At 39.4% G+C, this 40585-nt stretch carries 29 protein-coding genes; 27 read left to right on the top strand and 2 right to left on the bottom strand.

Annotated elements, in window-relative coordinates; translation table 11 throughout:
* Both EI164_RS04030 and EI164_RS04025 read left to right on the top strand, forming a co-directional pair.
* A partial coding sequence (locus tag EI164_RS04030) for a hypothetical protein (protein ID WP_225739099.1) occupies positions 1–1928 on the top strand: 1928 nt, incomplete at its 5' end.
* Entirely contained in the window at positions 1925–5119 is a 3195-nt protein-coding gene (locus EI164_RS04025; protein WP_192518711.1) for a site-specific integrase, read from the top strand. The genes EI164_RS04030 and EI164_RS04025, both read left to right, overlap by 4 nt.
* 296 nt (positions 5120–5415) lie before the next feature.
* Here the strand turns inward: EI164_RS04025 and EI164_RS04020 are convergent, their stop codons facing one another.
* On the bottom strand, positions 5416–6324 hold the full coding sequence (locus tag EI164_RS04020; RefSeq protein ID WP_192518710.1) for an ankyrin repeat domain-containing protein: 909 nt from the start codon (positions 6322–6324) through the stop codon (positions 5416–5418).
* Between the two features lie 23 nt (positions 6325–6347).
* Positions 6348–9446 (bottom strand): type VI secretion system tip protein TssI/VgrG, encoded by a 3099-nt coding sequence (tssI, locus tag EI164_RS04015; RefSeq protein WP_192518709.1) that lies wholly within the window; start codon positions 9444–9446, stop codon positions 6348–6350.
* A gap of 397 nt (positions 9447–9843) precedes the next feature.
* On the opposite strand from tssI, the gene tssJ reads away from it, so the two are divergent.
* The 25 genes from tssJ to EI164_RS03890 form a co-directional block, all read left to right on the top strand.
* Positions 9844–10470: a type VI secretion system lipoprotein TssJ gene (tssJ, locus tag EI164_RS04010; RefSeq protein ID WP_192518708.1), complete on the top strand. Its 627-nt coding sequence runs from the start codon at positions 9844–9846 to the stop codon at positions 10468–10470.
* 37 nt (positions 10471–10507) lie between these two features.
* A complete protein-coding gene (tssK, locus tag EI164_RS04005; RefSeq protein WP_192518707.1) occupies positions 10508–11848 on the top strand; it encodes a type VI secretion system baseplate subunit TssK in 1341 nt (446 codons plus the stop codon).
* Positions 11849–11874: 26 nt separating this feature from the next.
* A complete protein-coding gene (gene tssL, locus EI164_RS04000) occupies positions 11875–13086 on the top strand; it encodes a type VI secretion system protein TssL, long form (RefSeq protein WP_192518706.1) in 1212 nt (403 codons plus the stop codon).
* A gap of 77 nt (positions 13087–13163) precedes the next feature.
* A complete protein-coding gene (gene tssM, locus EI164_RS03995) occupies positions 13164–16907 on the top strand; it encodes a type VI secretion system membrane subunit TssM (RefSeq protein WP_192518705.1) in 3744 nt (1247 codons plus the stop codon).
* Between the two features lie 97 nt (positions 16908–17004).
* Positions 17005–17601 carry a TagF domain-containing protein gene (locus EI164_RS03990; RefSeq protein WP_192518704.1) on the top strand — a complete coding sequence of 199 codons (597 nt, stop codon included), beginning with the start codon at positions 17005–17007 and terminating at the stop codon, positions 17599–17601.
* A gap of 3 nt (positions 17602–17604) precedes the next feature.
* Positions 17605–18663, top strand: coding sequence for a type VI secretion system protein TssA (gene tssA / locus EI164_RS03985; protein ID WP_192518703.1), 1059 nt, complete (start codon positions 17605–17607; stop codon positions 18661–18663).
* A gap of 250 nt (positions 18664–18913) precedes the next feature.
* The gene (tssB, locus tag EI164_RS03980; RefSeq protein ID WP_192518702.1) at positions 18914–19453 is read left to right on the top strand and encodes a type VI secretion system contractile sheath small subunit; all 540 of its coding nucleotides are present in this window, start codon (positions 18914–18916) and stop codon (positions 19451–19453) included.
* 35 nt (positions 19454–19488) lie between these two features.
* Positions 19489–20991: a type VI secretion system contractile sheath large subunit gene (gene tssC, locus EI164_RS03975; RefSeq protein WP_192518701.1), complete on the top strand. Its 1503-nt coding sequence runs from the start codon at positions 19489–19491 to the stop codon at positions 20989–20991.
* Positions 20992–21040: 49 nt separating this feature from the next.
* Positions 21041–21523: an Hcp family type VI secretion system effector gene (locus EI164_RS03970; RefSeq protein ID WP_192518700.1), complete on the top strand. Its 483-nt coding sequence runs from the start codon at positions 21041–21043 to the stop codon at positions 21521–21523.
* A gap of 276 nt (positions 21524–21799) precedes the next feature.
* The gene (gene tssE / locus EI164_RS03965) at positions 21800–22306 is read left to right on the top strand and encodes a type VI secretion system baseplate subunit TssE (RefSeq protein WP_192518699.1); all 507 of its coding nucleotides are present in this window, start codon (positions 21800–21802) and stop codon (positions 22304–22306) included.
* Positions 22299–24269 (top strand): type VI secretion system baseplate subunit TssF, encoded by a 1971-nt coding sequence (gene tssF / locus EI164_RS03960; protein WP_192518698.1) that lies wholly within the window; start codon positions 22299–22301, stop codon positions 24267–24269. Before tssE ends, tssF begins: the two co-directional genes overlap by 8 nt.
* Complete coding sequence (tssG, locus tag EI164_RS03955) at positions 24266–25321, top strand: type VI secretion system baseplate subunit TssG (RefSeq protein WP_192518697.1); 1056 nt, start codon at positions 24266–24268, stop codon at positions 25319–25321. The genes tssF and tssG overlap by 4 nt, the downstream gene beginning before the upstream one ends.
* Positions 25322–25481: 160 nt before the next feature.
* Complete coding sequence (gene tssH / locus EI164_RS03950) at positions 25482–28259, top strand: type VI secretion system ATPase TssH (protein WP_192518696.1); 2778 nt, start codon at positions 25482–25484, stop codon at positions 28257–28259.
* Positions 28260–28358: 99 nt separating this feature from the next.
* A complete protein-coding gene (locus EI164_RS03945; RefSeq protein WP_192518695.1) occupies positions 28359–31439 on the top strand; it encodes a type VI secretion system Vgr family protein in 3081 nt (1026 codons plus the stop codon).
* On the top strand, positions 31417–32397 hold the full coding sequence (locus EI164_RS03940; protein ID WP_192518694.1) for a sel1 repeat family protein: 981 nt from the start codon (positions 31417–31419) through the stop codon (positions 32395–32397). The genes EI164_RS03945 and EI164_RS03940 overlap by 23 nt, the downstream gene beginning before the upstream one ends.
* The gene (locus tag EI164_RS03935; RefSeq protein WP_192518693.1) at positions 32375–33316 is read left to right on the top strand and encodes a hypothetical protein; all 942 of its coding nucleotides are present in this window, start codon (positions 32375–32377) and stop codon (positions 33314–33316) included. Before EI164_RS03940 ends, EI164_RS03935 begins: the two co-directional genes overlap by 23 nt.
* A complete protein-coding gene (locus EI164_RS03930) occupies positions 33297–34265 on the top strand; it encodes a sel1 repeat family protein (protein ID WP_192518692.1) in 969 nt (322 codons plus the stop codon). The genes EI164_RS03935 and EI164_RS03930 overlap by 20 nt, the downstream gene beginning before the upstream one ends.
* Positions 34266–34288: 23 nt before the next feature.
* A complete protein-coding gene (locus tag EI164_RS03925; RefSeq protein WP_413038433.1) occupies positions 34289–35836 on the top strand; it encodes a bacteriophage T4 gp5 trimerisation domain-containing protein in 1548 nt (515 codons plus the stop codon).
* A complete protein-coding gene (locus EI164_RS03920) occupies positions 35833–36297 on the top strand; it encodes a hypothetical protein (protein WP_192518690.1) in 465 nt (154 codons plus the stop codon). Before EI164_RS03925 ends, EI164_RS03920 begins: the two co-directional genes overlap by 4 nt.
* Before the next feature lie 38 nt (positions 36298–36335).
* On the top strand, positions 36336–37337 hold the full coding sequence (locus EI164_RS03915; protein WP_192518689.1) for an SEL1-like repeat protein: 1002 nt from the start codon (positions 36336–36338) through the stop codon (positions 37335–37337).
* 46 nt (positions 37338–37383) lie between these two features.
* On the top strand, positions 37384–38712 hold the full coding sequence (locus EI164_RS03910; RefSeq protein WP_413038432.1) for a bacteriophage T4 gp5 trimerisation domain-containing protein: 1329 nt from the start codon (positions 37384–37386) through the stop codon (positions 38710–38712).
* Entirely contained in the window at positions 38684–39223 is a 540-nt protein-coding gene (locus EI164_RS03905; protein ID WP_192518687.1) for a pentapeptide repeat-containing protein, read from the top strand. Before EI164_RS03910 ends, EI164_RS03905 begins: the two co-directional genes overlap by 29 nt.
* An 81-nt stretch (positions 39224–39304) precedes the next feature.
* The gene (locus EI164_RS03900; RefSeq protein ID WP_192518686.1) at positions 39305–39742 is read left to right on the top strand and encodes a hypothetical protein; all 438 of its coding nucleotides are present in this window, start codon (positions 39305–39307) and stop codon (positions 39740–39742) included.
* Between the two features lie 60 nt (positions 39743–39802).
* Complete coding sequence (locus tag EI164_RS03895) at positions 39803–40240, top strand: hypothetical protein (protein WP_192518685.1); 438 nt, start codon at positions 39803–39805, stop codon at positions 40238–40240.
* Between the two features lie 161 nt (positions 40241–40401).
* The coding region (locus tag EI164_RS03890) for a transposase (RefSeq protein WP_192518684.1) at positions 40402–40585 on the top strand (184 nt) is incomplete at its 3' end.

Here is a 40585-nt window from a genome sequence, read left to right as displayed (position 1 = left end):
CATTGTCCCCTTTGGAATTATTATTTAGGGGTGACAACTATCCTGCCATAGGGGGGATAACTACTTTTGCACGTTTGTGGATAGTACAAGGTAGTTCTTATCATCACTTATGGCAAAAGTGTGTAGAGTTGCAATCTAAAGACATAGCCACTACATTCGACAATATTGATGCATATAAGCAATATCTCGACAAGATTAATAGTCCTGACCTCAATCAGTTTGCTAAAGTGCACAGAGCATTAAAATTTGTGCTTCACAACAAAAATCGTATCGAGCGGACTTCCACAAATGGTCGTAAAAGTAGGGTAACACGGCGGGTTGATGACGAAAAAATTGAGTACGTTGTGTTTAATGATGTCGACGATGATAGCGATGAGTTAATTAGTGTCACCGAGTTTTTAAAAACTGATAATGATATTGATGTCGTGCGCGAGAAATTAGATATTGGTTTACCAGATTTTACGATACTCAAGCAAACATCACTACAAGCGCATGAAAAGTATTCTCCGCAACAGATGTACCATCGTACGCGCTCAAAGCTGCAGCATGCCAATAAGAATGAACGTCTTATTGGTAGTAATGTCAGGATTCTACCTTTATTCGCGTTACAAAATATTTTTGCGTATCTATGGCAGCTTTTTGAGGAATTATCATCTAGTCATGATAGAGATAAAAAGAGAGTAGTTAGTTATTTACTACTGTCAATGCTAACTGGGAGGTCAGTTGTCCAGTTAAGTGAGGATGTAACAGGTAACACTAAGCAGTATATTAATTTAAATCGTCGGAACAATAGCTATCATTTGAACATTATCTTAGACATCACACCTCTTAGGCTGCGTACTCAAGGTATTCAGCAAATACTAGCCAATCGTTTGCTGGAATGTGACATAAGTCTTCCTGAGCAACTGGGTGTGTTTTTAGCCTATAAAGGCGATATTAATAAAGAGATTTTGTATGAAGTTATAAACGAAACTCGTGATGCCCTAAAGCTACCATATCTGTCACTGGCCCGTATTGAGAAAAGCTTATACAGTATTCTTATTCATCATGTCTCTAATAGTCAGGTTGCTAGTATCATTACAGGTCGAAATGAACGTAAGCGAGCGGATATATGGTATAGCTCTAACAGTGTCGATGATATTCGAACTGTTTATCAACAGGCTATTAAACTACTTAGTCTAAGAAGTACATATAACAATGATTATCTAAATCTAGTTTCCAATACTTTTGATTATAAAATCGGTAGTCAGAATTGCCCTGATTATGCAATCGTCATTAATTTTATTGACCTATTACACCAAAAAGTAGAGGCAACGACTGATTATATTGAAAAATTTAATTCATATAGCATTTGGCTTTGGCATATCAGCTTACTTTTAACTTCAGTTAGGGCAGTTGAGGGTGCACCAGGTTATTTGGACCAATTCAATTTTGAGGTGGGGCTGATTTGGATATCTGACAAAGAAGAGCGAGCAACGGCGTCGAGTCAAAGATATGTGCCTCTATGCCCATTTTTAATTGAGGCAATCAACCGATATATAGATTTTTTAAAAAGCTTTTCGTCTCGTTTTTGTCGTTTGGACATGCGTATTAAGTATTGGATTGAAGAGATAATGAATTCTGAGCGACCACTGATTAACGTGTTTAATAAAAAAGGTGAGCTAGAATCAATTCGTCCAGTACTGGTGAGAAATGAAATTCATGAGAGCTTTAAGTTTAAAGAGGATTGGACAAGGCATGTTGGGCAGCGTTATCTGCATGAGCAGAACGTAAATGAGTCAATGATACTCTCTGTATTTGGTCATGAAATGATGGGGCAGGAGTCTTGGCGAAAGAATTCATCAATCAGCATCGGTGATATTTTAGACTTGCGTCCAACTTATCAAGCACTTGCAGATAAGCTTGAAATAAGACAGGTGCAAGTATGAGTGTTAAAAAACAGTCAGATGATGAATTGTTCGGCTATAAACGTCGTGAGCAGAGACGTGAAGAGCAAAAAAAAGATGCTTTAGTAGAAGCTGAATTTATATGTCAAAAGCTTTGGGAGAGCTTTCTTAAAAACTTTAAAGTAGAAAGGTCTGAAGTCAGTGAAGAATCTATCTATCAACTTTATGAAGACACTTACAAACAGTTTGAAGAAAGCAAATATATTTCTATAGGCCTAATGCCAGTAGCATTAACCAAGCGTCTTTTCTTTTTTAATAATATTAACCGTGAGCGTAAACGTAGGGGGCTAGAGCCACTGCCAGCTCCAACGGTTGCTTATCAGCCTCAACGCCCAAAAAATACAGCATTAAGAGATGCTTTTTTTTATCTGCCTAAGCTGCAAAATATAATGAATGAGGCTGTTCAAACATGGCAAACAAAGAACAGTTTTTCTCTTGTTGATGGACTAGCTTGGTTGATGTTTTCATTGCTGATGCATGGACGCATACATTCTGTTGATGTATTAAATGCTTTTTATGTGCATATCACCACTAAAAAGCAGTTATATAGATTAGCTGATGACATGGTTTATATTCCATTAGATGTCGTTTCTAAAACTTATGGCAATCAGATAATACATATCAAAGGTTCTGATGAAAAAATTATTTCTTACTCAAAATGGGTGTTCATAGACGATATCAGTCGCTTGTGGTTAATTAAAGTTAATCAGCTATTGGAAGATGAGAAATCGAAGATACCAAGCTTTTATAGCTGTGTTAGGCAGCTTGGTAATTTGATTGGACAAAAATTTAAAGCGGATAACTTAGAGAAAACAGATTTTTTTAGCTATTTGAATATTTACTGGCAGACATTATCGAATGTACACATAGATCAGCAGCTAGTGGAATTACTTGTCCATCATGATACCCATACCGCGATTAGTTTAAAAGACTGGCAAGCTTACTTAGGGGCTCCTCAGGAATCAGATACCACTACTGTCAAAAATGAGTACATCACGGTTAATAGACTCAATAAAACTACTCAAAATTTGCAGGATGAAGTTGTCGGCATAGAGGATAGTGTAAGTAAAGATAAGACTCATAAAAACGTATTAAAAGATATTCGCCGCGCCCTTATGGGCAGTAGGAAAAAAATTAAAGAGCAGCTCGAGGCGTTGACTGAAATTCACGAAGGTTCTAGTGAGCGAGTTTTAATTCTCTGGATGCTTGATTTAAATGCTATTAATAAAGCTATTTCTACCTTATTAAGATATCTGACAGAGGTGGGTGAAGCATTTTTATATGGCACTCGTGATGAAGATATTACGGATTATCGAGTACATCAATATGAGTTTTTATACGATAGTATCATCGCCAAGAAAAACACTCTCAATATAGGTTACACCCAGACGGTATTGAACTCAATACATCAAAGCTTGAAAAAACATCTGGGTGCACCACACGTGCATCTTCAGCGTGAAAATGATCCGAAAATAGTCTCTAGTAGTTTGATATCACCTGATTTATATAAACATATTATACGAAGTGTCAGTAAGCAGATCGCATTATCTTCATACAATAAAAGCATGATGAAAGTGATCTTTACTTTGCTTTATCGCACCGGCTTAAGAATTAATGAGCTATTAGGTATTCGGTTAACAGATATTGAATATGATCGAGATACTTATAGCGACATCAATTTGATTATTCGTTCAAATAGTCATAGAACCTTAAAGTCAGATGATGGCACTCGCAGAATTACTTTATCAGTATTGTTAAAACCAGGTGAGTTTAAAGAGCTTCAGGCTTATTTTATAGAAAGGACTCGTCATAAAAAAGAAGGTAAATACTTATTTGCACTTGAGGGGCTGTCGACCCCATTAGATCGAGGTAGTGTGGATCGAGTGTTTAAAGAGGTTATTGGCCCTCATTACCAACACTTGGTATTGCATAGTTTTCGCCATAATGCTTTATCTAACATGGCAGTAATACTGAGATGTCGTCAAAAAGTTTTGGATATTTTTACTGATTATACTGAGGATGAGGTGCAGCGTATTAAAGCGGATTTATTAGGAAAAATGCGTATCAAATCTGGTCATCATTGGGATGCCTTGATGGAGTTTGCGGGACATGCTGACCTAGATACTACTTTTAGCTCTTATATACATACTGTAGATATTATCTCAGCACATTTATTGGATCAGGCATATATGCAGCTACCTGTTGGTGTGGTTACAAAGCTTACGAATAAAGCACGTCGAAGTTTCAATCAACATAATCCACAAGCCTTAGATTTTGAAACGAATAGTGTAGATTTGACAAAAATACGTGAGTTTATCAACCGTGAGTTAAATATCAAAAAAATTGATAATAGTAAGCAGTATTTTCCTACATCACGTATAGAAGATGAGGGTGTTAGTGTTTCTCCTATTTTTGGTAAGTATGCGCGTTGGCAGATTGAAGAGTTCTTGAGCGAGATTGAAGCAGGTAAGGTGGTTTCTGAAGCCGCCCAACATCATTTTGTCTATGAAGATGCAGTTGAGCTATATAATCGAGCACTACTACTAGCAGCCGATGGAAATGGTAAGCCTGATTACAAATTGATATCTAAGTATAAACAGCCAAAGTCAGGGCATGTATTAATAGCACCAACACTGCCAACCATTGTTAAAGAGCAGCAACTCGTGCAGGAATGTTTTATTAAATTAGAAAGTCTATATCTTGACCAGTCGATGAAAAAGAGCGTGCAAAGCACTCTTTCAACATTCTACAAAAAAGCTAACTCATCTCATAGCGACCTTCGTTTTAAGTTTAATGAAAAACAGATGTTTTATGACTATTTAGATATCGCCATAAAAATACTACCTGCTAGATATTGGCGAATAAATATCAGTGCTTACCAAATGAAGCGCACAACAAAACCTAAAAAGGGAGAGTTGAAGTATCAGAAAATAATGAATGAAGAAAAACAGCTAGAAATAATGAAAGAGTTTAAAGCTGATTATCGTAAACTATCAAAGAACATTACTAATAATGACTTTTATAGCGGTTATTCATTATCGGTGATTAATCCTAAAGAGAATGAGATAATTAACTCTACTAATAATGAAGCTACCCGTGCATCATCATCACTGATGAAGTATGTGATGCATTTACTGCTGATTGTGGATGTGAGTTTTGAGCTAGATAGATGAGAAAATATATACTGACAATTGATAAGCAGTTCTTATTTTTCTATTTATTTGCGTAGCGGAGTTTTTCAAGGTAAAAGATCGATCGTAGGCAATAACTCCCTTAGCCATAATAAATCTTTGTTGCTGCGTTTAGTTTACCAAGTTTATCTCTACGGTTGCTTCAGCATAGCTCATTGCTGCTTTATTCAAGTAAATCAGTTTCCGATATAGTCGAGAATTATGTAGGAAGACATATAATTTTAAGTGCTGCTATACGGCGCATAAGACATTTTGTATAGACAACCAATATATAGCATTTAATCAATGGCTATGCCATTATCAACACCAGTAATCAAACTTTCTCGCATGTCATTTACTCGTTCTACTTCGCTGGCTCCTAAAAACTTCTTTTCTCTAGCTGTGGCATTCTCAAACCTTTTAATCGACTGCTTAATGCCCTTTCTATAAGACACTTCTACAGGATACTGGATACCGTAGTCTTGGATCATAATTTGCTTATACTTTTGAGCGGTTTGTAATCCTATATTATCATTTAAGTTCATCTGTATTAAACTTGCGAAACTATGTCCACTGGTGCTAACTTGCAAAGGATCAGCGCCTTTACTTAATAAATAGTCAATGGCATCGTGATTATTAATAGCATAAGCGGTCATAACTGGAGTAGTACCAGAAAAATAATCAGGATGATTGACATCTGTGCCATGCTCAATCAGTAAATCAAACAGCTGCTCGCTATAGCAATCATTGACCATTAAATCATCTAGAGGTGAAAGCGCGATGGTATGATCCATTTTAATGTTGTGTTCCAACAACATCTCTATCATAGCCTTATCACAATGACCTGCTGCTATGTTTAGATTGCTATGAGCACTGCCAATGAAAAGCAACTTATCAATGTCTGCCCCTAAATCAAGTAAGGTCTTAACTGATTTACGCTTACCCTTGGTCACCGCATAGTTTAAATAAGTCCATTGGTAGGTCCAGACACCGCGCTCTATACTGTCTCTGGTATTGACATCATAGCCTTCTTCTTTAACCAGTCGGGTAATCTCGTCAGTATCTTCGTTAAAGATGGCTTCTGCCATAGCAACGTTGTCTCCTTGGAAGTAGTTTTCTATGTGTGCTTCTCTATAGTTCTTATGCGTATTCATATTGCTACAACCTATGATTAGTATGGTTAGTAATAAAAACAGTATATTTTTCATGTTTAAGCTCTTTTATAATTAACCTATAACCTCTTAGACAACGCTTTTCTCATGCCATCCGTGTTGTGGGCTGTTTTCTTAGTATCATCTGTCGGAACCCTTGTCCTTGTACCAACTGCTTTTGGCAAAGCTCCTGACGTGTAGCCCCAAATACCTGCTGCTGGACTAAATGCCGCAACTCCTGCCATAACCTTACCATTGTTATCCTGTGCCCAATTCAAAGGATCATTCTTAGTATTGTAGGCTTGTACGTGCTTTGTATTGTTGTCAGGAATGCCGTACTTATTTAAAGTCTTTGAATGAACTCCTGCTGCATTAAAGGTGTAAGTCGGGTAACCAGTAATAGACCCTGCTGTTGCCGCTAGTCCACCACCTAATGAATGTCCTGTAAAGGTAGTATTATTTTTATTAATTTTCGGGCTAGTTCTTAGCTCTTGAGCTAATTTGTAAGCCTTATCATATTGATCATTAGAAAGTCCAATACCTTGTGCACCATCTGCTATTAAGTCAGTCATTTTGGTAGGTTCTGTACCTCTCATAGCAACTGCATAGCCACTATTTTTCTCATTTTTATATATCGAGGCGTAAAATCCTGACTCATCGTCTTTAGTATTAAATAGAGCTGGGTTAAGACCAAGTTTTTGAATCTCAGCTTTACTTAAACGTGGATATGCCGGTATGCCTTTACCGTCATTATCATAAACATCCCTACTTAAGTCTATCATATCGATAACTTTTTCAACTTCTGCTTTACTGGGATTTCTACCACCTCCACCAGGACCTGCAAACAAATCCACCCTTTGATCTTCAGGAATCGGATTACCATCTTGATCCGTCACTATTACATTAGACTCATACTCATCACTATCACTACCTTGAACAGGTAATCCATCAGCACCTATTTGAGCAGGTTCATCCTCCTTCCCACCATTACTACTAGCCCCCGGCGGATTGATGAGCACATCCTTGCCAATCACCTTATTCTCTTTCTCCGCTTGGGTAATGATGGTTGAGCCTGTAATGATAATACTGCCATCGGCGTTCATCACCAGTGAGGATTTACCTACCGTGATCTTAAACTCATCGCCTGCGGTAATACTATAGCTCTTACCGACAAAGCTTTTCTTGATACGTCCGATCTGTTCAGTTTGCATGACACCCACTGCCGTATTCATCACTGTACCTACTTGGGTGACATACCCTAAGCCTACCGTCACTGACTTACCCAGTTTGACCAGCTCAGTGTTGTTCTTGTCCACGGTGAGGGAACGGCTCTTGTTGACGGTTTCTTTACGGTCTTTGTTTACCGTTAGGGTGTCATTGCCCTTGACGGTTTTGTCTCGGTTGCCTTTGATGGTGACTTGTTCACTCTTGTGTACGGTCTCTGTTCTATTACCACCGATATCAATGGTTTCATCTTTGTCCACCCGTTCTTGTCGGTTCTGATGGATGGTGATGGTTTCATCTTTATCGACCACTTCAGTGCGGTTCTGATGGATGGTGATGTGTTCGTCTTTGTCGACTACCTCAGTACGTTTACCATGCACCGTCACAGTCTCGTCTTTGTCGATGATGGTGCTGCGGTCACGGTTTACTCTGCGTCTCTCATCGTTCTTCACTAGGGAGTTGAGATCACGCTGGGCTTGTAGATTCACTAGCTCAAAGCCGGCATCATCGTTGAACATCAGCTCGTTGTAGTTATCGAGCGGGGAGTTAAAGCTTTTGGACTTGATGCCGGACTTTTTAGCCGCTTGCGGGTAGCCCCAGGGCGGTGGGTTGGCGCTGTTGTAGAGACGGCCGATGACGATAGGACGGTCTGAGTCGCCGTTGATAAAGTCAATCAGCACTTCTTCGCCAATACGCGGGGTGTTGATGGAGCCAAAGCTGCCCCCTGCTGATCCTTGGGCCACGCGTATCCAGTCCGAGCTTTTCTGGTTACGGGGACCGTATCTGTCCCAGTGGAACTGTACTTTGATATCGCCATACCCATTAGTGTGTACTTCTTCTCCGGCAGGGCCGGTGACGGTAGCACCTTGACTGCCAATGATTTGCGGTTTGGGGGTGACTCTTGGCGTACGGTACTGGTAAGTTATCGGTATGGCGGTAAAAGAGATGCGGTAGTGCGACTGCTGGGTGCCACTGGCGTAACCGGCTTCTTTAAAGTCGTATTCGGCATGGATGATGAGGTGTTCGGTGTTGGCGGCATCATGCGGATGACGGCTCAAGGTAAAAGTGTGACCGGGGGCGATGGTGAGTACGTTACCGGCGGCAGTGATACGTTTGCTTTGAGCGTTATAGTCTTGACTACGTACTTGCGCGTAGCTTGCCGCATCGTCTTTGGTGCTAAAGCCAGTATAGAAGTCATAGTGCTCGGTGGTAATACCGCCAAGCTCATGGGTGCTCATGTTGTAATCAAGTTTACGATTAGCCAGCTTATAGCTGTGGTCGTTAACGTTGACTTTCTTGGTGGCAAGCCTGTCGCTTTGCTGCCAGATGTCGATGTAGTTCTTGTCGGGGGTGCCTGGGGTGACGGCTGAGTGATAGGGTATGGTGGCGCGGCCTTGAATGGGGCTATGTGCGCTGTTGTCATCGACGATGATAAGGGTGTTGTTGCCCTCGGTATGATCAAAGTAGTAGTAGAGGCCTTCTTGTTCAAAGAGGCGGTTTAGATAGTTAAAGCTGGTCTCTTGGTACTGGGTGCTATGACCGTACTTGCGGTAGCTGTTTAAGCACTGTATCTCATAGGGGAAGCCAAACTCATCTAGGATGATGCGGGTAATCTCAAGGATGTCTTTGTCAACGAAGACGCGGCTGTCATGACGCTGGGTGAGATACCACATATTAGGGCGCATGATGCAGGTGTAGAGATGATAGCTTTGTTCGTCCTCATCTTCACTAAGGTAACCGAAATCGGTAACCAGACCGTTTAAAACCCGTTCGCCGCCTTTGGTATCAATGGTGACAGCGATGGTCTGACCGATGATGTCGGTAGCGGCTAGGTTAGCATTTTTACTGGTGAGAACAAGGCGGTATTCATAGAGACTGGAGAGGGCTTCCACTCCCTTGAGCTCAACAAAGGATAACGCGCGGCCAAAGGGGGTGTGGATGGCGATGGTGCGCATGGGAAGATCCTTTTTTAATATTCAGAAGTAAAGCGAGAGCTAGTGCTACAGCAATAGAGTCATGATAAAACTATAGCTATGAACTTATGTATGGTTGGATTGTATCGTTATACTAAGCTGATGTCATGTCTTATTGATATTCTTGATAAAAACTTGTCTGTTAGTGAGCATTCAGGAATTTATAATAATAAAATTTAAAGGTTTTGTACTGTCATTGTGTTGTGCTAAAATCACAGCTTTTAGCAAACATAACTTTGTTTTTTGGGTGTATTCTCTTAATACGAATAGCATCAAAAATTTGAAAATAATAGATAGTATTAAACGGCTTTCTTTTTAATCTACTAACGCACTATACCTTACAGCTTCTATTCTAGAGTCATTGATAAATAGGCATACTATGTTTCAAGATAAAAAAAACACTTGGTTTATAAGCTATAGCTTAATCGTGCTATGTCTTATGCTTTCAAGCTGTTCAACGCTAAGTAGCGCTACAAAGAATAAAAGTAATGCTGAACAAGTAGAGTTTTTAATATTGACAGCGCCTTCAATTAACCTTGATGTGGTCAATAGGCCTGCTCCAGTAAGACTAGACGTCTTTCAATTAGAGCGAAAATCTAATTTTATTTATGGCAGCTACTTAGATTTAATAGATGATGATAATGATTTGAATGGCGATGTACTATTCAAGACTCAACATATACTGACTCCAGATAGCATAAAGTCAATACCGCTCAGCTTAGAAGAAGGAACGAATTACTTAGGATTGACTACTGGCTACCGCGATATTGAAGACGCATCATGGAGGATAGCGCTACAAAAACAGCCTTCTAAATTGGGAAGTCGTAGCAGTTATCTATATCTAAAAGTTGACCAGTCAAATGTCTTTCAATTGTCAAAAAAACAAATGCAAGCCGAGCTTAAAGAGTATGCAAAAAGACATCCAAACGATAAGTCAGTAACAAAAAATGGTAAGTATAAAAAGCCAAAATATGACTACAGTAAAGGCATATTCAGCAATCAATAACAAATAATTAGCACTAAAGCAATAATAGGTATCAATGATGGGCGAATATTCAAAGGTAGTATGGGCGGAAGGTACTTATCTTTCACCGCAGCATTTTCAGCAAAATGATAGATATGCCGAGAGTAAACTTCATAATATAGTTAAGTTTGCACAGGCGCACTACTACGGAGTTTATGATTTAGCGATTAATGAATCGCTCCTCAAGCAAGGGGTAGTGAGTTTGTCGAGACTGGAGGTAGTTTTTGAGGATGGTACCGTATTTGTACCTACTTCACTTGAGATTGACTCCTTAGAGTATAGCGTGCCTGCAAATATAGCTGAGACCAAGCTATATTTAGTAATCTCTAGAGTGACGGCAAGTTCAACTGAGATATCATTTGATACCGATAAGATAAAAAATAGTCGTTATAGCGCTTTTGAAAAACCTTTAATAGACACTGCAGATAGTGATTTAGAGCCTAGAGTAGTCACCTTAGCCAGATTAAATGCCCGTCTGATGTTGGAAGAAAATATCCATTCAAGTTTAATCAAAGTTCCTATAGCTATTGTCTCAAGTAACGAAAACTCAGAAGTCGAGATTCAAGAAAGTTATATCCCGCCAACCCTTATCGCTCAAAAAAACCTTAAGCTGTATAACTATATTAATGAGCTGTATGGACTTTTAGCCCAAAAAAGCAAAAGTTTGGCTAATGCTGTCAATGACCCTAACCGAGGTGGTTCGCTTGAGATTACGGATTTTCTCATGCTACAGACTGTTAATAGGTACTTAGCTTATATGCAGCATCAAAAGCAGCCAAGCAATCACACGCATCCAGAAGCGTTATTTGTTAGCTTATCGAAGCTGTGCGGTGATTTAATGACCTTTTTACCTAGCAGAAAAATGGGCGACATGCCCGTTTACGACCACAAAAACTTAAAACAGTGCTATCAGCATTTAATGTCTAATCTTAGAATTAGTTTATCCACCATATTAGAACAAAGAATTATAAGAATAGACTTAAGCAAAAAAGACAGCGCGACCTACGTGGCTCAAACGCCAAATGCTGAAATATTGGAAGTTGCTGACTTTGTACTCGCCGTAAAAGCGGATATGCCTAATGAGACTCTAAGACATAATCTACCAAGTATCATGAAAATAAGTACCGTAGAACAAATTAAAGAGTTGGTCGCTTATCATTTACCAGGGGTCAAACTAAATGCTCTATCAGTGGCTCCCAGAGAGCTGCCTTATCACAATGGCTATGTCTATTTTGAGCTGGATAAACAAACAGAGTTGTGGGAGCGTTTCGATGATTCCTCAGGTATGGCATTTCATGTCGCAGGAGATTTCCCAAATATTGATCTAGAGTTCTGGGCGATTAAACCTAACATAAATTAGACTTCATGCAAATAGATGGAAAAAAAATGAAAAGTGATCCAAAAGCAAATCTGCAATTCTCAGAGGTTTATAATCCGATTATTTCAGCGGCGAAGCCAGTAATGGTTTCGACCAATGCCATGAAGAACTCGACAACTCAGCTTTCAGTAGACAAGGTGTTACATAAGTTTTCCTCAATGATTGAGGATTTCGAATCCAAAGCTGAAAAAGAGGGAGCGCCTTATGAGATGGTGAAAGCAGCGCAGTACTGCTTATGTGCTTTTGTTGATGAATCTGCAGTTAGATCAGGTTGGGCAAACGAAGAGTGGTCAAAAAAAAGCTTACTAGTCTCCTTTTTCGATGAAACTTGGGGCGGAGAGCGTTTTTTTGAAATCTTAGATAAAGCTAAGTTAGATGTTGATAAAAATTTGTACCTTATCGAATTTATCTACCTCTGTTTACAGTTTGGCTATAAAGGTAAATATCAGATAGCCAATAACGGCGACACTATTTTAGAACAAGAAAAAAATAGACTCATTGATTTGATTAGATCAAAAAGACCAGAAACTTTTAGTCTATTGTTTCAAGAAACTCGCAGCGATAAAAATGAGGATGAAGTCAAACGTCGTTGGCAAATTCCTCTATGGGTCATCGCAGTTCTAGCCAGTCTTATAGTCGCCATATTTTATATTATGCTGAGGGTTTTTCTCGGTTCAACGATGGATGATACTAGTGCCCAGATAAACACCCTATCGTTACCCGCTAATGCACCATATAACGTCAGCGGGCGTAGTGCTACTGTTCAAACCAAACCGCTAACCCCAGCTCTACAAACTGAGATAGATAGAGATCTAGTAGAGGTTAATGAGTTTGCAGATCGCAGCGTTATTACTATCTTGGGAGATGGATTATTTGAGTCTGGCTCAGAAAATATTCAAAATCAATTTTTTCCAGTATTAGCCACTATAGGTCAAGCGCTACAAGGTATCAGTGGTCAAGTAGTCGTCACTGGCTATACCGATGATACTCCTATACAAAGTATTACTTTTCCTTCTAACTGGCAATTGTCTCAAGCGCGCGCAGACGCGGTAAAAGAGATTTTGGAAGGCTACGTAGAAGATAATAGCAGAATCAGATCAGAAGGTAGAGGGTCTACTAATCCAGTAGTTGCAAATGACTCTGCTGACAATAAAGCAAAGAACAGACGGGTTGAGATAACCGTTTATAGCTTGGGTAATGATGTCCCAACTGAGCCATAAAAATCTAACCCTAGCAATAATAATGACTACTTTTATTATTTAAAATTTTTTGAGAGATTACAAGAAGGTTCTATAAGATGAGAAGGTTATTGTCTTTTGCAAGTTCAAAGGTTTTTTGGGTCTTTTTAGGACTACTCGGGATATCTCTATTGATTTGGTTCTTTGGAGGCATCGTAGCTATCGGTAGCTACAAACCTCTTGAGAGTAAAGCGGTGAGAATAGCTATTATTGCCCTAATATTTTTAGTTTGGTTAACTAAAACTTTTCTAAAACAGTATTTGCAAGCAAGAAGAAATAGAGAGCTGGTTGAAGACATAAAAACTTCACAGCAGCCTATTTTAAAGCATGTGAATAAAGACAGTCCGCTAAGTCGTCAGTTTGATGAGATAGACTCGGTTCTAAAAAGCGCAAAATTCTCAAACTCTGATGGCTATATAAAAAATAAATTCTTTACAGGCCAGTATTTATATCAGATGCCATGGTATGTGGTGCTCGGCGCTGCTGGAACGGGTAAAACAACTGCGTTAAGAGAATCAGGTCTAAACTTTCCTTTAGAGAGCACTTTTGGTGCTTCTATTAGTGGCTTGGCTGGTACTAAAGATTGTGATTGGTTTTTGACAGATGATGCGGTTTTACTCGATACCGCAGGTCGACTATCGCTACAAGATAACAATGAAGAGGATTCATACGATTGGCTTGAATTTATCAGCTTACTTAAGAAGTATAGACCAAGACAGCCTATTAATGGGGTAGTTGTCACTATAGGTCTAGATGATATTTTGAACCCTAATACTGACTTCAAAAATATTACTCGAGAATTACGCAAAAGAATTCAAGAGATGAGAGCCAAGCTAGGTATCAACTTTCCTGTATACCTGATGGTGACTAAGTTAGATATTTTAAAAGGTTTTGAGGACTTTTTTAGTAGTTTAGATGAAGAGCAAAGGAAAAAATATCTAGGGTTTACTATTCCTGCTAATGATATAGAAGACGATAATGGGACGGCAACTATTGGTTACGTTTCCAAACAGCTTAATAATATCAGGGATAATATAGAGTCCTCTTATCTGAGAATAATAGATGATGTCCCCAATCAGACTGAAAAAGATGCCATTTTTACTTTCTCAAATGAGTTTTCATTACTTAATGAGCGACTAATCTTATTATTTAGAGAGTTATATAAATCCTCAAAGTTTGAAGAGGCTGTACAGTGGCGAGGCATATTTTTCACCAGCGCTTATCAAGATGGTGAAAGTATGGATCCTGTGTTCAATAACATAACCAGTAATTTTGAGCTGACACCTAAATACATAAAAGATAAGACTGTAGGCTCACAAGTTACCAAAAGTTATTTTATTCATGATTTATTTACCGATGTTATATTTAACGACGCTAACCTTGCTAGTAATAATAGGGTTTGGTCTACCAAGAACCAAATACTTAAATGGATAGGCGTAGGTGCCATAGCAGGTGGTGTTATATTGGCCTCTGCCTTTATGTTTAATAGTTTTTTGACGAACAGTCAATATCTAAAAGATGTCAACGAAAAAGCCATTAGCTTAGATAAAGAGCTAAAAGACACCACTGAAACCAAAGACTTGCTACAAGCTGTGGAAATGGCTGACAAAATAAGAGTGCTATCTAGAACTGCGCCTTTTGTCGATATAGACTCGCCTGCGCTCAAACATAGAATGGGTCTGTATCAAGGCTACGCTGTGGACGAAATCTCACAAGCGGCCTATCAGCGTGCTCTAAATGAAAGAGTTATGCCGCTCATCTCATATAAGATCGACGAGTTGCTAAGACAGAGCCCAGAGGATTCCTCTATAGACAATTACAACGCTCTAAAAGCCTACCTAATGTTATATGATGACACAAGGTTTGATGCTGAATTCATGTTGTCTTGGCTGATGCGTAGTTTTGAAAAAGACTCTTCGATCCAAAATGCCGAGCAAAAACAGAGAATTGAGCAGTCTCTAAAGTTCATTCTTCAAGAAGAAGGGCTGACGCCAAGTCTACCTCTCGATACCAAGCTAGTTGATGAAAGAAGACAGTTTATTGCCCGTAATGATATCTCAATTATGATTTTGAATGATAGTTTTACTGAGATAGCTAGAGGCGGTAATAAAGTGGTGCCTGTCTCTTTTGATACGATGGGCGGCAAGCAAAGTAGATTGGTTTTTGCTAGAGCAAGTGGCAAACCTTTAACTGAAGCTATTAATCCTATTTATACCAAACAGGCTTATATTGAGTTTGTTCTTCCTGAGCTTCTAAAGTCAACGGCTAAGCTTTATGAAGAAGAGGAGTGGGTATTGGGCAACTATGCCTCTTTAAAATCTAGTGAAACTGATACCTTAAAAGAAGCCAAAAGCGCTTACTTCCAAAGATATATCAGCGCATGGAATAGATATATTGCCGATATTAGACTAAAGCAACCTAGAAATCTTCGTGAAGCTAGAGATATCGCCAAGATTCTCTCAAATACTTCAAACTCGCCACTGCAGAATATAATCGTAGGTATCAGCGATAATACGACTTTGGATATTAGTAAACAGATAGAGGGTGGTGAGACTAATGGCGCTGTCAAAGATACTGTAGATAGATTGATTTCTAGAGCAGGGTTTGGCAATTTGCAGAACAAGGCAGGCTATGTCAAAGATAACTACATTGATAATCTTAAGTTCACCACTCCTGTAGATGAAGAATTCTCTGAGTTTGGGGTATTGGCTGAAAAGCAAGGATCCGATCAAGCAGCCATAAATGAGGTAGTCGTCTCGATTAAGGATCTTTATGAGTTCTTAGATATCTTGGATGTAGCAGTAGAAAAAGGAGTCGATCTCCCATCTAATGATTCGTTATTTAGATATAGAGCTGAGATAAATAGATTGCCATCGCCTTTTCGACAGATGTTTGATCAGTTTTCGGTTTTTATTCTCAATCAAAGTTTAGATGAGATGAATGAGCGACTACTGAAAGCAGATATTGAAGCTAAAAGAAAGCTTGAAGAGCAAAGACAGCGAGAAGATGACATAAGACAAGAGGCAGAAGATAAAGAAGAAGCCAGAAGACAAGAAGAGCTGGCATTAAAGGAGGAGCAAGAGGTAGCAAAAACGGAGTTAAAAAAAAAGCAGGAATTAGAGGCCTTCAATTCTATGAAGCGTGAGTTGGCTCCTATCACCGCTTTTTGTAAAGGCTTCACACAAGACAGCTATCCCTTTAGTGCAAACTCAGACAGCGAGATCAAGCTTACTAATTTCGACAAGATCTTTGGTACCAAAGGTCAGTATCAGTCTTTTATGAATCTTAATCCGCAAGTAGTTAATGCCATGCGGGTCGCTAGTTTTGATGAGCTTATACGCTTGCATTCAAAATTTAGATCTGAGTTTAGAGGCGTTCGCGACATTGAGCAAGTAAGCACACCTCTTCTTCAAAAAGGAAATGGGCAGCTAGGATTTGATTTCAATGTCAAAGTTATTAATGTCGACCCAAGAATTGAAAAGTTAATTTTTAACTATGGCGATAAGTCATACTCATACAGTCATGGCCCGTTAGAGAGCTTTAGAGCCACTTGGCCTAAAGATTCTTCAAGGAAGGTAGGCTTTTTAGCTTATATTAATGAAAAAAGAGTCGACGAAGTTGAGACTGATGGATCATGGGCTCTATTAAAACTAGTTGAAGCAGGTAAAACGCTTATCAACAACCGGAATAAAAGCGTAGTTAGGTACTCTCTTGACGACAAAGATATAGTGATTGAATTTAGTGCTGGGGTAGGCAACAATCCTTTTTATTTAGCTGATTTGCGCAGGTTTTCTTGTCCGTAAAAGCCTAACTAAAGACTTTTAGTGGTGCAGATTCATACGCTAATCACTTTCAAATAGCACTTTCAAACCTAGCATTAACAAAAGTAAGAGAAATTAAATGTCTAACAGGGAACAGTTCCATTACTTCGGCAAACTCCGTAGAAGAAGGGAGTTTATAAAGGCCTCTGGGTTAGCGCGAGATTACTATTACGACTGGGAAGTCTGGTTCAATAAGTGCTCTAATACCAATAGCTTATTACCTTTTTTGGGCAATAAAAATAAAGATAAGCCTATATGGCTATTTATTATAAGCGAAGGTGAAAAATTGAAGGTAGGTTTGACGACATTAAGCTCAGATATGGCAGAGCGTAAACACCCTTTTTTAGTCTATTTCGAATATCCAATCAGTCAATTTGAGAGCTTAGAGAGCATGTTTGAGTCAGTGCTTTCAATGGCTAACCAATATCAAGGGTTTGTCAATTTGATAGCAAACGGCGACTTTACTACTACCGAACAACAGTATTTTGCATCGATATCCACCGATTATGAAGTAGCAGAAGGCCTTAAGGATGTTATAAAGAATATTGTCTCAGAAATCATAGCAAAGAGACATGAGTCTATTATGGAGTCATATTGGATTAACCTAGACAATTTTTCTACTATTACTCATCAAGGAGCTTTGACTTGTACGCTCTACAACAAAATATATGGCTAAATTATGACTAAAAATTTTTCAGATTTTGTGGATCCTATTTCAGCAGCGCAGCCAACAGGTATAGACATAGAATATGACGCACGGTTTATTGATATTCAGACCTTAGTTGAAGGTAAGCCTGAACAGCAGTATGGCGATGTCATAATTGAGGCGGAAGAACCAGACTGGAACACAGTTGAAAAGCTTTGTCGCCAAATACTATCTGAATCTAAAGATATCAGAGTATTCTGTTTTTATGCGCAAGCACTGACGGCCAACTATGGTGTTAAAGGCTTTAAAAAGGGCTGTGAGATCATCTATGCCAATGTGGACAAGTATTGGGAAGACTTATATCCAAAGCTAGTAGATGAAGAGGGTAGTTTTGATGCTTTTTATAGATCAGGATCCATAGGTCTACTCATCGCTAATACTGGTATTATCCAGCAGCTAAATGAATCGAATATCTTATACTCACCTAGCAAAAAGAGTTATTTTAAAATAAAGTCCGTAGCGGCATCATTGATGAATAATGAAGATGGCTTATATCCTGGGGGTAAAGAAAAGCTTATAGAGGACATAAAAGTAGCCTATGAGAACGAACAAGAAGAGCTCTTAGCTCTAAAAGATGCTTTAGATTTGATATTAGCAATAGAAAATGTTTTTGATAAAAATCTTGAAGGTTTTCACTTAGACTTTTCTACCATAAAGAAACCTTTAGAAGTGATTGCAAGCTTACTAGTTAGGACATCTACTATGGAAGAAAGCGATAATCAAGATTCTTCTGAAGAAGAGGTTGGCACCGCTCTAAATACAGTGATGACTAAACCAGTCCTCGACATACAAAGCTTAGAGGATATAAAAATAAAAGATAGAGCTGACGTAAAAATAGTATTAGAGAAATTGAACTTATATTTTAGATTGAAAGAGCCAAGTCATCCCGCTCCACTATTTATAGAAAGATTGCAAAAGCTTATGGATATGAGTTTTTATGAGATACTAAAAAATATAAGTCCTAACAGTCTTAATGACTTGGACTTGATTATTGGTAAAGAAGAGAGTGAACAAGAAAGTGATGAGGACTGATGCTGACGAGACCTTGTGATAAGCACCTTGAGCTATAAGCTACAAAATAAGTATTATGAATTGATTATAGCTATAATGTAACAGTGAGCTTAAAATGTAGATTTAGTTAAGTTAATAAACTATAGTAGGGAAATAAATTTCCTCTATTAATCTGTAGTTTATCAGATAACTCACAATAAGAACTTGCAATTAAGTTGAATTTAACCCTTATTAGCCATTAGTTAAGAGGCAATTTCAAAAGGAAGTATAAATGTCTAACGATAATCCCAATAGAAAGTATTCGTCAAGCCAAAAATTTGTAGGACGCAATCGTGCTCCTCGTGTACAGATTGAATATGATGTCGAGTTGTATGGGTCAGAATCAACCGTAGAGTTACCTTTTGTTATGGGCGTTATGGCCGATCTAGTAGGTAAGTCGCAAGTTCTAGTGCCCGATTTATCTGAGAGAAAATTCTTAGAAGTAGATATAGATAACTTTGATGACAGAATGAAAGCCTTGAAGCCTAGAGCTGCTTTCCAAGTTCAAAACACCTTGACAGGAGAAGGTAATCTGAATGTCGAGCTTGAGTTTGAGAGTATGGACGACTTCTCGCCAACAGCAGTGGCCAATAAAGTTGAGCCTTTAAGAGAGCTTTTGCAAGCACGAACTGAGCTATCAAACCTACTATCTTATATGGATGGTAAATCGGGAGCTGAAGAGCTTATCTCTAAAGTTTTAGCGGATAGTGAGTTGCTACAAGCGCTAGCGAGTAGTAATAAGGCTGCTGCAAACAATAGCAGCGACGAATAAACAGTTAGAAAATTATAGAGTTAGAGACTACTATTATGAATAAAGTCCAAGAGTTAAATAAAACAGAGGTAAACCCTGAGCTTTTACAAGAAAAAGAGACAGGATTTGCAGACTTATTACAAAAGGAATTCAGACCTAAAACTGAAGATGCCAAAAGTGCGGTGCAACACGCAGTCACTACACTAGCTGAGCAGGCTTTAAAAAATACAGTAGTGGTATCAGATGATGCTTATCAGACTATTGAGTACATTATCGCTGAGATAGATCGCAAGCTGTCAGAACAGATTAATCAGATCATTCATCATGAAGAGTTTCAAAAACTAGAAGGTGCATGGCGAGGGTTAAACCATTTGGTTACCAATACAGAAAGCGATGACTTACTAAAAATAAAAGTTTTACCGATCGCAAAAAGAGAAATAGCTCGCGATATCAAGCGCTACAAAGGTGTTGCTTGGGATCAAAGCCCGTTATTCAAAAGAATATATGAAGAGGAGTACGGTCAGTTCGGTGGCGAGCCGTTTGGTTGCATGGTTGGTGACTATTATTTTGACCACTCGCCACAAGATGTTGAGCTATTAAATGGTATGAAGAAGATAGCCGCTGCTTCTCATTGCCCATTTATCGCAGGAGCCTCTCCTGATGTGATGCAGATGGAGACTTGGCAGGAGCTTGCCAACCCAAGAGACCTAAGTAAGATTTTCCAAAATACAGAATACGCTAGCTGGCGTAGCTTGAGAGAGTCTGAGGACTCACGTTATATTGGTTTAGCGCTACCTAAGTTTCTATCAAGATTGCCTTACAGCTCAAAATCAAACCCAGTCGATGAGTTCGATTTTGAAGAAAATACTGATGGCTCGAACCATGATAAGTACACTTGGTCTAATGCCGCTTATGCTATGGCTGTCAATATTAATAGATCTTTTAAACAATATGGCTGGTGCACCTCTATCAGAGGCGTAGAGTCGGGCGGTATAGTTGAGAATTTACCAACTCATACTTTCCCTACTGATGATGGCGGTGTAGACATGAAATGTCCTACCGAAATCGCTATCAGTGATCGCCGTGAGTCTGAACTTGCAAATTTAGGGTTTATGCCTTTAGTACATAGAAAAAATACCGACTTAGCAGCATTTATAGGAGCGCAGTCGCTCAATAAGCCCGCTGAGTATTATGATGCAGATGCTTCGGCAAATGCTAAGCTAGCAGCACGTTTGCCTTATCTATTTGCTTGTTGCCGCTTCGCTCATTATCTCAAATGTATTGTCAGAGACAAGGTAGGCTCGTTCAAAGAGCGCGAAGATATGGAGAGATGGCTCAATGAGTGGATTATGAACTATGTCGATGGAGATCCTGCTAATTCAACTCAAGAAACCAAAGCAAGAAAACCATTAGCATCCGCTGAGGTTATAGTGGAAGAAATCGAAGGCAATCCTGGTTATTATACTTCGAAGTTCTTCTTAAGACCTCATTATCAACTAGAAGGGTTAACAGTTTCTTTACGTCTAGTATCTAAACTACCTTCAGCAAGAGATGAATAAAGAAGTCAATTTTTATTCATCAATATTTTATTTAAATTAGGAGAGTAATATGGCGTTAGATATGTTTATGCGCATCGAAGGGGTTAGCGGCGAATCTAAGGACTCTAACCACAAAAGCTGGACTGACATTCAAAGCTTTAGCTGGGGTGCTGAGCAGCCAGGCTCTATGAGTTCTGGCGGCGGCGGTGGCGCTGGCAAGGTCAACTTTGATGATTTGACTGTAGTTGCTGCTATCGATAAGGCTGCACCGACGGTACTAAAGAACTGTTCAGTAGGTCAGCATTTAGGTAAGGTTGAGATCTCTGTTTGTAAAGCCGGCGGCAACCAAGTTGAGTACTCACGTACTACTCTAGAAGATGTGTTAATCACTGCTGTTAAATTCGTTGGTGCTCAAGAAAATGAGTCACTAATGATGGAATACTCATTCCAAGCGGCTAAAGTTAAAAACCAGTATTGGGAACAGAATGATAAAGGTTCTAAAGGCGCTGAAGTGCAAATGGCCTTCAATGTCAAAGAGAATCGCTCTGCTTAATCGCTTCTCTTATTGTTTATAATACAAAGATCTAGCTTAAAAGTTTGAGTTAGATCTTTTTTTTAAAAGATAAGCCACAGTTATAGTCGATTCTAAATAAAACAGATACATTATATTTAAACGCGGAACTGGTATAAATTTTACTGGCGTGCTGTGCCTACGCCGACAGAGGCTGCGCAAAATTAATCCCAGTCCCGCTGTATCATTTTTATATTGAACTCACTATATACAAAAAGTCATTAAATAATACAAAATAAAGAGTTCGTTGGATAGTTAATGAAAGATGAAATCGGTTTAGTTCCTTGCTTATTAGATAGGCTGACAGATACAGATCCTAGAAGCAATCATGACGCCAAGTATTATCGTGGCATTAGTATCTCTAAGTATCGTGAATCGATATTAAGAGATATTTTGTTTTTGTTGAATACCACTTGTTTGCATAGTGAGCAGCTTGATATTCTGTTACCTAATCAGGTAAAGAGCTCAACTATCAACTATGGCATACCTGCGTTTTCTGGCGTTAATATCTCAGACATTGATTGGGGTAGGGTACAAGATTTAATTTTGGAGTCATTGATTAATTTTGAACCTAGACTTGAAGAAGATGGTCTCAAAGTGCTTGTCCATATCGAAAATGATCTGCATTTTAACCACAATCAATTATTGATAGAGATCAAAGGCATGATTAAGCTTAACCCTTATCCTAGAGAGTTTTGGTTAAGAACAACTATCGATGTGGAAACTGGACTTTTCTCGTTAGTGGATGGCAGTGTAGATGAATAAAAAAATTATATCTTATTATAATAAAGAGCTAAGATTTTTGCGAGAGATGGGTCAAGAGTTTGCAAGTCAATATCCTAAGATCGCGTCTCGTCTTAAATTAAGTGCTAATGAGACGCCAGACCCTTATGTCGAACGCCTACTTGAAGGGGTGGCTTATCTGACAGCACGAACTCAGCTCAAAATAGATGCCGAATACCCCCGCTTTGTTCAGCGTATCTTAGAGGTGATTTACCCGCAGTTTTTGCATCCTACTCCTGCCTCCACTATCATAAAGTTTGACACCTCAAAGCACTATAATGTCAATGTGCTAAATACATTAAAACGCGGGCATTTGCTTGAATCTTTACCTATCGACATTGATGCTAACACTTTGAGCTGCCATTTCTCACTGACTCAAGATACAGAGTTGACTCCTATTGAGCTTGAGGCATCGCATTATACCAATTCATTAAGTTACTTGCCTGATCTCAAAACTGTAAAAACAGGGGCTAGCTTATCAGCGTTAAGACTGGACTTTTCACTGAGTTCGGCAATCAAATGTTCTGATCTAACGCCTGAGGATTTTGTGTTTTATCTAGGCTCGGATCTTCCTGTAGCCTCACAACTTTTAAACCTACTAATGAACTCCTGTACTAACATCGTGTGTCACAGTTTTGAGGATGCGCGCAAATGGTATTATCCCTTAGAGCAACATCCTGAGCATAAAGGATTTGCTGATGAGGAAGCACTAGTATTTGATTTAGATAAATCCATCTCCTCTTTAAGACTAATGCAAGAATATATCCAGCTACCAGAAAAGTTCTTATTTGTCAGTCAACATGGTATAAAAAAAGCGATAAGAAAAGCGGAATTGAATGGCGACTTTGCGCTTACTGCTGCACAGACTGAAGAGGTGATAGTCGAAAATGGGGTAAATAAACGCGTCGTAGGACATGAGAAACGTAGGTTTAGTGTCTCATTCTTATTTGATAGCTATGTACCTGAGTTGACGCAATTGCTTAAAGAGCAAGATATCACTATCAATACTGCTCCTTTGGTCAACCTATTTAGAAAAAAATCAGTACGGTTTCCAGTCACTATGCAAAATACGGAGCATCACGTCATAGTCGATCGTGTTCATCCGTTAAACTTTGAAGTGCATAGTATAGAGCGAGTTAAGGGGTTCGATAAGTTTAATAATCAACAAATTAATTTTACTCCGATTTATAAGGCTGCCGATCAAGAGGTTTTTATTAATAAAAGTAATAATAACGCTTTTTTTTCGATGAGACGAGATAAGAGAGTGCCCTCTACCTCAGCAGGTATGTATGGTGGCCGAACGTCTTACTTAGGCAGTGAGGTTTACTTGTCGATGATGAGTGAGGGGCAGTCTGTATTTAGTTTTAAGATCGACCACTTGGCGGTAGAGGCGTGGTGTACTAACCGCGATTTACCTTTGATTATGGCTAGATCGGTAGAGTCAGATTTTTTGATAGATGTGGCTTTGCCAATACGCGGCGCTCATATTATCTCTGAGGTGACTAAGCCGATTGACGCTGTAAACGAAGAGCATACGCTTTGGTCATTGCTCAATCAGCTTAACCTAAGCTACGTCTCATTAGCAGACTATTCTGAGAAGGATAGTACTTTACTGCTAAAAGAGCTACTGTTAGCTTTTCCTCACGAAAATAACGAGCTTTATAAGTCTGAGGTCAATAGTATAAAGCGGCTCACCGTTGAGCCAATTACTAAATTAGTGAGGCATAAAGGCGCAGGAAGTTTAGTCAAAGGCATGGCAATAACCATCACCTTCGATGAGAGCTTATTAGCAGGAGTGCACCCTTTCTTATTCGCCTCAATCTTAAGACGCTACTTCGCTCGTAGCATTTCCATAAACTCATTCGTTGAGATGAATGTGCTGACGGTACAAAAAGGTCAGATTATCAAATGGAAAGATATAAAGGGTGAGAAGTCTCTGTTATGACTGATAACTACATAGATGAAAAGAAGCCACTCGATGAGTATAAGCCATCAGCCAATAACCCAAAACAAGGAAATGGTGGGGTTGATCTGTCGCAAATAACGACTGACTTGCATAAATATAGTCTTTTTTCTATTTTGAAACATTTAGAGAGTCATCAGGATGCCTCTAAGCCTTTAATTGGCGAAACCGTTAGTCCTGCGCAGGATTTATTTAGACTGTACCAAAACCCTTCTATGTCTTTTATTTATAAGAATATTGACAGTGTTTCGCTTGATAACCATAAGTTTCAAATTGCTATTAATGAGATAGGACTATTAGGCGCTAACTCACCACTACCATCGCATCTGATTGAATTTATTTTTCAAAGAAAGCATCAATATGGGGATGAAGCTTGGGCCAGCTTTGTGAATATGCTACAGCATAGAATTCTGACGATGTTTTATCGGAGTTGGATGAATGCTCAAAGTGTATTATCACTCGAAAATAAGCGTACTGATAAATTCAGTAGGTATATAGCGAGTCTAGCGGGCTTTGCGGTTTTGGCCGAGGAGCAAAGCGAGCAACAAGTTGAGCATTTTTCAAAACTATACTTTGCAGGCTATAGTTTACAAAGAAATCGCTCCGCAGATAACTTTCAAAGCTTATTATCTCAATATTTCTCTCTGCCCATCCGCATTGAAGAGAATATCGGTCAATGGTTTAAGCTGCCTAAGGATGAGCAAACTCGTTTAGGCGCAAGTGGTGATTATACGCTTGGCGATGGACTGATAGTCGGTAGTAGAATTTATGATGTACAAACTAATTTTCGGATTGTTATTGGTCCATTAAGTTTAGATCAATATGAGTCCTTTTTTGAAGAAAATTTTAATGCAAAAAGACTAATAGAGTGGGTGCGTTTTTATGTCGGCGAGGAATACGATTGGGACGTAGAGCTTGTACTAGCTAAGCCAGAAATACCGAAGTTGGTTTTGGGAGAGCATAACAAGCTAGGTCTTACTACTTGGCTTGGCGCTACTCACAATGATCAAGACCATTTAATAATAAGCTATTAACTTTTATTTATAAGCTTCAATAGAGATAAGAGTTTTAGATAATTTTTATAAAATGAGCGATTCTAAAGAAGTTTTTTAAATTTTAAGGTATTAAAAGATAAAACCTAGTAGCTGAAATTCAGTACTCAACCTAACGATCGAAGCATTTAACGGAGTGAAAATGTCTAATATTAGCCGCAGTGTCCTATTTGCAAAGTTAAATGACTCTCTTTATAAGTCGCTTGAGAGTGCTTTTACTTATTGCCGCTTAAGAGAAAATAGCTATGTGGAGCTAGTGCATTGGCTACATATTTTGGTGCAGAAGTCTGACAACGATATAGATTGTATTATCAGATACTTTGAGATTGATGCTAGTCAGTTAAAACAAGATATTTTGGTAGCGGTTGAGAGTCTGCCGACAGGCGCAAGTAGTGTCGCTGACTTCTCAAAGCATGTAGAGGAGGCTGTAGAACAAAGTTGGACTTATACCTCTTTATTATTTGATAGTCAAAAAATTCGTAGTGCGTACTTGCTATATACCTTACTAAAAAGCTCTGAGCTATCTAATATTTTGTTTAGAATCTCAAAACAGTTTAATAAGATTTCAGCTGATAAACTCATTGATAAGCTGGATACGGTTTTAGAAGCTTCTTCTGAAAGTGGTTTACAAGACGCGCCAGTAGCTTCAAAAGAGCAGTTGGAGTCCTCAGAGCAAACAGCGTTAGCGAAATACGGTAGCAATTTGACGCAAATGGCGGCGGCTGGCAAGATTGACCCTATCGTAGGCCGCGATAATGAGATACGACAAATTATCGATATTCTAATGCGTCGCCGGCAGAATAACCCTATTTTGACAGGGGAGGCAGGCGTTGGTAAAACGGCAGTCGTTGAAGCGTTGGCACTGAAACTGGCCTCAGGTGATGTCCCACCAACACTAAAAAATGTTGAGCTTATCTTACTTGATATTGGCGCTTTAAAAGCAGGGGCTAGCGTCAGTGGTGAGTTTGAAACGCGTTTGCGTGCTGTCATGGAGGAAGTCGAGTCGAGTCCAACGCCTATTGTATTGTTCATTGATGAGATACATACTCTAATCGGTGCAGGCGGCGCTGCAGGTACTGGCGATGCTGCAAACCTACTCAAACCAGCACTCGCTCGCGGTAAGCTTAGAACCATAGGCGCTACGACTTGGGCGGAGTACAAAAAGTACTTTGAAAAGGATCCTGCGCTTACTCGTCGTTTTCAGGTCATTAATGTTGAGGAGCCAGAGGAGGACGAGGCGATAGAGATGTTAAGAGCTTTAGGGCCTTCGCTTGAGTCGCATCACAATGTAATCATCCTTGATGAGGCTATTGTCTCAAGTGTACAGCTATCTCATCGCTATATACCTGCACGCATGCTACCGGATAAAGCCATTGGCTTAGTCGATACCGCTTGCGCTAGAGTATCGCTCAGTCAGCATTCAACGCCTAGCCGAATTGAATATATCAACAGAAAAGTGCTCGCTTTAGAGACGCAAAAGCATAATGTTGAACGTGAGATGAAGCTGGATTATGATCAACAAGATCGTTTGCTTGAGATTGACAATGAAATGGTTGATTTGGAAGCTCAGTTAACAGAGCTTGATGCTAAATGGCAAGAAGAATCTCGTTTGGTAAACGCTTTAATTGAGGTTCGTCAGCAAATTTTGAATTATGGCTCAGAAACAGAAACAGAAACAGAAACAGAAACAGAAGCCTTAGAATTACAGCCAAACGATGAGCAAACAGAGAATATTGATACTAGTAATAATGACGATATCGTTAGTGCTAATGATAAGCCTGATATAGATACCTTAGTAGAAGTAGGCGCTGCTAGCGCTAGTGCAACTGATATGAGCACGTTGCTAGAGACTCAAAAAAATATCATTGAGCAATTAAAACAGCAGCAAAACGATGACCCACTAGTATCGCCGTTGGTGGATGCAAGAGCGGTGGCGAATGTAGTCTCGGACTGGACAGGTATACCAGTAGGTAAGATGATGAAAGATGAGCTGCAAGCTATCTTGGAGCTTAGCTCAACCCTTAGCAAACGCGTCATCGATCAAGATCATGGTATGGAAGCTATCGCTCGGCGCGTACAGACGTCAAGAGCCAGTCTTGATGATCCCAACAAGCCTATAGGCGTCTTTATGCTGGCAGGCCCCTCAGGTGTTGGTAAGACAGAGACCGCTTTAGCTTTAGCTGACTCGCTATACGGCGGCGAGCATAATGTCATCACTATTAATATGAGTGAGTATCAAGAAGCGCACACCGTTTCAACTCTAAAGGGGGCACCTCCAGGCTACGTCGGCTATGGCGAAGGTGGGGTACTAACCGAGGCAGTCAGACGCAAGCCTTATAGCGTAGTACTACTCGATGAAGTCGAAAAAGCGCATCCCGATGTCCATGAGATATTCTTTCAGGTATTCGATAAAGGTTGGATGGAAGATGGAGAAGGGCGCTATATCGACTTCAAAAATACTATTATCATTTTGACCTCTAACGTAGGGACAGAGCTGATCATGGATCGTTGTCATAACAACGCTGAAGTTATCGATATGGAAACCTTACAAAAAGAGCTAAGAGCACCTATGCTCCAAGTATTCCCTGCGGCGCTGTTAGGTAGGATTCAGGTCATCCCTTACTATCCATTGAATGATACGACATTAAATAAAATTGTCGACTTGCAGCTCAAACGTATCGTCAAACGTATCAAAGACAATCATGGCATAACACTGAGCTATTCTGATGAGATCTTGACCTTGATATCTGCTAGATGTAGTGAGGTTGAGTCTGGTGGCCGTATGATTGACGCCATATTGACGAATACCGTACTACCGAAGATTAGTAAAGATCTACTGACTTACATTATCGATAATAAAACCATAGACTCTATTCATCTAGCCACTGAAGATGATGATATAATCTACCAATATTTGTAGAATAAAATAGCGAACACTTTACTTTAGCTCAATAAAAAGTATTTTTTACAGCATTTATCCCAACATACATTTTGTCATTTATTAAAAAGAGGACACCCCATGCGCACCATAGCCATTCACACCCCTTTTGGTCGCGCGTTGTCCTTTGTTGAATTAAAGGGCGTTGAAGCCCTCTCTAGTCTTTATGAGTATCGTCTCGTTCTCACCAGTAAAGATGCTAACCTAGCCGCTACCGACATCATCGGCCAAACCATCGCCGTCACCATTGATACCAAAGGCGGCGAGCGGGTTTTAAACGGTCTCGTTACCGACTTTGGCTATCTTAGTGAGGATGAAGACGAACAAAGCTATCATCTCTACACCTGTATCATGCGCCCTAATATGTGGTATCTTACCCAGCGTCATGACAGCCGCGTCTTCGTCGACAAAGACATTCTTGAGATTACCCGCACTATCCTAGATGAGTTTGGCTTCCCTTATGAGATACAGTGCTTAAACAGCTACCGCAAGTACGGTCATAGCACTCAGTACCAAGAAACTAGCTTTAACTACTTAAACCGTCTGTTTGAACAAGAAGGCCTGTACTACTACTTTGATCATACTGAGGGCAACAACACCCTCATCATCGTTGATGATAACAGCGCACATAGCCCCATTCAAGGCCGTGCCACCATACCCTATCACTCAGCGGTCACCCCAGGCACCCCAGACAAGAACTACATCGACATCTGGCAACAAAGCGACAGGCTTGCCACCAAGAAAATCAACGTCAACGACCACAGCTATAAGCTGGCTAACCGCAAACTTGATTACAACATGAGCACCCATGAGCTTGGTGGTATTACTACTGAGCACTATGACTTCTATACTGGCTTTGCGACCAAAGAGGATGCGGCCACCTACGCGCAAGTGCGTAGTCAAGACTATAATGCTCAAAGCAAACGTATCACTGCCGCCGGCAACGTGCTCACCATCGCTCCAGGCCATACTTTTACTCTAAGCCGTCATCCGCACGATGCCGCTAACACTGAGCATCTGATCATCCATAGCGAATACGACTTTAAAGAGGCCGGCTATGCCAGTGGCACCGAACAATCCCATTACCGTATCTCTTTTACCGCTATACCGCTCTCTTATCAGTACCGCACGCCAAGAGTCACCCCCAAGCCGCAGATCATCGGCACTCAAGGCGCTACCGTCACCGGTCCTGCTGGAGAAGAAGTCCATACCAATGCTTATGGGGACATCAAAGTACAGTTCCACTGGGACAGATACGGTCCCCGTAACCAGAAAAGCTCAGACTGGATACGCGTGGCACAAGGATCAGCAGGGGGTAGCTTTGGTTCTATCAACACCCCGCGTATCGGCGAAGAAGTGCTCATCGACTTTATCAACGGCGACTCAGACCGTCCTATCGTCATCGGCAGGTTATACAACAGCGCCAACCCGCCACCATGGGGCTACCCGCAGGCCGCCAAGCAATCAGGCATCAAATCTAAAAGCTTCAACTCCCCGCTCGATAACTACAACGAGCTCATGTTCAACGATGATGCCGGCTTTGAGCTGGTCAACCTGCAGGCTCAGCGTGATCTGAACTCCTTAGTAAAGAACGACGAGCGGCGTAGAGTCAATAGAGACCGAACGACGACCATTGACAAAGACGAAACCATAACGGTGCATGGTAAACGTACCGAGGTTGTCGATTTGGATGAGCACATCACCATCCATCAAAACCGTACTGAGGTCGTCGACAAAGATGAGACCATCACCATCCACAACAACCGCAAAGAGCGGGTTGATGATAACGAGACTATAGACATCGGTGGCAACCGCACTGAGACCGTGCATAAGAGCGAGCAGATACTTGTAAAAGGCAATAGAGACAAAACCGTCAAGGGCAATGACACTTTAAACGTCAAAAAGGATCGCAAAGAGAACATCGACAAGAGCCGCTCACTCACCGTCGATAGAACCAACACTGAGTTTGTCAAACTGGGTAAGTCCGTCACCGTAGGCTTAGGGTATGCCACCCAAGTCGGCACGATTATGAACACCGCAGTCGGCATCATGCAAACCGAGCAGATAGGACGGATCAAGAAAAGCTTTGTGGGTAAAAGCTATAGTATTACCGCAGGGGATGAGTTTAAGATCACGGTGGGTAAATCATCGCTGGTGATGAACGCCGATGGTAGTATCATCATTACCGGTTCCAGCATCGTCACGCAAGCTGAGAAAGAGAATAAAGTCATCGGTAAGGATGTGCTGATTAATCCGCCGGGGGCGAGTAATAGTCAGGTGGAAGAGGCTGAGCCTGATTATCTTAATGATGAGCCTGGTCAACGTGGTCCAGACGGTTTGATGATTCAGGGTAGTGATAGTGATGAGATGACTGATGAAGAGCTATATGCAATGAACGATCAGATGATCGAAGAATCTATTGCAAGTGGTGGTCTGATGGCAGGTCGCACTCAGAAAGAAATAGAGGATTTTAGAAGAGCAGCTAGAGCTATGGGAGGACCAGGTCGTAATCAAGTTAATATCGTGGACTATAAACCAGAAGTTAATTACGATAAAGAGAGTGCCGCACGAAATGCACGTGTTTTGGGTGAAAATTCAAAAACAGGGCAATTCTATACTGATGCGTTAAAGGAAAGGGGTGATTTGGACTACTATAATGCCCAGAAAGCTCAAATAGAAAAGATTAGACAGCAAAACGCAGCAGCACGTGCAGCACGTGCAAGCGATAATGCAACGCAAAACAATACAGCCCAGAGTAGTCCAACACAACAACCATTACCCATAAATCAGGGTCAGCCTCCCTCCCTCTATGATGATATTGGTTACGAAAATCCAATGGCACGGGTTAATAATACATGGAAAGGAGAAGCTGTTGATGGTGGTAAACAAGCTGGAACTGCAATATATGATGCGGCAAAAGACTCTCACGCTGGATTCAATGCTATAGCTACAACTGGAGAGAATTTATTGAATAAAGATGCTGATGCTTTGAGAGGTCAGGCAGTTGATAAAGCGACAAATACAGGTAAAGATAAGCTGATAGACAAAGCTAAAGACCTTGCGCCTAAACCAGTTAAAAATGCATGGGATGCTTATGATGATTTTAACGCAGTAAAAGAAAAAGGGAGTGAGATTAAAGATGCAATACCAAAAGATGACTAAGAGTACAGGAAAAATTGCATTGATTGTATTTTTACAGTTAATCATAAGCTTAGGTTGTGCAGTGCAAACTTCAGGCGTTGCTGATTCTATTACGACAACGGAACCAATGTCCTTAATATCTTTTGGTACGTTAGACTCTGAACAAGAGATTAATAAACTAGTAAGCTTCTTGAATAAAATTGAAAATCCCAAACAACTTCAGCTTGAATGTGATAAGCAGAGCATTGCTAAGTCCTGTTATTACTATGCGTCATATTACGATTTAATATTAAAAGATTATAAAGAGTCTTACGATTATTATAAAAAAGCTTATAATTTGGGAATTAAACAAGCTGGTTATTTTGTAGGCGTCTTTCAGATAAATTATTCAGGAATATTTGATGTCGATAAGCGGCTTAGTATAGATGAGAGTATTCACTATTTAGAACAAGCCTTTAAAGCAGGATCTCCCGATGCAACCAGAATATTGATGATGACTTATCGAGATTTAAAACTTAATCGCATTGATTATGATAAATCTGAGTATTATAACAAAATCGCTATTAAGCAAGAAGTTAAACATTCTAGATATCTATTAGCATATTTATATACTAATGACATAAAAGACAAATCCAAAATAGATAAAAGCATTAAGCTATACGAAGAAGACTTAATGATAGAACAAAACTGGCAATCAGCGTTAGCACTTATGAATATCTATTTAGATCCAGAAGAGTATGGCGCTAAGCCAAAGCCTAACCTTGTTAAAACTTTGGCCTATGCTTATGTTAGTAGTGACTTGCGTAAAGGACAAGATGTAGGCGAGTTTAATAACGTAGATACTAGATTTGCCAAAGCAATGCAAACAGAACTTTCACCTGAAACTTTGAAAAAAGCCAAAGCAATGTATTTCGAGTTGATGGCAAAAATGGGTAAAGAGCGGACTAATCTTTATAATGCAATACCAAAAGATGATTAAAATAATTGCTTTAGGGATATCATTCATACTGTCATCGTTGAGTGTAACTGTTGCTTGTGCAGATACCAACTTTGTTCCTTATAATGCTACCAGCATAAAAATGGAATCTTCTAACTTTATAGAAGAAATCAAAAGTATTAAAAACCCAGAACGCTTCAGGTCGGTATGTGATGATCAAAAAAAAGCTGATTATTGCTTCACTTATGCAGCGTATCAGGACTTAGTACTAGAAGACTACCAACTAGCCTATGAATATCATATAAAAGCATTTAATTTAGGTGAAAAAGAATCTGGCGTATTAATAGGTCATTATCAAATTAATTATCCAGAACAATTTACTGACAGCAATAGCTTAACTATAGATGAAAGTATCTACTATCTAGAACAAGCTTTTAAGGCAGAATATCCTGATGCCACTAGATTGCTTATGATGATTTATCGCGATCCAGAGTTCAATCGCATCGACTATGATAAAGCTGAGTACTACAATAAAATCGCTATCAGACAAAATGTAAAAACATCTAGATTTCTCTTAGCCTCGCTTTATACACATAAGATGAAAGATAAGTCCAAGATAGATGAAAGCATTAAGTTGTATAAAGAGGATTTGCTAGTAGAGAAGAACTGGTTATCATCGTTAGGTCTTATGGCTATATATTCATATCCAGAGGAATATGGAGCAAAGTTAAACTATGTTAAGTCATTAGCCTATGCTTATATCACTAGAGACTTACGCAAAAAGCTAGTAGACGACTTAGCGAATAATAAGATTGCCAATGTAGAAGAAGATGTTATTAAACTCTTGTCTCAAGAGCTAACGCCAGAACAATTAAAGCAAGCAAAAGCACTTTATTTAGAATTGATGTCTAAAATGGGTAAAGAGCGGATGAATTTTGATAATGCGCTACCAAAAGATTAATAAAAATATCGGACGAATTGCAATAATCATACTTTCGCAATTAAGTATGACTGGTTGTACAGCATCTAGTTATGCTACAACTGATTCTGTCGCTCAATCAAAACCTTTTCCCTTAGTCTATTTTGGTACAGTAGACTCAGATAAAGAAATAGTCAAACTTGTAACTATTTTAAAGGAAGCTAAAGACCCCAAAATTTTTCAACTAGAATGTGATAAAAATAAAATAGCACAATCCTGTTATTACTATGCATCGTATAATGATTTAATAGCGGATAATCGCAAAGAATCATATCCCTATTATAAAAAAGCCTTTGATTTAGGCAGCAAACAAGCTGGTTATTTTGTAGGTGCTTTTCAAATAAACTATCCAGAAAGATTTGATAATAATACTCGTTTGGATATAGATAAAAGTATTTACTATTTAAAAGAAGCTTTTAAAGCAGGTTCTCCTGATGCAACCAGATTTTTAATGATGATTTATCGAGATCGAGAATTAAATATTATTGATTATGACAAAGCTGAGTATTATAACAAAATTGCTATTGACCAAAATGTAAGGACATCCAGAGCTTTGTTAGCGTCTTTGTATATGCATCATATGAAAGATAAATATAAAATAAATGAAAGCATCGACCTATTAAATAGAGACTTAATTTTAGAAAAAAACTGGGAATCATCGCTAATACTATCTAATATCTACTTAAATCCAGAAGAATTTGGAATCGATAAAAATGTAGTAAAAACCTTGGCTTATGCCTATATCACTAGAGACTTACGTAAAGATGTTATAGAACCTAGAGTTGCCAATGTAGAAAATGACGTTATCGAACTATTGCCTCAAGTAATGACGATAGAACAACTTAAACAAGCGAAAGCACTTTATTTAGAGATAATGGCTAAGATGAATGAAGAGCAGATTAAAGGTCTTGACAATAAGACATCACGATAATTATCTCTTAATGATCAAGCTTACTGTTAACTCCACAGGCCGCCAAGCAATCAGGCATCAAATCTAAAAGCTTCAACTCCCCGCTCGATAACTACAACGAGCTGATGTTCAATGATGACGCAGGCTTTGAGCTGGTCAACTTGCAAGCGCAGCGCGACTTAAACTCTCTGGTTAAAAACGACGAGACCCGCAGAGTAAACCGCGACCGAACCACCATCATCGACAAAGACGAGACCATAACGGTGCATGGTAAGCGCACCGAGATCGTCGACTTGGATGAACACATCACCATTCATCAAAACCGCACCGAAGTGGTCGACAAAGATGAGACCATCACCATTCATCAGAACCGACAAGAACGGGTGGACAAAGATGAAACCATTGATATCGGTGGTAATAGAACAGAGACTGTACACAAGAGTGAACAAGTCACCATCAAAGGCAATCGAGACAAAACCGTTAAGGGCAACGACACTCTAAACGTCAAAAAGGATCGTAAAGAGAACATCGACAAGAGCCGCTCACTCACGGTAGATAGAACCAACACCGAGTTTGTCAAACTAGGTAAGTCCGTCACCGTAGGCTTAGGGTATGCCACCCAAGTGGGCACGATTATGAACACCGCAGTCGGCATCATGCAAACTGAACAGATCGGACGTATCAAGAAAAGCTTTGTCGGTAAGAGCTATAGTATTACCGCAGGCGATGAGTTTAAGATCACGGTAGGTAAATCCTCGCTGGTGATGAACGCTGATGGCAGTATTATCATCACAGGCTCAAGCATCGTCACCCAAGCAGAAAAAGAGAATAAGGTCATCGGTAAGGATGTGCTGATTAATCCGCCGGGGGCGAGTGCTGGGGGTGGGGCAGAAGAAAGTGGGGGTATGACTATCGCTCCTACTACAAATAGTGTTGGAGGTCAGCGAGAGCCTCAGCTTAAAGATGGAGAGCCTTATCCTGAAGATGCTGGCTATAAAGCATACGATGGTGAGCCAGAGCTGGGGGGTAATGAACCATGGTATAACGGAGTAGATATAGCTATGGGAATAAAAGCATTAAATCCGTTCTCTAAAGATTCTGAATACAAATTTGGTATGACTGATGAAGAGTGGAAAGAGCTTAAAGATAAAAACGTCGTAGAGTATGAATTAGCGAAGCAATATGCAAAAGATAATATTAATATGGATATGCTTCCAGACCAATTGACAGATGCGATAACAGATCCAGTAGCTAATGATCGAGCATTAATGAATCACACCCAGCACTATCTTAAATTTGCTGACTACCTTAATGATAACTTAAATAAACCAATGGCTGATGCGACAGTTGGGCATTATTCAACCACTGGCTTTGGTGCTCCAACTACGGCAGCAGCAGGAGCTCTCGCTGGTAAAGGTATGCTAGATACTATTGATATCTCAGATGCAACAACTCAACTAATACTAAATGGTAAGAAGCCTCTGTTTATTAATGAAGATCGTTTCAAGCAAGTATATGGTCGAGGCTTTGACAAAGATATGGTTGAAATTTATGAAGAAAATAAAAAGAGCGCAAGGAGAAACAAGCGATGAGAAAAATAACTATTAAATTAGCTGCTCTAATGATTTCATCACTACTATTAATGGCATGTTATGAGAAAAAACCTGATGCTAATTACGGGTTTTTTCGAGCTACAGCTGTTTATCTCGATGGAGATGTCCAAGGAATCAATTTTGATGATTTAGAAACAAGTAAATATAATGATTTTATATATAAAAACCTTCTCGTAAAATTTACTATCTTACAAAACTATCCCAGTGATGTTCCAATGTTTCAACTAAATAACTTGAAGAAAGATGCTATCAACGCATTATGTTTAGCTTCTATCTTTGTGGAACAATATCAACCTATGGATACCGAAATGGCTGAAGCACATAGTGACAGCCAGCAGGAGTTAATTAGGCTTAGACCTGTTTTTCTTAAAGAACTAAGAGTAGACAGAGCAACCAGTGTCAAATATGACTGTTTAGAAGTCGTTAAAACGGTAGATTAAAATTACGGTTTAACCTTGATATGAACGAGTAATACTCTATGAGAATTCAGAAAGTTAATAAAAAAATTAACCCTTTGATTCTAGCTTTAACTATATCAACTGGGCTAGCTATTTCAGCTTGTTCAACTGATTCTACAAATGAAACTATTCAATACTCAACCAAATCAATTAATAAAGACAACAACAAATATTTTAAAGCACTTCACGCTGAAGCCAACCAAGGCGACCCACAAGCCCAATTTCAACTAGGTAGTATGTATGAAAACGGTGAAGGTGTCAGTCAGGATAAATCAAAGGCAGCATGGTGGTATCGAAAATCTGCAGAGCAGGGATTTGCTGATGGACAGAATGCGTTAGCCAAACTGTATTACTTCAATATGGAGCTTGAACCTGTCTTTAATGAGTCTATTGCTTGGTTTGAGAAGGCAGCAGCTCAAGGTCAACCAGAAGCTCAATTCTATATTGGTTTTTTTTATGAAAAGGATTCTGAGATAACTAAAGATTATGATCAATCTTTAAAATGGTACTTAAAATCCGCAGAGAATGGATTTGCAACAGCTCAATTCAGGTTAGGAACGATGTACTATTACGGTGAAGGGGTCAAACGTGATTATAAACAAGCAAAACAATGGTATCAAAAAGCAGCAGATCAAGGAGATATGGAAGCCCAATATAATATAGGTGTCATGTATGCCAACGGCTTAGGCGTTAAACAGAATTATGCACTAGCCGCCATGTGGTATGACAAATCGGCAGAACAGGGTTATGCAGCTGCTCAGAACAATTTAGCTGCTCTACAATATACTGGTGATGGCGCTGTACAAAGTTATGATGAGGCTTTTAAAGGGTATAGCAAATCTACCGCTCAAGGAGACCTAGAAGCACAAACCAATCTTGGCGGAATGTATTATTTTGGACATGGTGTTGAAAAAGATCTAAACAAGGCGCTTGAGTTATATCGAGACGCTGCTGCCAAAGGCAATCAAAGAGCTAAAGATATTATTAAAGTATTGATTCAAGAAGGTATTATAAGTCAGTAGCACTACTTTACTTAACCCAGCCTTAACTTAAAAGCTCTTAAATGCCATTGTCATCGGACGCCTTTACAACAGCGCCAACCCGCCGCCATGGGGCTATCCGCAAGCCGCTAAGCAATCAGGCATCAAGTCCAAAAGCTTTAACTCCCCGCTTGATAACTACAACGAGCTGATGTTCAATGACGATGCTGGCTTTGAGCTGGTGAACCTACAAGCCCAACGCGATCTCAACTCCCTGATCAAGAACGATGAGCGCCGCCACGTCAACCGCGACCGCAGTACCATCATCGACAAAGACGAGACCGTCACCGTACATGGTAAACGTACCGAGGTTGTCGATAAAGATGAGACCATCACCATCCATCAAAACCGTACCGAGATCGTCGACAAGGATGAAACCATCACCATTCATAACAACCGACAAGAGCGCGTCGATGATAATGAAACGATAGACATCGGTGGCAACCGTACCGAGACCGTGCATAAGAGCGAGCAGATCACTATCAAAGGCAACCGCGACAAAACGGTTAAGGGTAATGACACCCTAACGGTCAATAAAGACCGTAAAGAAACGGTCAACAAGAGCCGCTCATTAACGGTAGATAAAACCAACACTGAGTTTGTCAAACTAGGCAAGTCAGTGACAGTTGGCTTAGGGTATGCCACTCAAGTGGGTACCATCATGAACACCGCAGTGGGTATCATGCAAACTGAGCAGATAGGACGGATCAAAAAAAGCTTTGTCGGTAAGAGCTATAGTATTACCGCAGGCGATGAGTTTAAGATCACGGTAGGTAAATCCTCGCTGGTGATGAACGCTGATGGCAGTATTATCATCACAGGCTCAAGCATCGTCACCCAAGCAGAAAAAGAGAATAAGGTCATCGGTAAGGATGTGCTGATTAATCCGCCGGGGGCGAGTGCTGGGGGTGGGGAATATGAGTCCAATGTAATGGTTGATAACTATGATAAAGATGGTAATCTTTTAGGTAATTATCGATTGGTAGATAAACCTAGTGATCTAACTGCTTCAATAGCTTCTCCAATGCCAATACCATTCCCAGGAGCTTTGTCAGTTCCTAGAGTGCCAGCAGGTGTCAGACCTTATCCTTTTACGAATACATATGATCTTCAGAATCCTAAAAACCCATTTGGAAAAAGGTGTCAGGACTTACTTAAAAAGATAAGTAATCTTAGGGAGAGCATCGCTAAGAGAGAACGAGAGTTAATTGAAGATAAGAACAATTTACCAGAGCGAGGAAAAAATCTTAGAAATTGGGCTACAAAGAGCGGTCATCGAGCGATAATACGCATTGAAGAAAACTACCTAAGAAAAAGGGAACAAGAATATGACGAAAACTGCCAAATTCTCGCATGAAGTTGAAATATTTAATCATATTGGTGAAAAAATATGTTGTTTATCTTATAAAAGTACTGAGGACGATAAACCAGTAATAAGGAAGCTAGAGTATGAAAATAAAAAGTTGTCAGATTTGATAATAAATAATTTGGTGATTGAGTTTGGTGAATTTGACTACACTGAATTTATTGATATTAATATAACTTCTACTGATTTAGTTGGCATTATTGCTACCGATGCTACGCTTATAGATTGCGAAGTATTGGACAGCATTGTATATGCTTGTACATTATATGGGTCAATATTCAAAAAATGTATCTTCAAAAATGTCTTATTTAGAGGTGTAAACCTAGCCGCAAGCGTTTTTAACAACTGCACTTTCGACAACTGTAAATTTACTTCGGATCATATAAACCATTTCACAGATTTGACAGAAACACGTTTTATAAACTGTTCTATCAAAAGAACTATTTTTGATGATATAGACATTGATGAAAATACTATTTTACCTCAAATAGGTAAGCAATAATAAATGAGGATGATGTTTATCACGTGATTTTTTATTACTCATAAATCAAAATCATGTCTTAATTTATAAAGAATCCGAATAATGCTAAAAACCTACCAAGCTGGCGCTAGATTAATAGTGATTGCTTTATTTATTATCGCTTCACTAAGTTGTCGAGGGAATCCTTCGCATAGTTTACCTGTCAAAGGCACCATCGATATTGAGGTTACTCCAAGCGGTATTATTTGTTTTACTCCTAACATGGATAGTGCGACTTTCGCTGATAAGCCTTACGATAACTTAAAAGGTATAACAGATGTATATGTTGGTATATCCAATGATTGGGGAGCTGATTATAAAGATGAATTCAGCGTTATATCTGATAAAGAAAAAGTGTGCATAACTGAGAATAATTTCGATTTTCATGAAAAACTATATAGTCGCTTAGGTAATGAAAGGTATTATAGTTTATCTATTAAAGGTATAACGGACGATTACAAACATCGTATACACTTCACAAATGAGTTTTATTATCCCTAGTTAAGTGTTTTCATTACTAATAAATTTAAGTGCCCTCTTAACTTGATAGGGATCCAAATAATGTCAAAAACTTACCAAGTTGGCGCTAGATTAATAGTGATTGCTTTACTTAGCATCGCTTCACTAAGCTGTAGAGGTAACCCTTCACATAGTTTGCCTGTCAAAGGTACTATTGATGTTGAGGTTGCTTCAGATGGTATTGTTTGTTTTAGTCCTAACATGGATAGCGCGACTTTTGCTGGTAAACCTCGTGATGATATAGAGGGTATAACAGCGATACGCATTGCTATTCCTATGAATATTGGTTGGTCTACATATCATAAAAACGAATTCACTGTTATATCTGACGAAATAAAAACCTGTATTACTGATAATAACTTTGAAGACACGCCTTATAAAAAATTAATACATGGTAATTCTTACGACCTCTTTCTTTCAGGTTTAACGGCAGATGGTATCTACCATGCGGATTTTACAGGTGAGTTTTACTATCCTTAGTTTGTCTTTTCATTGATTCTTAACTATAGGTAAGCCTGAATTTCATAAGGATCTAAGTAATGCTAAAAACTTACCAAGTTGGCGCTAGATTAATAGTGAGCTATGCTGAAGAAACCGTACACCTAAACTTGGTAAACTAAGCGTATTAATCGGAGTTTACCATGACCAAGAAAGTAAGAACCTACAGTGACGAGTTTAAAGCAGAGGCCGTCAAGAAGATTGCGGATAACAACGGCAATATTTCAGCGACTGCAAAGCAGCTTGGTATTGCCATGCAAACCTTATCAAACTGGCATAACAAAGCCAATCAAGGCAAGCTTGTCGGCACAGAGCAATATGATCCTG

Source organism: Psychrobacter sp. FME13, from assembly GCF_014861395.1.
Lineage (GTDB): Bacteria > Pseudomonadota > Gammaproteobacteria > Pseudomonadales > Moraxellaceae > Psychrobacter.
The sequence above is the reverse complement of the archived record's forward strand: the minus strand, read 5'-3'. Positions and strand labels throughout refer to the sequence as shown.

Excerpts from the sequence above, each read along its gene's own strand:
- EI164_RS03940 (WP_192518694.1), top strand. The coding sequence starts at position 31,417 with ATGCAATACCAAAAGATGACTAAGAGTACAGGAAAAATTGCATTGATT.
- tssE (WP_192518699.1), top strand. The coding sequence starts at position 21,800 with ATGAAAGATGAAATCGGTTTAGTTCCTTGCTTATTAGATAGGCTGACA.
- EI164_RS04025 (WP_192518711.1), top strand. The coding sequence starts at position 1,925 with ATGAGTGTTAAAAAACAGTCAGATGATGAATTGTTCGGCTATAAACGT.
- tssM (WP_192518705.1), top strand. The coding sequence starts at position 13,164 with ATGAGAAGGTTATTGTCTTTTGCAAGTTCAAAGGTTTTTTGGGTCTTT.
- tssC (WP_192518701.1), top strand. The coding sequence starts at position 19,489 with ATGAATAAAGTCCAAGAGTTAAATAAAACAGAGGTAAACCCTGAGCTT.
- tssB (WP_192518702.1), top strand. The coding sequence starts at position 18,914 with ATGTCTAACGATAATCCCAATAGAAAGTATTCGTCAAGCCAAAAATTT.
- EI164_RS03905 (WP_192518687.1), top strand. The coding sequence starts at position 38,684 with ATGACGAAAACTGCCAAATTCTCGCATGAAGTTGAAATATTTAATCAT.
- EI164_RS03970 (WP_192518700.1), top strand. The coding sequence starts at position 21,041 with ATGGCGTTAGATATGTTTATGCGCATCGAAGGGGTTAGCGGCGAATCT.
- EI164_RS03900 (WP_192518686.1), top strand. The coding sequence starts at position 39,305 with ATGCTAAAAACCTACCAAGCTGGCGCTAGATTAATAGTGATTGCTTTA.
- tssJ (WP_192518708.1), top strand. The coding sequence starts at position 9,844 with ATGTTTCAAGATAAAAAAAACACTTGGTTTATAAGCTATAGCTTAATC.
- EI164_RS03895 (WP_192518685.1), top strand. The coding sequence starts at position 39,803 with ATGTCAAAAACTTACCAAGTTGGCGCTAGATTAATAGTGATTGCTTTA.
- tssH (WP_192518696.1), top strand. The coding sequence starts at position 25,482 with ATGTCTAATATTAGCCGCAGTGTCCTATTTGCAAAGTTAAATGACTCT.
- tssF (WP_192518698.1), top strand. The coding sequence starts at position 22,299 with ATGAATAAAAAAATTATATCTTATTATAATAAAGAGCTAAGATTTTTG.
- EI164_RS03935 (WP_192518693.1), top strand. The coding sequence starts at position 32,375 with ATGCAATACCAAAAGATGATTAAAATAATTGCTTTAGGGATATCATTC.
- EI164_RS03990 (WP_192518704.1), top strand. The coding sequence starts at position 17,005 with ATGTCTAACAGGGAACAGTTCCATTACTTCGGCAAACTCCGTAGAAGA.
- EI164_RS04020 (WP_192518710.1), bottom strand. The coding sequence starts at position 6,324 with ATGAAAAATATACTGTTTTTATTACTAACCATACTAATCATAGGTTGT.
- EI164_RS03945 (WP_192518695.1), top strand. The coding sequence starts at position 28,359 with ATGCGCACCATAGCCATTCACACCCCTTTTGGTCGCGCGTTGTCCTTT.
- tssG (WP_192518697.1), top strand. The coding sequence starts at position 24,266 with ATGACTGATAACTACATAGATGAAAAGAAGCCACTCGATGAGTATAAG.
- tssK (WP_192518707.1), top strand. The coding sequence starts at position 10,508 with ATGGGCGAATATTCAAAGGTAGTATGGGCGGAAGGTACTTATCTTTCA.
- EI164_RS03930 (WP_192518692.1), top strand. The coding sequence starts at position 33,297 with ATGCGCTACCAAAAGATTAATAAAAATATCGGACGAATTGCAATAATC.
- tssL (WP_192518706.1), top strand. The coding sequence starts at position 11,875 with ATGAAAAGTGATCCAAAAGCAAATCTGCAATTCTCAGAGGTTTATAAT.
- EI164_RS03920 (WP_192518690.1), top strand. The coding sequence starts at position 35,833 with ATGAGAAAAATAACTATTAAATTAGCTGCTCTAATGATTTCATCACTA.
- tssI (WP_192518709.1), bottom strand. The coding sequence starts at position 9,446 with ATGCGCACCATCGCCATCCACACCCCCTTTGGCCGCGCGTTATCCTTT.
- EI164_RS03915 (WP_192518689.1), top strand. The coding sequence starts at position 36,336 with ATGAGAATTCAGAAAGTTAATAAAAAAATTAACCCTTTGATTCTAGCT.
- tssA (WP_192518703.1), top strand. The coding sequence starts at position 17,605 with ATGACTAAAAATTTTTCAGATTTTGTGGATCCTATTTCAGCAGCGCAG.